At 63.1% G+C, this 57,671-nt stretch carries 45 protein-coding genes, 1 other RNA gene and 7 pseudogenes (1 of these 53 running past the window's edge); 26 read left to right on the forward strand and 27 right to left on the reverse strand.

Annotated features, from left to right (window positions below):
* Window positions 1-83: 83 nt before the first annotated feature.
* Window positions 84-550 (reverse strand): annotated as a pseudogene (locus tag IVA79_RS34965) (ATP-binding protein); the annotation flags it as partial.
* A gap of 26 nt (window positions 551-576) precedes the next feature.
* On the opposite strand from IVA79_RS34965, the pseudogene IVA79_RS34970 reads away from it, so the two are divergent.
* Together IVA79_RS34970 and IVA79_RS34975 are read left to right on the forward strand one after the other, a co-directional pair.
* A pseudogene (locus IVA79_RS34970) lies at window positions 577-1,758 on the forward strand (ABC transporter substrate-binding protein); the annotation flags it as partial.
* Between the two features lie 104 nt (window positions 1,759-1,862).
* Window positions 1,863-2,291: pseudogene (locus IVA79_RS34975) on the forward strand (ABC transporter permease); the annotation flags it as partial.
* A 247-nt stretch (window positions 2,292-2,538) separates the two neighbouring features.
* On the opposite strand, the gene IVA79_RS34980 reads toward IVA79_RS34975, so the two are convergent.
* The 6 genes and pseudogenes from IVA79_RS34980 to IVA79_RS35000 all read right to left on the reverse strand — a co-directional run bounded on the left by IVA79_RS34980 (window position 2,539) and on the right by IVA79_RS35000 (window position 7,022).
* The gene (locus IVA79_RS34980) at window positions 2,539-2,919 is read right to left on the reverse strand and encodes a hypothetical protein (RefSeq protein WP_247561700.1); all 381 of its coding nucleotides are present in this window, start codon (window positions 2,917-2,919) and stop codon (window positions 2,539-2,541) included.
* A gap of 30 nt (window positions 2,920-2,949) precedes the next feature.
* Window positions 2,950-5,255: pseudogene (locus IVA79_RS34985) on the reverse strand (efflux RND transporter permease subunit); the annotation flags it as partial.
* Window positions 5,171-5,368, reverse strand: coding sequence for a DUF993 family protein (locus IVA79_RS37090; protein WP_346658225.1), 198 nt, complete (start codon window positions 5,366-5,368; stop codon window positions 5,171-5,173). The pseudogene IVA79_RS34985 and the gene IVA79_RS37090, both read right to left, overlap by 85 nt.
* A gap of 163 nt (window positions 5,369-5,531) precedes the next feature.
* Window positions 5,532-6,215: pseudogene (locus IVA79_RS37095) on the reverse strand (DUF993 family protein); the annotation flags it as partial.
* A gap of 220 nt (window positions 6,216-6,435) precedes the next feature.
* Window positions 6,436-6,564, reverse strand: a pseudogene (locus IVA79_RS37100) (gfo/Idh/MocA family oxidoreductase); the annotation flags it as partial.
* 185 nt (window positions 6,565-6,749) lie between these two features.
* On the reverse strand, window positions 6,750-7,022 hold the full coding sequence (locus tag IVA79_RS35000; RefSeq protein ID WP_247561702.1) for a hypothetical protein: 273 nt from the start codon (window positions 7,020-7,022) through the stop codon (window positions 6,750-6,752).
* A 1,121-nt stretch (window positions 7,023-8,143) separates the two neighbouring features.
* On the opposite strand from IVA79_RS35000, the gene IVA79_RS35005 reads away from it, so the two are divergent.
* Window positions 8,144-9,847 carry a recombinase family protein gene (locus IVA79_RS35005; protein WP_247561703.1) on the forward strand — a complete coding sequence of 568 codons (1,704 nt, stop codon included), beginning with the start codon at window positions 8,144-8,146 and terminating at the stop codon, window positions 9,845-9,847.
* Here IVA79_RS35005 and IVA79_RS35010 read toward each other — a convergent pair.
* The 6 genes and pseudogenes from IVA79_RS35010 to IVA79_RS35035 form a co-directional block, all read right to left on the reverse strand.
* Window positions 9,829-9,909 (reverse strand): annotated as a pseudogene (locus IVA79_RS35010) (acyl-CoA thioester hydrolase); the annotation flags it as partial. The gene IVA79_RS35005 and the pseudogene IVA79_RS35010 sit on opposite strands and share 19 nt — an antisense overlap.
* A gap of 69 nt (window positions 9,910-9,978) precedes the next feature.
* A complete protein-coding gene (locus IVA79_RS35015; RefSeq protein ID WP_247561704.1) occupies window positions 9,979-10,899 on the reverse strand; it encodes a metallophosphoesterase in 921 nt (306 codons plus the stop codon).
* Window positions 10,900-11,028: 129 nt separating this feature from the next.
* Window positions 11,029-12,087, reverse strand: a complete 1,059-nt coding sequence (ruvB, locus tag IVA79_RS35020; protein ID WP_247561705.1) for a Holliday junction branch migration DNA helicase RuvB — start codon at window positions 12,085-12,087, stop codon at window positions 11,029-11,031.
* Between the two features lie 124 nt (window positions 12,088-12,211).
* Window positions 12,212-12,829, reverse strand: a complete 618-nt coding sequence (ruvA, locus tag IVA79_RS35025; protein WP_247561706.1) for a Holliday junction branch migration protein RuvA — start codon at window positions 12,827-12,829, stop codon at window positions 12,212-12,214.
* Window positions 12,826-13,353, reverse strand: a complete 528-nt coding sequence (gene ruvC / locus IVA79_RS35030) for a crossover junction endodeoxyribonuclease RuvC (protein ID WP_247561707.1) — start codon at window positions 13,351-13,353, stop codon at window positions 12,826-12,828. The genes ruvA and ruvC overlap by 4 nt, the downstream gene beginning before the upstream one ends.
* A 71-nt stretch (window positions 13,354-13,424) precedes the next feature.
* Window positions 13,425-14,171 (reverse strand): YebC/PmpR family DNA-binding transcriptional regulator, encoded by a 747-nt coding sequence (locus IVA79_RS35035; protein ID WP_247561708.1) that lies wholly within the window; start codon window positions 14,169-14,171, stop codon window positions 13,425-13,427.
* 224 nt (window positions 14,172-14,395) lie between these two features.
* On the opposite strand from IVA79_RS35035, the gene IVA79_RS35040 reads away from it, so the two are divergent.
* The 7 genes from IVA79_RS35040 (at window position 14,396) to IVA79_RS35070 (ending at window position 24,358) form a co-directional block, all read left to right on the forward strand.
* A complete protein-coding gene (locus IVA79_RS35040) occupies window positions 14,396-16,141 on the forward strand; it encodes a methyl-accepting chemotaxis protein (protein WP_247561709.1) in 1,746 nt (581 codons plus the stop codon).
* A 109-nt stretch (window positions 16,142-16,250) separates the two neighbouring features.
* Window positions 16,251-17,675, forward strand: a complete 1,425-nt coding sequence (locus tag IVA79_RS35045) for a methyl-accepting chemotaxis protein (protein ID WP_247561710.1) — start codon at window positions 16,251-16,253, stop codon at window positions 17,673-17,675.
* 476 nt (window positions 17,676-18,151) lie between these two features.
* On the forward strand, window positions 18,152-19,336 hold the full coding sequence (locus IVA79_RS35050) for a RelA/SpoT domain-containing protein (protein ID WP_247561711.1): 1,185 nt from the start codon (window positions 18,152-18,154) through the stop codon (window positions 19,334-19,336).
* A 770-nt stretch (window positions 19,337-20,106) separates the two neighbouring features.
* Window positions 20,107-20,526 (forward strand): hypothetical protein, encoded by a 420-nt coding sequence (locus tag IVA79_RS35055; RefSeq protein ID WP_247561712.1) that lies wholly within the window; start codon window positions 20,107-20,109, stop codon window positions 20,524-20,526.
* A gap of 13 nt (window positions 20,527-20,539) precedes the next feature.
* A complete protein-coding gene (locus IVA79_RS35060; protein WP_247561713.1) occupies window positions 20,540-23,491 on the forward strand; it encodes a hypothetical protein in 2,952 nt (983 codons plus the stop codon).
* Between the two features lie 65 nt (window positions 23,492-23,556).
* Window positions 23,557-23,907, forward strand: a complete 351-nt coding sequence (locus IVA79_RS35065) for a septum formation initiator family protein (RefSeq protein ID WP_247561714.1) — start codon at window positions 23,557-23,559, stop codon at window positions 23,905-23,907.
* Window positions 23,908-24,163: 256 nt separating this feature from the next.
* Window positions 24,164-24,358: a hypothetical protein gene (locus tag IVA79_RS35070; RefSeq protein WP_247561715.1), complete on the forward strand. Its 195-nt coding sequence runs from the start codon at window positions 24,164-24,166 to the stop codon at window positions 24,356-24,358.
* Between the two features lie 159 nt (window positions 24,359-24,517).
* Here the strand turns inward: IVA79_RS35070 and IVA79_RS35075 are convergent, their stop codons facing one another.
* The 5 genes from IVA79_RS35075 to IVA79_RS35095 all read right to left on the reverse strand — a co-directional run bounded on the left by IVA79_RS35075 (window position 24,518) and on the right by IVA79_RS35095 (window position 27,232).
* Window positions 24,518-25,342 (reverse strand): TIGR00282 family metallophosphoesterase, encoded by an 825-nt coding sequence (locus IVA79_RS35075; RefSeq protein WP_247561716.1) that lies wholly within the window; start codon window positions 25,340-25,342, stop codon window positions 24,518-24,520.
* Window positions 25,320-25,916, reverse strand: a complete 597-nt coding sequence (locus IVA79_RS35080) for a 5-formyltetrahydrofolate cyclo-ligase (protein WP_247561717.1) — start codon at window positions 25,914-25,916, stop codon at window positions 25,320-25,322. The genes IVA79_RS35075 and IVA79_RS35080 overlap by 23 nt, the downstream gene beginning before the upstream one ends.
* 207 nt (window positions 25,917-26,123) lie before the next feature.
* Window positions 26,124-26,284, reverse strand: a non-coding RNA gene (ssrS, locus tag IVA79_RS35085) — 6S RNA.
* Between the two features lie 247 nt (window positions 26,285-26,531).
* On the reverse strand, window positions 26,532-26,915 hold the full coding sequence (locus IVA79_RS35090; protein WP_028150902.1) for a cell division protein ZapA: 384 nt from the start codon (window positions 26,913-26,915) through the stop codon (window positions 26,532-26,534).
* Complete coding sequence (locus IVA79_RS35095) at window positions 26,912-27,232, reverse strand: DUF4164 domain-containing protein (protein ID WP_020608063.1); 321 nt, start codon at window positions 27,230-27,232, stop codon at window positions 26,912-26,914. The genes IVA79_RS35090 and IVA79_RS35095 overlap by 4 nt, the downstream gene beginning before the upstream one ends.
* A gap of 377 nt (window positions 27,233-27,609) precedes the next feature.
* Here IVA79_RS35095 and tkt point away from each other — a divergent pair, with 377 nt between their 5' ends.
* The 8 genes from tkt (at window position 27,610) to IVA79_RS35135 (ending at window position 37,251) form a co-directional block, all read left to right on the forward strand.
* A complete protein-coding gene (gene tkt / locus IVA79_RS35100) occupies window positions 27,610-29,625 on the forward strand; it encodes a transketolase (protein WP_247561718.1) in 2,016 nt (671 codons plus the stop codon).
* A gap of 150 nt (window positions 29,626-29,775) precedes the next feature.
* Window positions 29,776-30,783, forward strand: a complete 1,008-nt coding sequence (gap, locus tag IVA79_RS35105) for a type I glyceraldehyde-3-phosphate dehydrogenase (protein WP_247561719.1) — start codon at window positions 29,776-29,778, stop codon at window positions 30,781-30,783.
* Between the two features lie 142 nt (window positions 30,784-30,925).
* On the forward strand, window positions 30,926-32,122 hold the full coding sequence (locus IVA79_RS35110; RefSeq protein WP_247561720.1) for a phosphoglycerate kinase: 1,197 nt from the start codon (window positions 30,926-30,928) through the stop codon (window positions 32,120-32,122).
* Between the two features lie 58 nt (window positions 32,123-32,180).
* The gene (gene fba / locus IVA79_RS35115; protein ID WP_247561721.1) at window positions 32,181-33,248 is read left to right on the forward strand and encodes a class II fructose-bisphosphate aldolase; all 1,068 of its coding nucleotides are present in this window, start codon (window positions 32,181-32,183) and stop codon (window positions 33,246-33,248) included.
* Between the two features lie 303 nt (window positions 33,249-33,551).
* Entirely contained in the window at window positions 33,552-34,577 is a 1,026-nt protein-coding gene (locus IVA79_RS35120; RefSeq protein WP_247561722.1) for a class I fructose-bisphosphate aldolase, read from the forward strand.
* Window positions 34,578-34,580: 3 nt separating this feature from the next.
* A complete protein-coding gene (locus IVA79_RS35125) occupies window positions 34,581-35,270 on the forward strand; it encodes a thiamine phosphate synthase (RefSeq protein ID WP_247561723.1) in 690 nt (229 codons plus the stop codon).
* A gap of 8 nt (window positions 35,271-35,278) precedes the next feature.
* A complete protein-coding gene (locus tag IVA79_RS35130; protein ID WP_247561724.1) occupies window positions 35,279-36,361 on the forward strand; it encodes a tetratricopeptide repeat protein in 1,083 nt (360 codons plus the stop codon).
* Between the two features lie 98 nt (window positions 36,362-36,459).
* On the forward strand, window positions 36,460-37,251 hold the full coding sequence (locus IVA79_RS35135; RefSeq protein WP_247561725.1) for an inositol monophosphatase family protein: 792 nt from the start codon (window positions 36,460-36,462) through the stop codon (window positions 37,249-37,251).
* A 25-nt stretch (window positions 37,252-37,276) separates the two neighbouring features.
* Here the strand turns inward: IVA79_RS35135 and IVA79_RS35140 are convergent, their stop codons facing one another.
* The 4 genes from IVA79_RS35140 to IVA79_RS35155 all read right to left on the reverse strand — a co-directional run bounded on the left by IVA79_RS35140 (window position 37,277) and on the right by IVA79_RS35155 (window position 44,189).
* A complete protein-coding gene (locus tag IVA79_RS35140; RefSeq protein ID WP_247561726.1) occupies window positions 37,277-38,407 on the reverse strand; it encodes an AAA family ATPase in 1,131 nt (376 codons plus the stop codon).
* 167 nt (window positions 38,408-38,574) lie between these two features.
* Entirely contained in the window at window positions 38,575-41,736 is a 3,162-nt protein-coding gene (locus IVA79_RS35145) for a multidrug efflux RND transporter permease subunit (RefSeq protein ID WP_247561727.1), read from the reverse strand.
* A gap of 6 nt (window positions 41,737-41,742) precedes the next feature.
* Entirely contained in the window at window positions 41,743-42,936 is a 1,194-nt protein-coding gene (locus tag IVA79_RS35150) for an efflux RND transporter periplasmic adaptor subunit (RefSeq protein ID WP_247561728.1), read from the reverse strand.
* A 233-nt stretch (window positions 42,937-43,169) separates the two neighbouring features.
* Window positions 43,170-44,189, reverse strand: coding sequence for a cyclopropane-fatty-acyl-phospholipid synthase family protein (locus IVA79_RS35155; protein ID WP_247561729.1), 1,020 nt, complete (start codon window positions 44,187-44,189; stop codon window positions 43,170-43,172).
* A 167-nt stretch (window positions 44,190-44,356) separates the two neighbouring features.
* On the opposite strand from IVA79_RS35155, the gene IVA79_RS35160 reads away from it, so the two are divergent.
* The 4 genes from IVA79_RS35160 (at window position 44,357) to IVA79_RS35175 (ending at window position 47,281) form a co-directional block, all read left to right on the forward strand.
* Complete coding sequence (locus IVA79_RS35160) at window positions 44,357-45,373, forward strand: flagellar motor protein MotA (protein ID WP_247561730.1); 1,017 nt, start codon at window positions 44,357-44,359, stop codon at window positions 45,371-45,373.
* Between the two features lie 147 nt (window positions 45,374-45,520).
* A complete protein-coding gene (locus IVA79_RS35165) occupies window positions 45,521-46,549 on the forward strand; it encodes a peptidoglycan -binding protein (RefSeq protein WP_247561731.1) in 1,029 nt (342 codons plus the stop codon).
* Window positions 46,549-46,995: a GNAT family N-acetyltransferase gene (locus IVA79_RS35170; RefSeq protein ID WP_247561732.1), complete on the forward strand. Its 447-nt coding sequence runs from the start codon at window positions 46,549-46,551 to the stop codon at window positions 46,993-46,995. Before IVA79_RS35165 ends, IVA79_RS35170 begins: the two co-directional genes overlap by 1 nt.
* Before the next feature lie 79 nt (window positions 46,996-47,074).
* Complete coding sequence (locus IVA79_RS35175; RefSeq protein ID WP_247561733.1) at window positions 47,075-47,281, forward strand: hypothetical protein; 207 nt, start codon at window positions 47,075-47,077, stop codon at window positions 47,279-47,281.
* A 49-nt stretch (window positions 47,282-47,330) separates the two neighbouring features.
* On the opposite strand, the gene IVA79_RS35180 is transcribed toward IVA79_RS35175, so the two are convergent.
* Complete coding sequence (locus IVA79_RS35180; protein ID WP_247561734.1) at window positions 47,331-49,181, reverse strand: ABC transporter ATP-binding protein/permease; 1,851 nt, start codon at window positions 49,179-49,181, stop codon at window positions 47,331-47,333.
* 198 nt (window positions 49,182-49,379) lie between these two features.
* Here IVA79_RS35180 and rpmE point away from each other — a divergent pair, with 198 nt between their 5' ends.
* Complete coding sequence (gene rpmE / locus IVA79_RS35185; protein ID WP_097659924.1) at window positions 49,380-49,607, forward strand: 50S ribosomal protein L31; 228 nt, start codon at window positions 49,380-49,382, stop codon at window positions 49,605-49,607.
* Window positions 49,608-49,848: 241 nt separating this feature from the next.
* Here the strand turns inward: rpmE and IVA79_RS35190 are convergent, their stop codons facing one another.
* Window positions 49,849-50,358: a DUF1465 family protein gene (locus IVA79_RS35190; RefSeq protein ID WP_247561735.1), complete on the reverse strand. Its 510-nt coding sequence runs from the start codon at window positions 50,356-50,358 to the stop codon at window positions 49,849-49,851.
* Between the two features lie 527 nt (window positions 50,359-50,885).
* A complete protein-coding gene (locus IVA79_RS35195) occupies window positions 50,886-51,077 on the reverse strand; it encodes a DUF1192 domain-containing protein (protein WP_247561736.1) in 192 nt (63 codons plus the stop codon).
* A 112-nt stretch (window positions 51,078-51,189) separates the two neighbouring features.
* Here IVA79_RS35195 and IVA79_RS35200 point away from each other — a divergent pair, with 112 nt between their 5' ends.
* Both IVA79_RS35200 and IVA79_RS35205 read left to right on the forward strand, forming a co-directional pair.
* Entirely contained in the window at window positions 51,190-52,188 is a 999-nt protein-coding gene (locus IVA79_RS35200; protein WP_247561737.1) for an NAD(P)H-quinone oxidoreductase, read from the forward strand.
* A 165-nt stretch (window positions 52,189-52,353) separates the two neighbouring features.
* Complete coding sequence (locus IVA79_RS35205; RefSeq protein ID WP_247561738.1) at window positions 52,354-55,230, forward strand: EAL domain-containing protein; 2,877 nt, start codon at window positions 52,354-52,356, stop codon at window positions 55,228-55,230.
* Between the two features lie 190 nt (window positions 55,231-55,420).
* On the opposite strand, the gene IVA79_RS35210 is transcribed toward IVA79_RS35205, so the two are convergent.
* Window positions 55,421-55,684 (reverse strand): hypothetical protein, encoded by a 264-nt coding sequence (locus IVA79_RS35210; protein WP_247561739.1) that lies wholly within the window; start codon window positions 55,682-55,684, stop codon window positions 55,421-55,423.
* A 155-nt stretch (window positions 55,685-55,839) separates the two neighbouring features.
* Here IVA79_RS35210 and IVA79_RS35215 point away from each other — a divergent pair, with 155 nt between their 5' ends.
* Complete coding sequence (locus IVA79_RS35215; protein ID WP_247561779.1) at window positions 55,840-57,336, forward strand: diguanylate cyclase; 1,497 nt, start codon at window positions 55,840-55,842, stop codon at window positions 57,334-57,336.
* 113 nt (window positions 57,337-57,449) lie between these two features.
* Here IVA79_RS35215 and galU read toward each other — a convergent pair whose 3' ends face one another.
* On the reverse strand, window positions 57,450-57,671 hold the final stretch of the coding sequence (gene galU / locus IVA79_RS35220) for a UTP--glucose-1-phosphate uridylyltransferase GalU (RefSeq protein ID WP_247561740.1). 654 nt of this gene lie beyond the right edge of the window; 222 of the gene's 876 nt are visible here — the last part of the coding sequence; its start codon lies beyond the right edge, outside the window — the gene reads right to left on this strand; the stop codon is at window positions 57,450-57,452.

Genomic DNA, 57,671 nt, shown 5'->3' on the forward strand with positions numbered 1-57,671 from the left:
GGCAGATCGAGCTCTCAGACGAACAAATTAGTCAGCTGCGTAATCGGGTACGACACACCAAGCATTCGAAGAAGGAGGCATCATGAAGTCATCGGCTCGACGAACAGGGTGCGCCATTCGGCAACGCTGCGGTTCGACGTGATCAGCATGGCGCCGGTTTCGTAGCGGCGGCTAACCTAACTAGCTGGAAGAACAGATGCGCCGCGTCGGGCTCCAGCGGCAGGTAGCCGAGTTCGAGGACGATCAGCAGCTTTGGCTTCGACAACGCGAGCAGTTTCTCGTCCAGGCGTCGCTCGCCGTGCGCCTTGGCGAGGCCAGCGACCAGCGTCGTCACCGTGGTGAACTGCACCGTATACCCGACCAGGATTGCCTCTCGCCCGAGTGCAATGGACAGGTGCGTCTTACCGACGCCGCGCGGCCCGAGCAGCAGTACGTTCTCGCCGTTGGCGATCTATCGTGACGCGGCCAGGTCACGGATCTGCTTTGGATCGATCGACGGCTGCGCCTCGAAGTCGAAGCTCGCAAGCTCCTTCACGGCCGGGAAGTGTGCGGTGTCCGCGCCATCTCGATGCGGCGTACACTGTCGATTTCATCCTGCCCTCGCCCAATCCCATCCTGAATTCGGCATGGGATGTCTGGTACATTCTGGATAGAAATGGGCGGAGGATAACAAGGCCGTCGAGCCGACGCCGGTGTCCGCGACCTCGCCGAGCTACGCCTCGCTACACGAGAATGGTACCGGTCCGTTCATCATCGAACATCAGCCCGGCGTGAAGACGGTGTTCAAGGCCAACCCCAATTACTGGGGCAAGATGGAAGGTAACCTGAAGGAGATCATCTTCACCCCCGATCGCCTCCGACGCGACCCGTGTCGCCGCGTTGCTCTCGGGCGAGGTCGACGTCATCGACCCGGTGCCGATCCAGGACATCTCCCGCTTCGATTCCAGCTCAAATGCCCAGGTGCTGAAGGCCCCGGAGCTGCGCACCATCTTCATCGGCTTCGATCAGACCCGCGACGAGCTGCTCTACTCCAAAATCAAGGGCAGGAATCCCTTTAAGGACGTTAAGGTCCGCGAAGCCTTCTACAAGGCGCTCGACATCGAGCTGATCAACGCGCGTGATGCGAGGGTTGTCGACGCCGTCCGCGTTGATGATCGCGCCGGAGCTGTTCGCACGGTCCAAGGACTTTACGCCGCCGAAATTCGATCTGGACGGCGCCAAGAAGCTCCTGACCGAGGCCGGCTACCCCGACGGCTTCGAGGTCACCATGGATTGTCCGAACGATCGCTATGTCAACGATGCCGCGATCTGCCAGGCCGTGGTCGGCATGCTTGCCCGCATCGGCGTCAAAATCAATCTGCTGGCACAGCCCAAGGCGCAGTACTTCGCCAAGGTGCTGAAGCAAGGTGGCTACCAGACCTCGTTCTTCATGCTGGGCTGGACGCCGAGCACGATGGATTCCCACAATGTGCTGAATGACACATGGGGTGCCGTGACGATGCGAAATCCTCGCGTGGCGAGGCCAATCTTGGTGGCTATTGCAATGAGTTTGACGCCATTACCGACAAGGTGCTGGTCGAAACCGACACCGCCAAACGCAATCAACTGATCAAGCAGGCGTATGAGATCAGCATCAAGGACTGGGCCTACATCCCCCTGCACCAGCAGGCGCTGGCCTGGGGCGTATCGAAAAAGGTCAACCTGCCGCAGCGCGCCGACAACCTCGTCATGTTCCACTGGGCGACCAAGCAGGAATAGCGCCAGTTGAACCCAGGGTCCCGGCTGCGTCAGGCTTCCGGGACCTTTCCTTTTCCGGCTGACAAAGACGTCAGCCAGACACACACCCAAGGAAGGTGGAAGGAATGCTCGCTTTCACTCTTCGCCACGCCGTTCAGGCCATCGGCGTCATGTTCGCCGTCAGCATCATCGCGTTCTCGATGTTCCGCTTCGCCGGCGACCCCGTCAACCAGATCGTCTCGATCGATACGTCGGCGGCCGAACGCGAAGCCGTGCGCAAATCGCTCGGTCTCGATGACCCCGTTCCGGTGCAGTTCATGCGCTATTTCGGCAATGCCGCGCAGTTCAAATTCGGCGTCTCCTATCAATTCCGCCAGCCGGTCTCGACGCTATTTATGGAGCGTATGCCTGCAACACTGGAACTTGCGATCTGCGCGACCGTATTTGCAATGGTTTTCGGCATCCTGATGGGCGTCTATTCGGCGCTCAAGCGCGGCACCGTGCTGGCCAAATTATTCCAGGCGATTTCGCTGATCGGTATCTCACTGCCGACTTCCTGATCGGCAGGACGAACACCCCAATCGGTAAGCCCCTCTCGGAGCAGAGGCACCCCAAGCATCGTACGTAGGTTAGAGCCGCGCGGACGAGGGCGCAAATTCGGGGTCGGCCTGCACATCCGGGACGTGGACCGTCTTGCCATCGAGCAATGTACGCCCAACCACGCTTCCCTGTTCAAGGACGGAAGCGACCGCTGGCCGTCACGGTGGGAATGCCCGCCGCTTTGGCAGCCATTGCGGTCGGCTAGCCGATGATCACGATGACATCAGCGTGGTGCGTCTTCAGTTCGGCAACCAGCCCGGGAAGCTTTGCGACATCGCCCCTCTCCCCGCGCGGCTCGAAGGTCAGGTTTTGACCGAGGACGAAACCGCGCTGGCCCAACACCTTGATCAGGATCTGGCCCGCCGGGCTGATTTCGGTGGCCGCGGCGTTCGGCGTCACTGTCGCGAGCCGATAGACCTTGCCCGCCTGCGCTGCTGCCGCGCAAACGGCCGCAGCAGCGTGACAGAACCGAGCCCGCCCAGGAATTCGCGGCGCCTCATCATGATGGCCGTGCCGGGGCACAACGACACCCGGCGGGAGACTAGCACGGCGTAACAAAAAAGCGGCAACAGCGATTGCCATTGCCGCTTTTCGGCTTCGATTGAACCCGCCTCAGGTCGACCGCAGCGCCTTGGAGCCAAGATCGAGATCGAGATCGTTGACCTGCTTGTTCCGCTCGGAATCAGCCGCGGCGCGGTGGTCGGTCGCCAGCACCACGTACACCGCCGGCAGCACGAACAGAGTAAACAGCGTGCCGATCGACATGCCGGCGACGACGACCAGACCGATCGAGAAGCGGCTGGCTGCTCCCGCGCCGGTCGCAGTCAGGAGCGGGATCAGGCCGGTCACCATCGCAGCCGTCGTCATCAGGATTGGCCGCAGCCGGATGCGAGCCGACATTTCGATGGCCGAGCGGCGGTCGAGCCGCTCGTTGACCTGGAGTTCGTTGGCGAACTCCACCATCAGGATACCGTGCTTGGTGATCAGGCCGACCAAGGTGAGCAGACCGACCTGGGTGTAGATGTTCATGGTCGCTGCGCCGAAGAACAGCGGGATCAGCGCGCCGACGATCGCCATCGGCACCGAGATCATGATCACCAGCGGATCGCGCAAGCTCTCGAACTGCGCTGCCAGCACCAGGAAGATGATGATCAGCGCGAAACCGAAGGTGATCGCGAGCTGGTTGCCTTCCTGCACGTACTGCCGGGAGTCCGCGAGATAGTCGTGGCTGAACCCTTGCGGCAGCTTCTTGGCCTCGCTTTCGAGGAAGTCGACCGCCGCGCCGACGGTGACGCCGGGCATCGGCACGGCCGAGAACGTCGCCGAATTGAGCTGATTATAGTGCGTCAGCGAGTTCGGATCGGTCCTGGTCTGGATCGACACCACCGTCGACAGCGGGAGCTGCTGGCCGGTGTTGGTCGTCACATAGAAGCCGCCGAGCGATTCCGGCGAGAGCCGCTTGGTGCGCGGCACCTGAGGGATCACCTGGTAGGAGCGGCCTTCCAGATTGAAGCGATTGACGTAGTTGCCGCCGAGCAGCACCGCGAGCGTGGCGCCGAGGTTTTGCATGTTGACGCCAAGGTCCTGAGCCTTGCTGCGGTCGATCGTCACCTTCACGTTGGGCTGGTTGTAGTTGAGATCGCTGTCGGAGACGATGAACATGCCGCTCTTGCGCGCAGCGTCCTTCAGCTTCTCCATCTGCTCATAGACCGTCCGGAAGCCGGCGGTGGAGTTGATCACCATCTGCACCGGCAGGCCGCCCGGCCCGCCCGGGAGCGGCGGCAGGTTGAAGGCGAAGGCCTGCACGCCCTCGATCTTGGAAAGCTCGGCCTGCACCAGCGGCTTCAGCTGGATCGACGAGCGCTTGCGCTCGTCCCAGGGCTTGAGCAGCATGCCGGCGATGCCGCCCTGCGGGCCGTTGATGCCGTTCAGCACGAAGCGCAGATCGGTCTCGGGGAACTGCTGGAATTTCTCGTCGAGTTTCTCGCCGTAGAAATCGACATAATCGATGTTGGCGTATTTCGGCGCCTTGGTCACCGCGAACACGATGCCCTGGTCTTCCTCTGGTGCCAGCTCCTTCGACGTGTGCATGTAGAGGAAGCCGACGAGCCCGAGGATGGTGATCGCGAACAGGCCCGTGATGGCCTTGTAGTCGAGCGAGCGATCGAGCCTGCGGCCATACCAGCGCGTCAGCGCGCCGAACACCTTGTTGACGACCTTTGCGAAACGACCCTCTTCGGTGTTCTTCAGCAGCACCGAGCACATCATCGGCGACAGCGTCAGCGCGATCACGCCCGACACGATCACCGAGCCCGCCAGCGTGAAGGCGAATTCGCGGAACAGCGAACCGGTGAGGCCGCCAAGGAAGCCGATCGGCGCGTACACCGCGGCGAGCGTGATGGTCATCGAGATGACCGGACCGACGATTTCACGCGCGCCTTGCAGCGACGCCTGGACCGGCGATTTGCCCTCCTCCAGATGGCGATGGATGTTCTCCACCACGACGATGGCATCGTCGACCACGAGGCCGATCGCCAGCACCATCGCAAGCAGCGTCAATAGGTTGAAGCTGAATCCCAGCGCCAGCATCAGGGTGCAGACGCCGATCATCGACAGCGGGATCGTGACGACCGGGATGATGACCGACCGCAGCGAGGCCAGGAACAGGAAGATGACCACGATCACGATGATCACGCTTCGCCCAGCGTCTTCTCCACCTCGTCGATCGAGGACTGGATGAACTTGGTCGAGTCGTAGGCGACCTTCATCTTCATCGACGGCGGCAGATTGCGCTCGAGTTCGGGGAACAGTGCGCGCACGCCCTTGACCAGCGTCAGCGGGTTGCCCTGTGGCGTCGCCTGCACGCCGATGAAGATCGCGTGCTCACCGTTGAAGGCGACGCTCGCATCCGTGCTTTGGTGAAATGGTCCTGGTGGCCCTTGAGATAGGCCATGAACACGACGCCGGTCTTGTAGAAGCGCGTCGGCGCCTTGAAGATGTGGCGCGACAGCGGCACCGTCGGCCCGAGCACGTCGTGCCGACCTCGTCGCCGGCGGCCAATCGCGACAGCGCGTAGGACGCCGCCGGCGCAATCGCGTCGAAGATGCCGAGCAGCGCGTGCGAGAAACCCCGCTCATCCCGGCGATCAGCTCCGCATAATTGAAGTCGTCGCCGGTGTACATCTTGATGCGCTTGTCGAGGCGCCGTCGCATGTCGATCTCGCGCTGCTTGTCAAGCAGCGAGACCTTGACACCATCGACCTTGGCGGCGTTGCCGTTGATGATGGCAACGGCGGTGTCCATCGCCTCGTCGAGATCTTGTGTGCCCCAGTATCCCGTCAATGCCGGATCGAACATGCCGCCGAACCAGTGGATGATCACGCGCTCTCGAACCTGCGGCAGCACGCGGTCATATACCTTGGCGTAGTCGTCGGCGTCCGGCCGAGTTTTTGCGAGCGCGCGATGCCATCAGAATGATGCGGCCGCCGACCTTCTCGACCGCGGAGATCTGCTCCTCATGGGCGCGGATCACGTCGTCGATGGTCTTGGCATCCTCCACGCAAGACGATCAGTGCCGGCGCCCGGAAACACCAGCGCATTGCGCCGCTTCGCGGCAGACACCGAGCGCGTGATCAGCTCCAGCGAGGTCGGCCAGTCCAGGCCCATGCCGCGCTGCGCGCTGTCCATGGCCTCGGCGACACCAAGCCCCAGATCCCAGACGTGCTCGCGGAACGCGATGGTCTTGTCCCAATCGACCGCGACCGAGAGCCAGGGATCGTTGTCGCAAAGGCATCGGCGACAATGTGCACGGCCGAGAACGCGATGCAGTTGAGCGGACCTTCGAGCTTTGCGGGGAATTCTCGATCGAACGATCGGCATTCGGCAGCTTGAGCGACAATGAGGACATCGGCTGGACGGGCCTGTTCATGATTTCGGACCTCTCCCCGTCATTGCGAGGAGCCACCCGGTTCGGCCTTCGGCCGGCCGGACCTAAACTCCGCGACCAAGCAATCCAGACTGTCTCCGCGGAGGCATTCTGGATTGCTTCGCTTCGCTCGCAATGACGGCTCAACAGACATCGACACTTGTGCAATAGACCTCAGGCCTTGGTCGGGGCGACGTCGATCCAGCGCCGCTCCTTACCAGCTCTTGAGTGCGGATTCGGCGAGCTGCACACGTTTGACGCTTCGAGCAGCGTGAACTTGTAGGGCTCATCCTCGTAGACGTGATGATCCTTGCGCGCGATGTCACGCTCGCGCAGCAGGATCAGCGTCTCACGCGCCGACAGGTTCGCGCGCGCCGCCTCCTCGAGCAGGTTGTCGAGCTGGTCGCGGATGCCGGAGAGCTGCAATCGCACCAGCATGGCCTCGAGCCGATCGATTGGCGCTTCGGTAGCTTTTTTTGTACGCGCCATCAGAAGCTCCCTCCGATCGCTGCTTCGTATTCGCCAAGAGGACGCAACAGCGAGGGCAGTGGAGAAGGCGCCGGCACTGTCGGTGTCGCGATTGCCGGTCGGCAGAAGGCGCCAGTGCGACCGGCAACCCCGTCGAGGTGGGCGGAATCGATGATCCGCAGCCGGCGACCTTCCGATTGCTTATGGACCGCAACCTCGCGCATGCCGTGGCGGATGCGCACGTCGCCGGCCGCAACCGTCACCGCCACGCGCTCGCCGATCGATCTTTTCAAGCGAGGTCTGATGCTTTGGCATCGCGGTCTCCGTTCCCGCAAAACATGGACGCTAAGCCCGACAACATTCATTAAAATAGGAAGAAACATAATTTACACCACTCCGACGCACCGGGGCGGCTATGCTAACGCCTGGACGGAGCGAGGTTCCCGTTGTGGGCTGGCTGATTCCTCGTGGAAAACGGCGAACCGTATCTGCCCAACCCGATCTTAGCCGAGGCGGCAGACTCGGCGTGCACCTCCCACCACAGGCCAGCGGTTCGCGTATCTCGCCAGCGCTGGTGAGGCGCCACGGGGCATCATCCGAAGCCGACATGGAGGAAATCCATGAGGATCCAGACGCCGGACGGACCTGGGCAGCGAGTTCAATTTTGAACTCCTTATCGGAGCGGGAGCACTCTATGAGAACTATGCGTTTCTCTGACAGTGCTTTCGACGCGCGATTACGGAGCTCACGCAGACGCGAATGCTTGCTCTGGGAGGCTCGACGCAAGGGGGTGATCGAACCAGCGGAATAAGAAAGACCCAATCAGCGACGGCTCCTTGGGGGCGGACCACCGCGTCTGGGCTGTGCGCTACAATTCGCCGCCACCGGCCAAATTTTATTGATGGACGAGCCGGCGCTCCGCGGCAGCCACTACACATCTGCACGAGAAGCCGCGTGAACCGAGAACGGGTCCGCTATGCACCGGCCCCAGCAACAGACTTACGCCGCCGTCACCCGTAAGTATTTTTACTCCGCTTTGCTCAGCACATCTGCTCTCGACTACGCGCCTCATCGCCAGGAATGCCCTCACGCGCGCCGCGGCACTTCAAGAAATTCATTTTCATTCGACGCTGCCGAGGTCAGCATGAGCGAAGCGTTGCGAGTAATCGCTGCGGCTTGGCTGTAGCGCGGCGCAGAAATTTACGCTAGCTTCTGCTTGCGAGTTTGCAAATGCGTGCCCGCATCCGATCTCTCCGAAGACAACGAGCGACCATTCGACCGCTTGCCCCCTCCCATCGTCAGAGCTGGGATAATCCGGACAATGACGAAATCTGGTTTGAGTTGGCGCGTGCTATCGGACGTCAGCTCGCACGGGATGAACATCACGGTTCGGGGCAGCCGATAGAGGACCGGCATGACGACAGCGTCATCGAAGAAAACGGCCGTACTATACGCCCGTTATTCCAGCGACATGCAAAAGGCGACCTCGATTGACGGTCAGCTATTGCTCTGCCGGAAGGTCGCATTGCGCAACAACCTCGATGTCATCGGCGAGTTTGTGGATGCCGCAAAATCTGGTCTTACCGAAGGTGCGAGGGACGGCTATCAACGTTTGCTCAACGGGGTGCGAAACCAGGACTTTGACGTGGTCGTGGTTGAACATTTCGACCGCTTGTCGCGTGATCCCGCAACCATCCAGCGTCTCAAGCAGGTTTTCGAGTTCAATGGCGTCGAGCTGATGGATCAGAAAGGGGTCTATGCGACCGCCACTGACATCAGCATTGCAAGTCTCTACAACACGATTTACAAGCCGCAGCTCGCCGAAAAGGTTCGGCGCGGCCATGACAACGCTGTTGCCAACGGAAGAATTCCTGGCTCATACGCCTATGGTTATCGACCGAGGCCGGGCGCGCCGGGCGAACGCGTGATCGATGAGAACGAAGCAAAGATTGTGCTCCGCATCTTCACCGAATATGCAGCGGGCCGCTCGACCCGAACTATCGCCGCTGATCTCACCCGCGAAGGCGTGCCCTCACCCGGTGCAACTCGTCACAAGAACAAGGCTGGTCGTACCACCTGGAATCATCAGTGCATCACAGGCGGTCGGCATGGTCGCGGCATTATCGGCAACGATCTATATATCGGCGAGATACATTGGAACGTTCGCTCGACAATTCTCAACCCGGAGACCCAGAAGAAACAGAAGCGCCGCAATCCAGAAGAGCGCCACATCATAGTCAAAAAGCCGGAGCTACGGATCGTTCCGCAAGTGCTCTGGAATCGAGCGCAGGAGGTTCGTAGCGCGCGCGCCGTATCTATGTTCGGACCGACTGGCAAGCCGCGGCGTCGCGCCGTGATCCCGCGCAACAATGAGCACCCGCTTGCCGGTGTGCTCCGGTGCGGCGTCTGCAATGGCCACATGCGAATCGCTCAATCCTCGCGTAACGGTGCACCGCGCGCGGCATGCGCGAACGCGCATCAGCGGGGCACCTGCGAGCACACCCGCAGCTTCGACATGGACGTTCTGCTCGAGGATGCCTCCGACAAAATCCAACTGAAATTGCTTTCGCCGAAAGCCATTGAAGAGGCGATGTGTGCCTGGAAGGAGGAGCGCAAAAACGATCGGAACAAGGGCAGCGAACACGCTAAGCTAGAGCGTCGACGCCGTGTGTTGACTACCGAGATCGAACGCCTGTCATATGCCATCGCAAATAGCCGTCGGAAGCCGGACGAGTTGCTCAAGCGGATCGATGAGTGCGACGTGGAGCGGGAAAGAGTTGAAGAGCGCTTGCGGCTGCTGGGCGGTGGCGACGAAAATGTCATCGGCTTCGATCACTCGAAATTCAGTGACGGATACCGTTCGGAGGTTAGAAGGCTGGTCACCGCGCTCAAGACGAATCCCAAGGCGATCGAAACTCGCGTCGCTTTCCGCAACTTGATTGAATGCATAGTAGTGCATCCGGTTCCCAAGCGGATGCCCTACGAATATACCCCCTACCTGAACAGCTCCGCGCTTTACGGCAAGAAGCTTTTCTCTGAAAACCGTAGCAAGGAGCGAGAAATCAGCACGTTTGCCTACTACGACAATGGCAAGTCAGGGAAATCCGTGTCCTCGTAATAGACGCGGACCTGCATGTGGTGCCGGCCGTCGCGGATCTCGCCGTCGAGATGGGCAGTCACGTCGCGTGCCTCTTCGCTTGTCGGTCACCAGCCCGTTTTGCGCAAAAACGGGCGGTCGCGCAAGCGCAGCTAGGACACAATTGCTCCCGTCCTGCCCAGCGTCACCTCGACGATCTCCGGCGGCACGCCGACGCGGAGCGGCATGATGCTGCAACCGAGGCCGCCGGAGATGATGACGTCGCATTTCAGCCTGACATGACCATAAGCGAGCCGGATGCCCTGCTGCGGCGGCACGGCCGGCGACCAGCCCAGCAGGCGGACCTGACCGCCATGGGTGTGGCCGGACAGCTGCAGCGCGACGCGTGCGGGCACGCGCGGCGCGATGTTGGGCTCATGGGCGAGCAGGATGATCGGCGCATCATCCGTGACCTTGGCAAGCGTCGCGCTGAGATCGTCGGCGCCGAAGCGCGTCATGCTGCGAAACCGGCGCGCCGGCAGGAAGGCGAGCTGATCACCCAGGCCGGCGAGCCAGAACGGGCGGCCGTCCTTGGTGAGCCGTACGACCTCGTTCTCGTAGACGGGAATGCCGGCGGCTTCCAGCGCACGATGCGCGATCGTCGGCCCGAGCCCGGTCCGCTGCACCGTCCTGTCGTCCCAATAATCGTGGTTGCCCATGACGGCATGGACGCCCAGCGGCGCCTTGAGGCCGGCCAACACGCGGGCCCATTCGCTCGACGGAATGATGCGCGTGACCTGATGCAGGCCGGCGACGTAGTCGCCGAGCAGCACGATGATGTCGGCATTCAGCGCGTTGGTGCGGTCGACGATGGCCTCGATCCGGTCCAGCGGCATCCAGGGATCGCAGGCATGGATGTCGGCAATGACGGCGATCTTCAGCGGCAGATCCGCCGGCCACTGCCGCGGCGTCGGATGATAGCGGGTGACGCGGAGCCGCAGCACCGGCTCGACGGCAACGCCATAGGCGGCGGTCGAGACGCCAAGGGCGGAGAGGCCACCGATGGAACGGATGAGATGACGGCGGGTGATCATGGAAGCCCGTTTCTGATGCAGCTTCTCGATGCGGTCCGATTGAAGCGGAATTGGGGTGCGCTCGTGCAGATCGTCTGCACAAGATTACCGGAAATTCATGAGAGAAGGAGCGCGCTACATTAGCGCAGATCAGTCGTCGCTCTCGTCCGTGCCGAACAGGCCGAACTGTGCCGCCGCATCGCGCGAGGGCTCGGCGATGCCGAGATGGCGGAAGGCGTGCGAAGTCAGCAGGCGGCCGCGCGGGGTGCGCTGCAGATAGCCGCACTGGATCAGATAAGGCTCGATGATGTCCTCGATCGCATCGCGGGGCTCGGACAGTGCTGCGGCCATCGTCTCGACGCCGACCGGGCCGCCACCATAGTTCATCGCGATGGTCGAGAGATAGCGGCGATCCATGGCGTCCAGGCCCGCGGCGTCGACCTCGAGCGCGCTCAGCGCGTGGTCGGCGATCTTGCGGTCGATCTTGTCGGCATCGGCCGCCGAGGCGAAATCGCGCACGCGGCGCAGGAGACGACCGGCGATGCGCGGCGTGCCGCGGGCACGGCGGGCGATCTCGTTGGCGCCGTCCGCGCTCATGCCGACATTGAGCACGCGCGCGCCGCGGCTGACGATGCTTTCGAGCTCTTCGATCGTGTAGAAATTCAGCCGCACCGGAATGCCGAAGCGATCGCGCAAGGGATTGGTGAGCAGGCCCGCGCGCGTGGTGGCGCCGACGAGGGTGAATTTCGACAGCTCGATCTTCACCGAGCGCGCCGCCGGGCCTTCGCCGATGATGAGGTCGAGCTGAAAGTCCTCCATCGCGGGATAGAGCACCTCTTCCACCGCCGGGCTCAGGCGATGGATCTCGTCGATGAAGAGCACGTCGCGCTCCTCGAGATTGGTGAGGAGGGCCGCAAGATCGCCGGCCTTGGCGATGACAGGACCCGACGTGGCACGAAAGCCGACGCCGAGCTCCTTCGCCACGATTTGCGCCAGCGTGGTCTTGCCGAGGCCGGGCGGACCCACGAACAGCACGTGATCCAGCGCCTCGCCACGCTTGCGCGCTGCCTCGATGAAGATGGAGAGGTTCTTGCGCGCCTGCTGCTGGCCGACGAAGTCGGACAGCGATTGCGGACGCAGCGCAGTGTCGCCGACATCATCGCTGCGGCGCTCGGGAGAAACCATGCGGTTGGCCTTGGGATCGCTCACTCAGCGAACTCCTCGTAGGTGGGCAAAGGCGCTCTTCGCGCCGTGTCCACCATGTCTTCGATCACTCGAAAGATGGTGGGCACGCTTCGCTTTGCCCACCCTACGAGATTGACCATTGACGCACTCACTTCGCGAGTTCCTTCAATCCCAGCCGAATGAGCTGCGCCGTCTCGGCACCTTCACCCGCGCTGCGCGAGGCCGATGCAATCGCCGCGGCAGCCTGCGGCTGGCCGTAGCCGAGATTGACCAGCGCGGAGATCGCATCCGCGACGGGGCGCGGGGCGCGCCGATCATCGACGGCGCCGGCGAGGTGCACCACGGCCGGATCGACATTGGCGAAGGCCGGCGCCTTGTCCTTCAATTCGGTGACGATGCGCTCAGCAACCTTGGGCCCGACGCCGGGGGTGCGCGCCACAGCCGCCTTGTCGCGCAGCGCGATGGCATTGGCGAGATCGGAAGGCTGTAGCGTGCCGAGCACGGCCAGCGCCACCTTGGCGCCGACGCCCTGCACGGTCTGGAGCAGGCGAAACCATTCACGCTCCTGGTCGGTGCGGAAGCCGAACAGTTTGATCTGATCCTCACGGACATAGGTCTCGATCGACAGCACGGCGGCTTCGCCCGGCGAGGGCAGATGCTGCAAGGTGCGCGAGGAGCAATGCACCTGATAGCCGACACCGCCGACGTCGAGGATGACGAAATCCTCGCCGTAGGAATCGATCAGGCCCTTGAGCTTGCCGATCATATCCCCACCACCTTCAGCCTGAGCGCCGTGCTCTGGCGGTGATGGGCGTGGGTGATGGCGATGGCGAGCGCGTCGGCGGCATCCGCGGACGGCGGCTCGGCCTTGGGCAGCAGGATCTTCAGCATCATCGCGATCTGTTGCTTGTCGGCGTGACCGGCGCCGACCACCGTCTTCTTGACCTGGTTGGGCGCGTATTCGGCGACAGAGATGCCGAACATTGCGGGCGCCAGCATGGCGACGCCGCGGGCCTGGCCGAGCTTCAGCGTCGCAACGCCGTCCTTGTTCACAAAGGTCTGCTCGACCGCGGCCTCCATCGGCTGGTGGCTGGACAGGACCGAAGCCAGCCCTTCATGGATCGCGAGCAGCCGACTCGCCAGCGGCAAATCGTCCGACGGTTCCACCGAGCCGCAGGCGACGTAGATCAGGCGATTGCCTTCGGCCTCGATCACGCCCCAGCCGGTGCGGCGGAGGCCAGGGTCGATGCCGATGATACGGACGGGGTGGCGAATCGGGAGCGCGGTCATAGGCCAGTGATAGCGGTTGGCCCATGATAGCGAAACAGAAACAGAACAGAAGTAACAGGGGAAAGGCGCCCCTACCCGCCCATCTTCGCCATCAGCGCGTCCGAGACCTCGAAATTGGCGTAGACGTGCTGGACGTCGTCATGCTCGTTGAGCAAATCCATCAGCTTCAGCAGCTTCTCGCCGGTCTCGTCGTCGACCGTAACAGTGTTCTGCGGCTTCCAGATCAGTGCGGCCTTGCGCGGCTCGCCGAACTTGGCTTCCAGCGCCTTGGCGACGTCGCGATAGCCTTCAGTCGACGCGTAGATCTCGTGGCCGCCTTCGCCGGAGACAACGTCGTCGGCGCCGGCCTCGATCGCCGCATCCAGCACGGCGTCGTCGGAGGCCACGCTGCGGTCGTATTCGATGATGCCGGTGCGGTCGAACATGAAGGAGACCGAGCCGGTTTCGCCGAGATTGCCGCCGGATCTGGTGAAGAAGGAGCGGATGTCGGAGGCGGCGCGGTTGCGGTTGTCGGTCAGCGCCTCAACGATGACGGCGACGCCACCGGGGCCATAGCCCTCGTAGCGGATCTCGTCATAGTTCTCGCCGTCGCTGCCGAGCGCTTTCTTGATGGCGCGCTCGATATTGTCCTTCGGCATGTTCTCCTGGCGCGCCGCAATCACGGCCGCGCGCAGGCGGGGGTTCATGGCAGGGTCCGGCGTGCCCAGCTTGGCGGCGACCGTGATTTCCCGCGCCAGCTTGCCGAACAGCTTCGACTTCTGCGCATCCTGCCGCCCCTTGCGGTGCATGATGTTCTTGAATTGGGAATGTCCGGCCATGCGTGGTCTCTTGAATGGTCTTTGGAATCGGTCGCCGATGGGGTGGGAGGCGCGGCCTTATAGGCCGCCGACCCGTCGGAATCAAAGGGCTCTGGTGGCCTTAAGGTAGCACTGTAAAGGTAGCCGCCGGAATGGTCCGTGCCTAGAAGTCGGGCATCGTTAACCCTGATTTCATTCCGACTTGCGAAAATAGTGTCCGCCCGTTCCATGACAAGAGAGACGTGATGGTGTTCGCACTATTTCGGAAGCGTCTGCCGGAGGCGGCAGCCGCGCCTGCGCCAGCCCCGCAGGCTGCGCAGCCGGTGGCCGAGCCCGCCCCGGCCACGGAGGGCGATTCCGCCAAGGAAATCCTGGAGCTGCTGGAACTCGAGCTCGGCGCCATGATCCGCCAGCTCGAACGCGCCGCCAATTCGGTGGCTGGCGGTGCCGAGGCAACCGCCACGACGCTGGCCGCTATTCGCGACCGCACCGACGCCCTGACCGGCCGCACCAACGCCGCGCAATCAAACGCCTCGACCTTCGCCCATGCCGCCGACAAGTTCACCCAGTCGGCGCTCGGCATCGGGGCGCAGGTCCGCGAGGCCAGCAAGCTCGCCGACGAGGCAAGCGCCGCGGCGCAGGAAGCCCGCGCCAATGTCGATCGCTTGCGCGAATCCTCTGCCGCCATCGGCAACGTCGTCAATCTGATCGCGCAGATCGCACGGCAGACGACGCTGCTCGCGCTGAACTCGACGATCGAGGCCGCGCGTGCCGGCGCTGCCGGCAAGGGCTTTGCGGTCGTCGCCACCGAGGTCAAGGCCCTCGCGGTGCAGACGCAAGGCGCGACCGAGGAGATCACGAAGAAGATCGACGCACTGCAGCGCGACGCCGCCGGCTCTGCGGATGCCGTGCACCGCATTTCGCAGGCGATCGAGGCGATCCGCCCGGTGTTCGAAACCGTCAACGGCGCGGTGGCCGAGCAGAACGCCACCACCAGCGAAGTTTCCGGCAATGCCGCCAGCGCCTCCGAGTTCATCGTCTCGGTCGGCGAGAGCGCGGCCGAGATCGATGCCGCGACCAAGGCGGCCGAGAGTCATGGCGAGAACGTCGCCAGTGCCGGCAAGGCCGTCACCACTTTTGCTCAAAAGCTGAAATCGCGTTGCGCCGTGCTGCTCCGCCAGAGCGAGCACGACGACCGCCGCAAGACCGAACGACTGCCCTGCCATCTCAAGTTCGAGAGCGCGCGCGGCGTGATGCCGGTCTATGAAATCTCGATGGATGGCGTGTTGATCGGCGGCGCGGACGCAAGCCGGCTCGCACCGCAAGCGATGATCGATGGCAGCCTCGAAAACGTCGGCGCCTGTCGTCTGCGCGTGATCGAGCAATCCAAGGCCGGCGCCCGCGCGCAATTCGTCGGTCCCAATGCCGAGCTCCGCGAAAAGATCGAGGACAGGCTCTGGTCGATCCACGAGGAGAACACGGAGTTCGTCACCCGCGCCATGGAGGCTGGCAACGCGCTGACGAAAATATTCGAACAGGCGGTTGCGCGCGGCGAAATCGGGATCGACGACCTCTTCGACACTGACTATGTCGAAATCGCCGGAACCAATCCCCAGCAGTACCGCACGAAATATCTCGACTGGGCCGACCGCGCCTTACCGGCGTTCCAAGAGGCCTTTCTGGCGAAGGAGCAGCGCATGGCGTTCTGCGCCATGGTCGACCGCAATGGCTTCCTGCCGGTGCACAACAAGATCTATTCCCATCCGCAGCGACCGGGCGACGTCGCCTGGAACACGGCCAACAGCCGCAACCGGCGGATATTCAACGATCCGGCGGGGTTGGCGGCCGCACGCAACCTGCGCTCGTATCTGGTCCAGAGCTATGCGCGCGACATGGGCAACGGGAACACCGTGATGATGCGGGAGATCGACGTCCCAATCCGCGTGCAGGGCCGTCACTGGGGCGGATTCCGGACCGCCTACAAGCTGTAGTGCACGCTCAGGCAAGACGCCGGGCGCGAATCATCCCTTAAGATCGAAATTGGAATGGAGAATGCCGCCGCGAGCCGGCCTACGGCTCTGACTGGAGGACTCGTCGAACATGTCCGCCGCACAACTTGCCGTCATGGACGCCGGCTCCAACCGCACGCTGGCCGAACGGCTGATTGATCAGCTCGCCGACCGCATCGGCGGCCTCGGCGTGGAACTCGCCGACATCGCCGGCAACGTTCAGGAGGTCGCAAACCGCGTCGCAAACCAGTCGGAACGGTTCCATCATTTGCAGAAGACGGCCGAGACGATGGTCGCGGCCAACCACGACATCGCCAACGCATCGCAGGCGGTGCAGACGACCACGTCCGCGGCGGTCGGCGAGATCGCGCAGTCGCGTAGCGCCGTCGACACCGCGGTCAGCCACATCTCCGAGCTCGTCGCAGCGGTGGAGCGCATCGAAGCGCGCCTCAGCGCCGTCGGCTCGGCGCTGACGCAGGTCGCGAAGGTCTCCGGTTCGATCGAGGCGATCGCGAAGCAGACCAATCTGCTCGCGCTGAACGCAACGATCGAGGCCGCCCGCGCCGGCAACGCCGGCCGCGGCTTCGCGGTGGTCGCAAGCGAGGTGAAGAACCTTGCGGAAGCCACCCGCCAGGCCACGCATCAGATCTCCGACACCGTGCGCGATCTCGACGGCCAGATCGAAGGCCTGATCGGCGAAAGCAGCGACGCCTCGCAGCGCGCCAAGACCGCCGGCGAAGGCGCCCAGCAGATCTCCGGCATCATCTCACGGGTCCAGCAGGGCTTCGCCTCCGTGGAGGCCGAGATCGGCAGCGTCACGCGCGCGGCGACCTCCAATCTCGGACATTGCGACACCGTCATCAGCGAGCTCAACGAACTCGCCAAGGGCGTCGACCTCTCCTCGCGCGATCTCAGGAGCGCCGATCAGCGCGTGACAAAGCTGCTCGATACATCAGAGGGCCTGATCGCGCTGATCGCCGACAGCGGCGTGGAGACATCTGACGCACCGCTGATCCGAATCGTCGTCGAGACCGCGAAGCGCATCTCGGCCGAGTTCGAGGCCGCGATCGACCGCGGCGATATCACGCTCGACCGGCTCATGGACGAGACCTACCGCGAGATTCCCGGCACCGATCCAAAGCAATACCTTACCAACTACGTCGACTTCACCGATCGCGTGCTGCCCGCGATCCAGGACCCGATCCAGAAATCCGATCCCCGCATCGTGTTCTGCGTCGCCTGGGCCAAGGGCGGCTATCTGCCGACCCACAATCCGAACTACCGCCTGCCACAGGGCAAGGACCCGGTCTGGAATAACGCGAACTGCCGTAACCGCCGCCTGTTCACCGATCGCGCAGTGCAGAAGGTCGCTGCGAACACCAAGCCGTTCCTGCTCCAGACCTACCGCCGCGACATGGGCGGCGGGCAGTTCGTGCTGATGAAGGACCTGTCCTCGCCGATCGTGATCCGCGGCAAGCACTGGGGCGCATTCCGAATGGGTTTTCGGCAGAGCTGAGGATCGGCACTCCACGTCCTCAAACTAAAAAGTTCGAAAACAACCCCATGCACAGTAGCCGGGGTGTGCGGAATCAATGGCTTAGGCCGGCAAGCCATGGCGCGTTTTGACTCGTCGGGCAAAACAGGGGTAGAATACTATTATTCCGAAATCCTGCACAGGCGGAGACAGCCCCTCACCCGCGTAAGCCTGCATCTGCCGAGCCGCTGCCGGTACCTACGGGCTTCTGGTGCGGTGTCGTCCACCAACCTCGCGCAGATCGTGCTGTCAGGCACCAAGCGGGCATGCGCCGGATGACCGCTGCCGATTCCCGGTAGCGCCTACACGGATAACGAGATCGCGGCCGTGGCGAACTATGTCACGGCGCGGTTCGGACCAAGGGCTCTAAGCTGACGGCGAAGGACGTGGCCGAACTGCGGAAGCAGACGGCGGAATAGTGCTCTGCTCTTACCCTCCCTTGGAGGAGAGTTATCACTGTGACTGCACATGATCATAGGTTTATAAGACGCTTTCCACACGGGGAAGGCGTCCCCCTAGATGCCCTCCGGCAGTGGACCGAAAGTGGGTCCATCGAAGCGGCGCTGGCAGCTATGGCTAACAAGACGGATTTGCCCCATTGGGGATCAAAGGGCGCGATCAATCGCGCAGGCGCCGCGCTACGTGCGAGGAAGCTAGGTCCGGGCCAGTCGGATATCTTGGAATCGTGGAGGATGGCCCATCGTGATGTGATCAACTCGTTTCAGTCACTCTTGCGAGCCAGAGCCAAGAACTTGGATGTGCAGGTGGCGCAGCGATTGAAGCGCCGCTCAACGATTATAGACAAACTGTCCCGCCATGACGGAATGCAGCTTGCTCGCATGGACGACGTTGCTGGTTGCCGACTGATATTTCCAAGTATCAAAGCGCTCCACGAATTTCGTTCCAAGCTCCATCACGCAAAATTCAAACACATTCGCAAAAACGAAAAAAGTAAGTACGATTATATAGAAAGGCCTTCGGATCGCGGCTACCGTGGCATTCATGACATCTACGAACATAGGTCCAAGTCTAAGAAGGGGAATCCGAAGTGCGACGGACTTCTTATTGAGATTCAGTACCGTACCAATGTTCAGCATGCATGGGCAACCGCAGTCGAGGTTGTGACCGAGGTAACTGAAAACCAGCCGAAATTTGATCGCGGTGACAGGCGTTACATCGAACTGTTTCGCCTTTCGAGTGAAATGTTGGCGAGAGCGATTGAAGGTATCCCGCCGCGCTTATTTCCTGATAAGAGCAATAAGCATTTGTATGCGGAATTTGAGGCATTAAATCGCGAAATCGGCGTTATGCATATGCTGGTAAACCTAGTCATTAACGATTGGGTCGGTGATCACATAGAAGCGGACCACATCATCTTACGCATCTCTAAAAAAGATGGATTCAAACTCTACCAGTTTGATCTGGAATTGGAGGCATCGTCCCGGCTCCTCGAACTTGAGAAAGAATTTCCCGATGACAATATTGTTTTGGTGGGCGCCAGAAACGTCGAAGAAATGAAATCTGCATTCCGGAATTACTTCAACGACGTGAGAGATTTTCTGAGCATGATGGTGCGAGCATACGAGATACTTGATCCAGAGACACATGCCGCAAGGATGGCTGAATATGGTTTGCAAAAATAAACGATTACAAGGCGAATGGCCTTGGCAATTGGCATGACAAAGCCCCGGTCGCCGATCTGTCGCTCGGCCATGCGCAGGGTTACGGCTCGGGCTCGGGTCCGATGGACGAAGAGGTCGGCTACAGCTTAAGCCAGCTCCGCGTCCGAAGATATCAGCAGCATCGTTGCCTACTTGCGCAGCGTGCCGCCGCAGCCCTCGCCCGACCTGCCGGTCACCACCGCGCCGGCCACAGCCGCCTCGCACAAGGACGGCTTCACGGCGCGCGCGGCAGAAAAATTTTGGCCAGCTCTGCGCCAGCTGCCACGTCTTGAGCGGTGAGAGGCCGGTCTCGCCGAATGTCTTGCGGGCTACTCTGAATGGATTGAAAATCCGCACCTCTGCTTCAATTCCCAAGAGTTAGAGAGCTTTACAGCGACAGAAGATCCTCGCAAAAACATTCAGGACACCCCAGCACTTGATAGAAAGTGAGAGACCTGACCGCGAAGAATACTGGAAAGCGATGACCGACGGCTCTTTGAGGGGCTCGACGCATTATGCGCGCGTTTAGACAAGTCTAATCCCAACTGAATTTGCAGACCAACCAACCGCAGGGATCGCAAAGAATTGGTTTTCCTGATCGGAGTTTTCGAGCTCAAGCAGCAGGGCACGAAGGCAGCGCAACACATCTTTCTGATGACAACACGCATTTTAACAGTCTAGAGTAGTGGCGGGATAGGCTTCGTCACGGCAGATACATTATCCCGACTCACCAGTCAGAAGAGGGAGCAACGGTGAATCATTGCCTCAGCTCAAACGAGAGAATGAGGACCTCGGCGGCTCAAGCATTGATCGCTTCGCTTGCGATCTGCGTCTCCCCCGCAGAAGCATTCGCGCAGACTTACCTCGCCAATCCAAGTGATGCAGTCGGTCAAGGTGAGGGACCTCCAAATTGTCCTCCAGGTACAACTTTTGCGTTACAAACAGCTCCGACGACCCAAGTAGGAGGAAAGACGATCTGTATCCAGACGGTCGTCCTTGGGAACGATAGAGTTCATCAAGCCATTCAGCAGCAAGTAGAGGCCATGGCTTCTCACGAACAACGGATCAAAGATTTAATCGCGCAGAACGCGATGCTTCAGAACGACATAAGAATTCTGAGCTCGTCCCTTGACGAGCTAAAAGAGCGCTTCGGCAAACTAGGCCAAAAGTGATGATTGGTGACACATGCGACAAATTATTGCGACTACAGTTGCATCCTCCTCAGTGATTCGCCGACTACTCTGCACAACCGCAATCGCCTCCTATCTCGTTTCACCAGCGAGCGCTGCTGACGAATTGTCGATCGCGCTAGCGGGTATCGAATATGGAGCTTCGGTAGGCAGCCTTCTTTACACGACCTCTGAAGACAAGCGTAAGATCGAAACAGCGCCCGACGCCTTCAGTAAGCTTGCGCTACGAGTGCAAGCCAAGATCAACGAAGGTAGAGCATCTTCAAACGTCGTCGCCAGCTACTTCGCAATGCAGACAACGGCGCTGACCTACGCTGCCGCGTTGGATCCCGAACCGTTCTCGAAGGGGACTGCTGCCGTTGCTGCATGGGGCTCAAAACTTGCGGGTGACGCCATAACGAAGTCCATGCTGGACCAGGCACAAGAGCAGGCTCGCAGCATTTTGGCCCAGGGTCTAAAGCAAAGCAAACTCAGCAACGATCAGTTACGCGCGATGACGCCCGAGCAACTCCGCGCAAAGGTAGGCGATTTTCAAATCGGTGGCCGCAAGATGCGGGAGATCCTAGCGGATAATCCACAAGCGCTGTCAATGCTCGAAGCCGAAAGCGTAGACCTTGCAACCAATATCGGCGTCGAGGCCTTGGCTCGAAGTACAGCCATCGGTGCCGACGTTAACGCAGTAAAGAGTAAGGTTTCTGCGCTGCAAAAAAACCTTAAAGAATATCAAGACGCCATGACGAGTCGTCTGACTACCATAGAGAAGGGTCTTGGTGCTGTAGCTGAGAGTGCTCGCGTTGCTCATGTGAAGATCGACGAGCTCAAACAGCAAGTTGGGGCTAATACTGCCGCTATTCAAAGTCTCGCTGCTGTTTCGTATAGCGGTTGGAGCACGGATCAAAAGCTACAAGCTGTGCAAAGCGGCCTATTTCCGGAAATTACCGGTGAGACGCGAACAAAGCTCACCGAGTCCCTTAAAGCACAACAGTCATTCGAGTCAGCGGTGGCCAATGTTCAATTGGCAGCGAGTAGCTTTGGTAGTCTAGCTACTATCGCTGGCAACCTCGGGGTTTCATCAGATGTAGTCCAAAAACTTCAAGGTGCGCAGATAGTCGCCGGGAGCGTCGCAAAGTTCGCGACCGGAGATGTTCTTGGCGGTGTTGCGGGGTTAACATCTCTCGTAGGGCTAGGCGCTCCTGATGCTGCTGCTCAACGGCATGCGGAGACTATGCAGTATTTGCGGCAGGCATTCGCCCAAGTAAACAAAAAACTCGACGAGATCATCGATCTCCAAACTAGGACTCTTACGGCAATCGTCACTCTGGCGAAAGCTCAGGAGGAATTTAGGCAACAAGTAACCCGCCAACTCGACCGGATAGAACTCACCGTACTCCAGAATCAGCAAATGCTGCAAAGTATCGTCTTGCAACGGTGGAGTGGCTGTTACGCTCTGTTTTACGGCTCCACTTTGAACGGACAGTTCTTGATTCCCACTCGGGCCGATCTGGTGAGCTTGCTGAAGACAAACAACTTATCAACGTGGACAGCAGATTGCTATCGCACCTTCACGACCTTCCTCGACGCGAATGTCAAGCCGGCGAACTGGGCGGGCGATATCATAGCGGCAAACGACTTCCCGACTGAGCAGATTATCGGCGACGCCGAGCTACAGAAGGCCATGAAGGCCTATCAATCAGAAAAAGACAGGGCTTATTCGACGGCTCGGGCTTTCTTGCTCCGAGCGCTGCAGGCGCCCGGTTCTCCGCCGCAGGCTTTAGTACTCGCTCGGCTTATGCAACCCACCGTCGACGTGAATGGGGCGCTAAAACTGAACAACGTTTTGTTCAAAGGGGAAACTGTTGATCGATTCAACGCATTCAAATGCAACGATGCGGACCTTTTAGCTGCACCTCTTGTCGATCTCCTTTGTGTGGGCGTCCTGTCCCATTCGGCCAAAGCACCCGTTAAAGGCCGACTGCAGAATATATTAGGAGCACCGCTTATCGGGCCAAATGCGTTTTGGCTTCTAGATATGGGTGTCAGCCTTTCGACGGTGGTGGAATTCGCCAATCGCAGTAATGACGGGACTTTCCGGTTTGTCGATCCTGAGCGCTTGACTACATTCGTTTCGACAGGGCCGTCGCCCGAGATGAAAACAGCTCTCGGTCAAGGCAAAGGCGTTGAATTACTTGGAAAGCTGCGCTGGTTGTCGGATGCTGCTCTTCTGCAACAGTCGCTCATCTACGGAGACTATCTCGCGCTGCTGATCGAGCAATGTCTGTACGATCCTGAGAAGAAGGCTCTCGTGACAGATCCGCAGGACCCAGAACGTAAGACGCTCGTACAACTTGGCCTTGCCGCAATGAAGGCAAATCCAGTTCTAGCGCGCAACGTGTTGATGCTAGCCATGAGACATGCTGTTGAGGACCAACAGGGCGGTGCCGCGAAAGCGCAAGCCGTGTCATACCAGCAAACGTTTTTTGGGCTCGGCTTAAGTGACTACATCAGCGCAGATACTTGTGGAGGGCTTCCGTTCACGAAGCAAAAATTGACGGACATGTTCCCGAACTTTGTTTTTGAGTATCGTGCGACGACCGATGACCACAAATCTGGTCGAAAGAAGGACTGCCCGCTCGAGGTAGGCGAGATCATCTCAGACGACAAGGCTAGTCCGGGACTAGGCGCGGGCGTTAGCGTAGGTCTCGCCGATTTCTACATCAAAGTTCCATCGCCGATGACGTTGGCTCGCGGCGCGTTCGAGCAAACGGACGGCCTCCGTCTCGCTCTTGCTTATCGAGACAGAGTTTCACAAGCTTTCCTTGATCGTACAATCGCTGGCACTTTCAAGGCTAGCGTGGCCGATGCATCGGAACTTCAAAGGGCAGCGCTGGCCTCGCAATTCCTGGGTAAGGCGTGGACCTGGAACGGGCGCGAGAAATCAAAGCAATGAATCGCTGGACGAAAACTTCTGCCAAGTGTGTGTCCGAGGTTCGAGTGAGTTGATGGAGGCGAGCAGTGCGTAATCATATAATCGTCGTCACTACGTTGGCGGGACTTTCTGGTATACATGGCGAAGCGATCGCCGACGAACTTACTTATCTGGGTGCGCAGCAGTATACTAATCGTGACGCATGCAAGCCTGGGGACTTCACCGTATCCAGCGGATGCGGACCGGTCACGGTCGATAATCGACCACTTTGTATTGCAACGTGCTTGCCCAGCGTCAAAATTGGGGACGATCCGGCCATAAAGCAATTCAAGGCCCAAACAGACGCCGAAATTGCACAACTCAAGCAGAATCTCAAAACTCTTTCAGAAACAATTGACGCTCTAACCAATCGAGTCGACGATCTAGCCAATAGATGAAGAATTATTGCTTCAGGACGCCTTTATCCATGATGGACCTCCAATGAGTAAGAAAGTCGTTTGCTGTATAGTCGCATTGCTCCACAAGCCCGGTTTGAGATACGCCGCAGCTGCCGGGTTTTGGATTAGCTGCAGTCTACTCGCTGCGACGCCTCCGGCCTCAGCCCAAAACTCTGTCGCGCTGGTGTCAAGTGGAGCTGGGAAATGCGGAGGAAACCAACCATGGATCCAGTTTCAAGGTGGCGGTTCGACGTGCATGGAGCTGCGCCCGCTGACCCAAGACATAAATCCAATAGTCAGTCAGCTGGAGGACGCTCAGAAGAAGATTCAAGAGCTAACTGTCGAAAAAACATCGTTAGCCAGTCGGACCTCCCTGTTGGAAAATGATGTGAAAAAGCTTTCAGAAGCTCTCGACGCGCTGTCAGCACGCTTGGACAAAGCTCCTCAATAGGTCGTGGCGCAGCGCTGGGATCAAGGTCGTGGTCTTCCAATGACCGAAAGGCAGATTTTTGCGGCCGCTGCCCGCGGGGCCCAGCCTAGCGGCGACATCTTGGTCCACGTCTCACGATAGAGGTTGATGTCGCGCGAGTATAGAGTATAGCTTCGCGCTTCAGCTCAACCAGAACTTCGGCGTTGCCGGCTCCAGCCTTCCGCCAACACGAACCGGTGCAATCTTCAGCGCAAGTCCCGTCGCGTCATCGGTCTCCACCGCGACGCCGCTGAGCGTCGCAGCACCTGCGGCCGGCTCAAATCTCCCCGACGGAATGCCCGACGTAAACCGCCGCAGCGGTTCTTCCTTCTGCATGCCGATGATGGAATCGTAGTCTCCGGTCATGCCGGCATCGGTCATGTAGGCAGTGCCGCCGTTGAGGATCTGGTGGTCGGCGGTCGGCACGTGGGTGTGGGTGCCGACGACGAGGCTGGCGCGGCCGTCGCAGAAGAAGCCGATGCCCTGCTTCTCGCTGCTCGCCTCGCAATGGAAATCGACGACGATGGCGTCGGCGGCCACGCCGAGCGGGCAGGCCCCTAACTCGCGCTCCAGCGCCGCGAAGGGATCGTCGAACGGGGTCATGAAGACGCGGCCGAGCGCGTTGACGACGAGCGCATGCTTGCCGTTCTTGGTCTCGACCAAAGCGGCGCCGCGGCCGGGCGTGCCGCGCGGATAGTTTGCCGGACGCACCAGGCGCTCGGCGCGCTCGATGAACACCAATGCTTCACGCTGGTCCCAGGAATGGTTGCCGAGCGTCACCGCGTCGGCGCCGGCATCGAGAAACTCCTGATAGATCGCTTCCGTGATGCCGAAGCCGCCGGCGGAATTCTCGCCGTTGACGACGACGAAATCGAGCGACCAGTCCTTGACCATGCCGGGCAGATATTCGGCGATGGCATTGCGGCCGCTGCGGCCGACGACATCACCCACGAAGAGAATGCGCAACTTCAGAACTCCGGAAATCGAACACGTCGGATTCCGTTAGCACATAATCCAGCGCGACGTCGTGCGCCAATGCCGGAACCGCCTTGATCTCCTGCGCTGCAAAAGCAAGCCCGATGCCGACGATATTCTTGGTCTTGCGCAAATGCGCGAAGGTGAAATCGTAATGCCCCGCACCGTAGCCGATGCGGTGGCCGAGACGATCGAACGCGGCGAGCGGCGTCAGCATGACGTCGGGGATGACTTCGGCCGCTGCCGGCGATGGCTCGGGAATGCCGAGCGGACCGAGCATCAGGCGATCGTTCGGATGGAAGAGACGGAAGATCAGCGATTGGCCGCGTGCGGTGACGCAAGGCAACGCGAGCTTGGCCCCCTGCTCCGCGAGCCTCGTGAGCAGCGGCATCGGATCGATCTCGCTGCGGATCGGCGAATAGCCGGAGACGATGCTGCCCGGCAGCAGGTCGAACGGCAGCCCGCGCTTGGCGAGCTTGGCAGCGGCGGCGCTGCGCTTCTTCTCGCTCAGCGCGTCACGTGCCGCGAGGGCTTTGGCACGGAGTTCGGCTTTCGTATTGGACATGCGCGTTGGTCCCCCACGTCATCACTCGCCTTGTGCGCCCTTGCGCACTGATGCGGGTGATCCAGTATTCCAGAGGCGGTCGTGATTCACACAAAGGCCGCGGCGTACTGGATGCCCGCCCTCGAGCGCCAATGCGCAACCAGGGGAGCACGACACCTGTCGAACTGGCCGCAGTCGTTCAACAAGCACAAACCAAGCAAACAAAAGTGCGAAGCCGCGGACGCCGTTGAAGCACTCGATCCCGGAGTTCCCTACGAAAGTAGGTGGGCACCATATGTCCGGGCCCACGGACCCGGCCAGGGACAGTTCCCTAAAGGATCGATAAGGCCCCGGGGATATATGGCTCCTGACGCGCGTCGCAGCCTCGCTCGGGCAATGTAACAACGATACTGACGAATCGCCAGCCCAACCGGCGGCTTCGTTGTCGTCTCCCAGCGGGGAGAGGTCGGATTGGTTTGGCGCGCAATTGCGCGCCTGAGCAATCCGGGTGAGGGGCCGCGGGATTCAGTGGGACCGTAAGCCCTCACCCGGATCGCATCTTTCGATGCGATCCGACCTCTCCCTTTGGGAGAGGTGAAGACCGTCGCCGGCTCGCACCGCTCGTTCCAACCACCGTCAGCCGATCGCAATCCCGTTGCCCACGGTCCGGTTCAGGACCTGGGTCGACTTCTCGATGCGTTCGGCCGCCGCGTTCAGGGCGTTCACCACGGCGGTCTGCGTCATCCTGGCGCGCTCGACGGCGGCGTTGCGGAAATCGCGAAGCTCGGTCAGCTCCTGCTCCATGGTGCGGACACGGTTGCCGACGTCGACCAGTTCGTCGCAGACGGTCAGCGCCGCCATCACGGTGAGGCGCGCATCGCCGATCTCGCCGAATTTTCCGCGCAGCGACTGAATGCGAGTTTCCAGGCTTTCGGCGAGCTTGAGCAGCCGCACCTCCTGGCCCTCCTCGCAGGCCATGCGGTATTGCCGGCCATTGATGGTGACGTTGATGTGGCTCATCCATCCTCTCCGGTATCGAGCACCGAGCGTATCGTGACGATCGCGGAATCCAGCCGGTCGGAGATCTCGCGATTGGTGCGCTCGAGCTTGCGCGCCTTCACCAGCGCGCCATCGAGCTCGTCGGCAAGCCGCGAACGATCGGCGCCGAGCGCCTGAATCCGCGCCGCGAGCTCGTTCTCGTCGCGATCGGCATCGCGCCGCCGCTCCACCGCGCTTTCGAGCGCGTCGAGCGCCGCCATCAGCCTGCGGGTCGCGATCTCAATCTCGACCGCGGAGGACTCCGTCATGGCGGAACTGTTGGACACGCGATCGTTCATGCAGTCAGCGGTGGAACCTGGCGGCCTTTGCCCAGTGGCCTTTTCCTGGGGCTTGCCGCCCGGCAAAAGACTCGGTTCGGCAAGCGGTTAGAAGCAGAAATTTACGTGGCAAGCTAGCCAAGCGCAACGCCGCCGCGAAACTATGCACCGATAGATCGGAAGGAGGTGGCCCCGATTCGCCCGTTCCTCCCCGACGCACGAGCCCGGCGGAAAACCGATCTCCACACAGGCAACTTTTACGGCCAAACCGGCGTTTGATTGCCTTGGACTCCCGGAACCGAGGTGCTATCCCAGCCCCCAACCTCCCGTGACCGCCAGGCTCGATCCAGCGCGGCGCACACGGCCATCAAGCACCTCATTCCAGACGGATTTTCATCATGATGCAGCTCGATGCCACCCGTATGGCCCATACGCAGGTCGATGCCACCCGCATGGCCAATGCGATCCGCGGCCTCGCGATGGACGCGGTCGAGAAGGCCAAGTCCGGCCATCCGGGCCTGCCGATGGGTGCCGCCGACATCGCCACCGTGCTGTTCACGCAGTTCCTGAAATTCGACGCCGCCGCGCCCGCCTGGCCGGACCGCGACCGCTTCGTGCTCTCGGCCGGCCACGGCTCGATGCTGCTCTATTCGCTGCTCTATTTGACCGGCAATTCCGAGATGACGCTGGACCAGATCAAGCAGTTCCGGCAGGTCAACTCGCTCACCCCGGGCCATCCGGAGAATTTCCGCACCAATGGCATCGAGACCACGACCGGTCCGCTCGGCCAGGGCATCTCGACCGCCGTCGGCATGGCGCTCGCCGAGAAAATGCTCGCGGCCGAGTTCGGCAAGAAGATCGTCGACCATCACACCTATGTGCTCGCCTCCGACGGCGACCTGATGGAAGGCGTCTCGCAGGAAGCGATCGCGATGGCCGGGCACTGGAAGCTCAACAAGCTGATCGTGCTCTACGACGACAACGGCATCTCGATCGACGGTCCGACCTCGATCTCCGATTCCGTCGACCAGGTGAAGCGCTTCAAGTCGGCGGGCTGGGCGGCCGAGAAGATCGACGGCCAAGACCAGGCGGCGATTGCCGATGCCATCACGCGCGCGAAGAAATCCAACAAGCCGACGCTGATCGCTTGCCGCACCACCATCGGTTTCGGCGCGCCGCACAAGGCCGGCACCGCGAAGGTGCATGGCGAGGCGTTAGGGGCCGACGAACTCAAGGCGGCCAAGGAGAATCTCGGCATCTCGCTCGAGCCGTTCGCGGTCGCTGACGACGTGCTGAAGGCGTGGCGTGCAGCCGGCAGCCGCGGCGCCGCGGCGCGCCAGGAATGGGAAACACGGCTTGGCGAACTCGGCAGCCGCAAGCGCGCCGAGTTCGAGCGCCGCCTGCGTCATGAACGTCCGGCCTCGCTGGCAAAGGCCGTGCGCGCGTACAAGAAAGAATTGCTGGAAAAGCCGATGACTGCGGCCACCCGCAAATCCTCGGAAGCCGTGATCGAAGTCATCGCCGGCGCGATGCCGATGGAATTCCTCGCGGGCTCGGCCGACCTCACCGGCTCCAACAACAATAAGGCGAAATCGGCAACCGCCTTCTCCGCCAAGACGCCGAAGGGCCGCTTCATCCATTACGGCATTCGCGAGCACGGCATGGCCGCCGCGATGAACGGCATTTTCCTGCACGGCGGCTTCGCACCGAACGGCGCGACCTTCCTGGTGTTCACCGACTACGCACGGCCCGCGATGCGGCTTGCCGCGCTGATGGGCTCCGGCGTCGTCTATGTGATGACGCATGATTCCATCGGCCTCGGCGAAGACGGCCCGACCCATCAACCGGTCGAGCATCTCGCCGCGCTTCGTGCCATTCCGAACATGCGCGTGTTCCGCCCGTGCGATGCCATCGAGGTCGCCGAGTGCTGGGAGCTCGCGCTCAACCGCGTGGACGGTCCGACCGTGCTGGCGCTGACGCGCCAGAACCTGCCGCAGCTGCGGACCACCGCACCGAACGACAATCCGTGCGCGGCGGGCGCCTATGAACTGGTCGCAGCCCAGGGCGAAGCCAAGGTGACGCTGTTCGCGTCCGGCTCCGAGGTCGAGATCGCGGTCGCCGCCCAGAAGCAGCTCGCGGAACGCGGCGTCGCCTCGCGCGTTGTCTCCGTTCCCTCGCTCGAGCTGTTGTTAGCGCAACCAGAGGCAAAACGCGCCGCAATCATCGGCAACGCGCCAGTGAAGGTGGCGATCGAGGCGGCCGTGCGCTGGGGGTGGGATGCCGTGATCGGCCAGGACGGTGAATTCATCGGCATGCATTCCTTCGGCGAAAGCGGCCCTGCCAAGGAGCTTTACAAGCATTTCGGTATTACCGCCGAGGCCGCGGTTAACGCTGTGCTGAAGCGCGTTTCCTGAGAGTTGAGCTTGCCCCAAAAAAGGACTACGTAATCTCCCATATGATCAAGCACCGCCCGGCCGAACCGGGCGCCCGCCCCTAAAAAACCCTCGCAGGCGCGTTAGTAGCGTGTTGTGCGGGATGACAACGGTCATTGAAGGAGACGAAACATGGCAGTCCGCGTTGGTATTAACGGTTTTGGCCGCATCGGCCGCAACATCCTGCGGGCTATCGCCGAGTCTGGCCGCAAGGACATCGAGGTCGTCGGCATCAACGATCTCGGTCCGGTCGAGACCAACGCCCATCTGCTCCGCTTCGACAGCGTCCATGGCCGCTTCCCCGGTACCGTCACCGTCGATGGCGACTCGATCAGCCTCGGCAATGGCAAGATCAAGGTGACCGCCGAGCGCGATCCCTCGAAGCTGCCCTGGAAGGATCTCGGCGTCGACATCGCGATGGAATGCACCGGCATGTTCACCTCGAAGGACAAGGCGTCCGCGCATCTGACCGCCGGCGCCAAGCGCGTGCTGGTCTCCGCGCCCGCGGACGGCGCCGATGCCACCATCGTCTACGGCGTCAACCACGACACGCTGACCAAAGATCACCTGGTCATCTCGAACGGCTCCTGCACCACCAATTGCCTCGCGCCGGTGGCCAAGGTGCTGAACGATCTCGTCGGCATCGAAACCGGTTTCATGACCACGATCCACGCCTATACCGGCGACCAGCCGACGCTCGATACGATGCACAAGGATCTCTACCGCGGCCGTGCGGCGGCGATGTCGATGATCCCGACCTCGACCGGCGCGGCCAAGGCGATCGGCCTCGTACTGCCCGAGCTGAAGGGCAAGCTCGACGGCGTCGCGATCCGCGTGCCGACCCCGAACGTCTCGGTCGTCGACCTCAAGATCGTCGCCAAGCGCGCCACCGACGCCAAGGAAATCAACGCGGCGATGAAGCGCGCAAGCGAGCAGCAGCTCAAGGGCATCCTCGGCTACACCAACGCGCCGAACGTCTCGATCGACTTCAACCACGATCCGCACTCCTCGACCTTCCACGAGGACCAGACCAAGGTGCAGAACGGCACGCTGGTGCGCGTGATGTCCTGGTACGACAACGAGTGGGGCTTCTCGAACCGCATGGCGGACACCGCCGCCGCGATCGCGAAGGTGATCTAACTAGTAGGTCTCGTGTCCCGGACGCGGTGCAGCGTGCTTACGCTGCTCCGCAGAGCCGGGACCCATGTCTCCCCGCGTAGGTCCCGGTTCAGCATAGCGGCACTTCGCGCCGCAATGCGCCCGGGACAAGAGAGAGTGTCCGATGACCAACAAATTCCGCACCCTCGACGACGTCGACGTGAAGGGTAAGCGCGTGCTGCTGCGCGTCGATCTCAACGTGCCCATGGACAATGGCCGCGTCAGCGACACGACCCGGCTCGATCGCGTCGCGCCGACCATCACCGAAATCTCGGACAAGGGTGGCAAGGTCATCCTGCTCGCGCATTTCGGCCGGCCGAAGGGACGCGATGCCAAGGACTCGCTCAAGCCCGTCGCCGAGGCGCTGTCGAAAGTCGTGAAGAAGCCTGTCGCCTTCGCCGACGATTGCATCGGCGAGCCCGCGGCCAAGGCGGTCGCCAGCCTGAACGACGGCGACATTCTCTGTCTCGAAAACACCCGCTTCCACAAGGAAGAGGAAAAGAACGATCCCGCCTTCGTCGCGGAATTGGCAAAGCTCGGCGACATCTGGGTCAGTGACGCATTCTCGGCCGCGCACCGCGCCCATGCCTCGACCGAAGGCCTCGGCCACAAGCTGCCGGCCTATGCCGGCCGCACCATGCAGGCCGAACTGGATGCGCTGGAGAAGGCGCTGGGCTCGCCGACCAAGCCTGTGATTGCGATCATCGGCGGCGCCAAGGTCTCGACCAAGATCGACCTGCTCGAAAATCTCGTCAGCAAGGTCGATGCGCTGGTGATCGGCGGCGGCATGGCCAACACCTTCCTGCACGCCCAGGGCGTCGGCGTCGGCAAGTCGCTGGCCGAGAAGGATCTCGCCGCCACCGCGCTGCGCATCATGGAGAAGGCGGACGCCGCCAACTGCGCCATCATCCTTCCCGTGGACGCCACCGTTGCCTATCACTTCGCCGCCAACGCGCCGTCGCACGCCTATGGGCTCGACGCGATCCCGGCCGACGGCATGATCCTCGACGTCGGTCCGCAGTCGATCGCCCGCGTCCACGCCGCGATCGACGATGCGGCGACGCTGGTCTGGAACGGCCCCTTGGGCGCGTTCGAGATGCAACCGTTCGACCGCGGCACGGTCGCGGCCGCCAAGCACGCTGCCGAGCGCACCAAGGCCAAGAAGCTGATCTCGATCGCGGGCGGCGGCGACACCGTCGCGGCGCTCAACCAGGCCGGCGTCGCCGGCAGTTTCACCTATGTCTCGACCGCCGGTGGCGCGTTCCTTGAATGGATGGAAGGCAAGCCCCTGCCCGGCGTCGAGGTGCTGCGCGTCAAGTAGGCTTCAATCGGCAAACATTGAGCGGCCTTATGCAGGCCCAAACGGGAGAAAAAGACAGATGGCTCGGATCACGTTACGTCAACTGCTCGACCACGCGGCGGAGAACGATTACGGCGTACCGGCCTTCAACATCAACAATATGGAGCAGGCGCTGGCGATCATGGACGCGGCCAACCAGGTCGACGCGCCCGTCATCATCCAGGCCTCGCGCGGCGCGCGCTCCTACGCCAACGACATCATGCTCAAGCACATGATGGACGCGGTCACCGAAATCTATCCGCACATCCCGGTCTGCGTGCATCTCGACCACGGCAACGAAGCGGCGACCTGCATGACCGCGATCCAGGCCGGCTTCACCTCGGTCATGATGGACGGCTCGCTCAAGGCCGACGGCAAAACCCCCGGCGACTGGACCTACAATGTCGGCGTCACCAAGACCGTGACCGACATGGCCCATCTCGGCGGCATCTCGGTTGAGGGTGAGCTCGGGGTGCTCGGATCGCTCGAGACCGGCATGGGCGACAAGGAAGACGGCCACGGCGCCGAAGGCAAGCTCAGCCACGACCAGCTCCTGACCAATCCCGACGAGGCCGTGAAGTTCGTCCAGGAGACCAAGGTCGACGCGCTCGCGATCGCGATGGGCACCTCGCACGGCGCCTACAAGTTCACCCGCAAGCCCGATGGCGACATTCTCGCCATGAACGTGATCGAGGAGATCCACCGCAAGCTGCCGAACATGCACCTCGTCATGCATGGTTCGTCCTCGGTGCCGCAGGACCTGCAGGAGATCATCAACGCCAATGGCGGCAAGATGAAGCCGACCTGGGGCGTGCCGGTGGCGGAGATCCAGCGCGGCATCAAGAACGGCGTGCGCAAGATCAACATCGACACCGACAACCGCATGGCGATGACCGGCCAGATCCGCAAAGTGCTCAAGGACAGCCCGGAAGAGTTCGATCCGCGCAAGTACCTGAAGCCGGCGATGGAAGCCATGACCAAGCTGTGCAAGCAGCGGCTCCAGGAGTTCAATACCGCGGGCCAGGCCTCCAAGATCAAGCGGGTCCTGACCACCGCCGAGATGGCCAAGCGCTACGCCAAGGGCGAGCTGGACCCCCGCGTCGCGTAAGCGATCGCGCGGTGGCGTAAGCGACGCGCGGGGACGTAAAGGTATCTACTTCTGCCTCCACGAACTCGGAGCACCTCTCCCCGTCGGGGAGAGGTCGATTTGCGCAAGCAAATCGGGTGAGGTTCAGGTCCTCGATAGGGCTAAGCCCCTCACCCGGCGCTTCGCGCCGACCTCTCCCTACGGGAGAGGTGTTGGACCCAGCCGCCTCCCCCCTTTACCCTGCGACGAACGTTAACTCGGCAATTGCCCGAGAACGGTCTATTTTCACGGGCAAGGGCAGAATCGTTTTGGGAGGACCTCTCGATGAATCTGACTGAGCTCAATGGGATCGCGACCGCCATGGTCGCGCCAGGCAAGGGTATCCTCGCCGCCGACGAATCCTCCGGCACCATCAAGAAACGCTTTGACGCGATCGGCGTGGAATCGACCGAAGAGAACCGCCGCGACTATCGCGAGATGCTGTTCCGCTCCAGGGACGCCATGAGCCAGTATATTTCCGGCGTGATCCTCTACGACGAGACGATCTGGCAGGACGCGAAGGACGGCACACCGCTGGTCAAGCTGATCGAACAGAGCGGCGCCATTCCCGGCATCAAGGTGGACGAAGGCACGCAAGCCCTGCCGATGTGCCCGGGGGAAACAGTCACCGTTGGGCTCGACAAGCTCGCCGAGCGGCTGAAGAAATACTATGAGCGCGGCGCGCGCTTCGCCAAATGGCGCGCGGTGATCGACATCGGCAGCGATATACCCTCTATGACCGCGATCAGCGTCAACGCGCATGCGCTGGCGCGCTATGCCGCGCTGTGCCAGGCCGCCCAGATCGTGCCGATCGTCGAGCCCGAGGTGCTGATGGACGGCGACCACGACATCGATCGCTGCTATGAGGTCACCCAACGCGTGCTCAACAAGACGTTCCAGGAATTGCGCGTGCAGCGCGTCGCGCTCGAAGGCATGGTGCTCAAGCCCAACATGGCGATCTCAGGCAAGAAATGCGCGAAACAGGCCTCTGTCGAAGAGGTTGCGGAGAAGACGATCCGGCTGCTGAAGGCCTGCGTGCCCGCGGCGGTGCCCGGCATCGCCTTCCTCTCCGGCGGCCAGTCGGACGAAGAGGCGACCGCCCATCTCAACGCCATGCACAGGCTCGGTCCGCTGCCCTGGGGCCTGACCTTCTCCTACGGCCGCGCGCTCCAGGCCGCGCCGCAGAAGGCCTGGTCCGGCAAGGCCGAGAACGTCGCGGCCGGGCAGCGCGCCTTCAGCCATCGCGCCCGGATGAACGGCCTCGCCTCCAAGGGCGAATGGCAAAGCAGCCTGGAAAAGAAGGCAGCCTAGATCTTGTCGAACAAACCGCCTCCACCGCGCCCGGCGCCGCGTCTTTATCTTGCGACGCCTGTCGTCGATGATCCCGCTGCGCTTCAAGCCGAGCTGCCAGGCCTGCTCGCAGCTGCCGATGTCGCGGCCGTGCTGCTGCGGCTGAAGGAGACCGACCAGCGCGGCATGATCTCGCGCATCAAGGCCTTGGCACCGCTGGTACAGAAGGCGGGCGCCGCGCTGCTGGTCGATGGCCATGCCGAGCTGGTGGCGCGCGGCGGCGCCGACGGCGCGCACCTACCCGGCATCGCCGCGCTGAAAGAGGCGCTGCCGTCGCTCAAGCCCGATCGCATCGCCGGTGTGGGCGGGCTGACGACGCGGCACCATTCCATGGATGCGGGCGAGATCGGAGCGGACTACGTGTTGTTCGGCGAGCCCGATGCGAAGGGACAGCGGCCCTCGGCGCAAGCGATTGCCGAGCGGCTCGACTGGTGGGCCGAGCTGTTCGAGCCGCCCTGCGTCGGCTTTGCGACGTCCTTGGAAGAGGCCCACGACTTCGCCGCCAGCGGCGCCGATTTCGTGCTGGTCGGCGACTTCATCTGGTCCGATCCGCGCGGACCCAAGGCCGCGCTGATCGAGGCGGACGCTGCGACCAAGAAGGCCCATGCGACGGCGACGGCTAGCCAGAATCCTGCGGGCAGCGAGCACGGCTAGCGCCCAACATGAAGCTCCCCTGCATCACCATGCTGGCTACGCTGCTGCTGACAGTGCCCGCGGCCGCGCAGCTCCAGATCACCCCGCCGGCGACAACGCCGAGCGCGCCGCCTGAGAAGCAAAAGGCCAGGCCGCCCGCGCCCGCCAAGAAAAAGGAGGCTGCGCCGGCGCCAAAACCTTCGGCTTCGCCCAAGCCGTCCCCCTCCTCCAAGCCGACGCCGACCCCGACCGTGATTCCGGCGCCGCCGAGCGATAATTCCGGCGCCGATCTGGTGTACGGCGCCTATCAGCGCGGCCAGTACAAGACGGCGTTCGACCTCGCCACCGCCCGCGCGCAAACAGGCGATGCCAAGGCGATGACCATGCTCGGCGAGCTCTATTCCAACGCCATGGGCATCCGGCGCGACTACGCCAAGGCGGCCGAATGGTACAAGCGCGCTGCGGACGCCGGCGACCGCGAAGCGATGTTCGCGCTCGCCATGCTGCGCATTTCGGGCCGCGGCGGCTCGCTCGACAAGGGCGAGGCGGTCAAGCTGATGGCGTCCGCCGCCAAGCTCGGCGAGCCCAAGGCGGCCTATAACCTCGCTTTGCTCTACCTCGACGGCCAGACCTTGCCGCAGGACGTCAGGCGCTCGGCCGAGCTGCTGCGCCAGGCCGCCGATGCCGGCCTGCCCGAGGCGCAATACGCGCTCGCGACCTTCTACAAGGAAGGCACCGGCGTTCCGAAGGACCCGGAGCGCGCGGTGCGGCTGCTGCAGGCCGCCTCCCTCGCCGACAATGTCGACGCCGAGGTCGAATATGCCATCGCCATGTTCAACGGCACCGGCACGCCGAAGAACCAGCCGGCTGCCGTCGCGTTGCTTCGCAAGGCATCCCGCCAGGGCAGTGCGATCGCGCAGAACCGGCTGGCATGGGTGCTGATCAACGGCGTGGGCACGCCCGTGGACAAGATCGAGGGCTTCAAATGGCACCTGGTGGCCAAGACCGCCGGCAAGGGCGACCTGGAGCTCGACAAGCAATTATCCGACCTGCCCGCCGAGGACCGGGCCAAGGTAGAGGCCGCCGCCAAAAAATGGCTCGGGAGCAAATGACCTGACGCAATGACTTGACCTCGGGGCCCTTGCAGGGCACCCAATCCCTCAAACAGGCGCGATTTTGCGTCCTTCCCCCCGATCAAGACCGAAACCTCATGCTGTATTCCGCAACTATCAATGTCATGGTCAAGGCCGCGCGCCGTGCCGGCCGCAGTCTCAAGCGCGATCTCGGCGAGATCGAGCATCTCCAGGTCTCGCTGAAGGGGCCGGCGAACTTCGTCTCGCTCGCCGACAAGCGCGCCGAGGAAATCGTCTATCAGGACCTCGCCAAGGCCCGCCCCGGCTACGGCTTCATCGGTGAGGAAGGGGGACAGCGCGAGGGCACCGACAAGAGCCACACCTGGATCGTCGACCCGCTCGACGGCACCACCAACTTCCTGCACGGCATCCCGCAGTTTGCGATCTCGATCGGCCTTGCGCGCGAAGGCACGATCATTGCGGGCGTGATCTACAACCCCGCCAATGACGAGCTCTACATCGCCGAGCGCGGCAAGGGCGCCTTCCTCAACGACCAGCGCTTGCGTGTCGCCGGCCGCCGCCAGCTCAACGAATGCGTGGTGGCCTGCGGCCTGCCCCATATCGGCCGCGGCGACCACGAGGAATTCCGCCGCGAGATGACCGCGATCCAGGACCGCGTCGCAGGCCTGCGCCGCTTCGGCGCCGCCTCCCTCGACCTCGCCTTCGTCGCCGCCGGCCGCCTCGACGGCTATTGGGAACGCAACCTGCAATCCTGGGACATCGCGGCGGGGATGCTGATGGTGCGCGAAGCGGGTGGGACGGTGAGCGATATCGCGACGCCCGGCGACCCGCTGGTCACGGGGCACGTGGTGTGCGGCAATGAGTACGTGCACGGGGAGCTGGTGAAGATTTTGCGGAAGCCGGCGTAGTCATACGACGCCTCATGTGCAGCGATCAGGATTCGTCGTCGTCCGATTCGTCGTCGTCGCGATATTCGCCGCCGAGGGTCAGGCCCTCGATCGCTGTGGCGCCTTTCGACTTGATGACGCGGCGAAGCGGGACAGAGCTCTCGCTTCGCAAAGCCTCCATCAGCTGTTCCGAATGGGTGACAATCCAGATGTCGGCGCGGCGTGATGCCTTGGCGATCAGCCGGGCCAATGGCGCCAGCAGCGAGGGATGCAGGCTGGTCTCGGGTTCGTTCAGCGCGATGAACGGCGGAAGCCGATAGCCCATGAACACCGCGAGCAGACAAATGTATTTCAGCGTCCCATCGGATAGTTCATGAGCCCTAAACGGCCGCGGCATATCCTCCAACTGCAGATCAAATTCGCACAAACCGCCTTCTTCCCATGCGCGGAGTTCAGCGCCCGGGAATGCATCCTGGATTGCGTCCTGCAGGTCGGTGGCGTCTTCCCGAATGGTATAAAGCGTCGCCAGGGCCGCAGCCAAATCGCTGCCATCGGCACTGAGCGAAGGCGTCGTGATCGCCAGACACGGCTTTCTTGTCGGTGACGCCGGATCGGTGCGAAAGTCGTGATAGAACCGCCAGCCCAGCATTGCGTTTCTGATCAGATCGATTTCGGGGCATTCCCTGCCGTCGGAAAAGCCCGCAAGCGCAGTCTCGGACGGCAGCACCGCATCCTTGTGGCTGCTCCATGCGCCGCTCTCGCCGCGGATGCTGACGAGCGAATTCTTGCGCTCCATCAGCAGAACCGTTCGCCTGCCTTCCGTTGCCTCGATACTTTCGGACTTGATCATCGGCTCGCCGGAGAACGCCGCCGCAAGCGGGGCGGGAAATCCGATCTCGATGGAATATTTGAGACGGTCGAACTTGGCCGACAACCGCAATCGCCCATCTTCGCCGCGCTTGCGCGTGCCGGACCAGCAGACTGAATTCAGTCCGCCTTCGTCGGCGATCGTGCGCGTGATCCGCCCGGTCGCCGCGTCGCGCAACAGCGACAAGGACTTGTAGAGATTGGATTTGCCGACACCATTCTCGCCCACAAACACGGACAAGGGGTGGATTGGTATGGAGAGCCGACGGATGGAGCGATAGTTCGAGATCGAAATGTCGGTCGGACGCATCACATGCTTTCAATCGGCAGGCCATGTGCATTCGCGGTGCAGTGCGGAATACACATTCGCTCAATCCAGGGATGCAGTCTGGATCGGCACTCGCGCGAAAGCAAGCCGAACGCCCGTTTGACGCGCCACTGGCATCAGCTCTCAAGCGATCAGGACCGATCCGGCGTTCAGTGGCCGGGCCTTGCCCGCGCCGGCGGCCCATACGCCTCGCCTTCGCTCGCCGCCTTCGGCTCCCGGTCTCCCGCCAGCACGCGCTGCACCGAGACGAAGAACACCGGCACCATCAAGAGCGCCAGGATCACCACCGCGATCATGCCGCCCATCACGACGCTGCCGAGCGCCTGCTGGCTGGCGCCGCCGGCGCCGTGGGCGATCGCCATCGGCAGCACGCCGCAGATGAAGGCAAGGCCAGTCATCAAAATGGGGCGGAAGCGCAGGCGGCAGGCCTCGATGGTGGCTTCCACCAGCGGCTTGCCCTCTTTTCGCAGATCCTTGGCAAACTCGATGATCAGGATCGCGTCCTTGGCCGCAAGGCCGATGATCGTGATCAGGCCGACGGTGAAATAGACGTCGTTGGGCAGGCTCCGCAGCGTCGCTGCAGCGACCGCGCCGACGATGCCGAGCGGCACGGTGAGCAGCACCGCGAGCGGAATGGTCCAGCTCTCGTAGAGTGCGGCGAGACATAGGAACACCACGAACACCGACAGCGCCAGCAGGAACGGCGCCTGCGAGCCAGACAGCTTCTCCTGCAGCGATTGCCCGGTCCATTCATAGCCGAAGCCGCGCGGCAGCCTGCCGGCGAGCCGCTCCATCTCGGCGATGGCGTTGCCTGAGGTGAAGCCGGGCTTGGCTTCACCGGAGATGCGCACCGCCGGATAATAGTTGAAGCCGGCGATCTGCGTCGGCCCGCGCGCCCATTCCACCGTGGCGAAGGACGAGAACGGCACCAGCTGGCCGCGGCTGTTCTTGACGTTGTAGTTGAGGATGTCCTCGGTCCTCATGCGGTCGCGGGCGTCGGCCTGCACCACGACGCGCTGCATGCGGCCGCGGTTCGGGAAGTCGTTGATGTAGTTCGAGCCGAGATTGGTCGAGATCGTATTGTTGATGTCCTCGAAGGTGACGCCGAAGGCGCCGGCCTTCTCGCGGTCGATCATGAGATTGACCACGCCCGCCTCGGGCAGACCTTCGATATAGACCTTCTGCAGCACCGGGCTCGCATTGGCCTCCGCGATCAACTGGTCGGCCGCGCGCATCAATTGCTGATAGCCCTTCTGGCCGCGGTCCTGGAGGCGGAACGAGAAGCCCGAGGAGTTGCCGAGATTGTCGATCGGCGGCGGCTGCAGCGCCGAGATTTTTGCGTCGCGGATCGACGAGCCCAGATCGCGGTTCACGTCGTTGACGATCGCTGAAGCGGAATCCTTCGGCCCGCGCTCCGACCAGTCCTTCAAGGTGATGAAGGCCTGCGCGGTGTTCATGCCCTGGCCGGAGAAGCTGAAGCCGGTCAGGAAGGTGACGTTGTCGACGCCCGGCCGTGCGGCAAGGTATTTTTCCACCTTCTCGATCACGGCCTCGGTGCGGGCATAGGACGAATCCGACGGCGTCTGCACGTCGGTGGTGATGAAGCCCTGGTCGTCGACGGGCAGGAAGCCGCCGGGCAGGTTGACGAAGGCCCAGGACAGGCCGACCAGCAGCGCGGCATAGACCAGCATCAGGCGGCCGGTGCGGTTCAGCGAGAAGCCGACGGTGCGCGAATAGCGTTCCTTGACGCCTTCGAGCAGGCGGTTGAACCAGCCGAACACGCCCTTCTTCGCGTGACCGTGACCAGCCGCGACAGGCTTGAGCAGGGTTGCGCACAGCGCCGGCGTCAACGACAGCGCAAGGAAGGCGGAGAAGCCGATCGCGGCGACCATGGTCACCGAGAACTGGCGATAGATGATGCCGACCGAGCCCGGGAAGAATGCCATCGGCACGAACACGGCCATCAGCACCAGCGTGATGCCGATGATGGCGCCCGATATCTGCGACATCGCCTTGCGCGTCGCTTCTTTCGGCGGCAGGCCTTCCTCGGACATGATGCGCTCGACGTTCTCGACCACGACGATGGCGTCGTCGACGAGGATGCCGACCGCGAGCACCATGCCGAACATCGAGAGCATGTTGATGGAGTAGCCGGCGAGCAGAAGCGTGGTGCAGGCGCCCAGAAGCGCCACGGGCACCACGATGGTCGGGATGATGGTATAGCGGATGTTCTGGAGAAATAAGAACATCACCACGAACACCAGCACCACGGCTTCGACCAGCGTCGTCAGCACCTTCTTGATCGAGGCCTCGACCACGGGCGTGATGTTGTAGGGGATCTCGTAGGAGATGTTGGCCGGGAAGAAGCGCGACAGCTCCTTCATCTTCTCTTCGACCGCGCTCGCGGTCGCCAGCGCGTTGCCGGTCGGCGACATCAGGACCGAGAGACCCGCGGTCGGCTTGCCGTCGAGCCGCGTGTTGAACTGGTAGCTGAGACCACCGACCTCGACGCGCGCGACGTCGCGCAAGCGCACGGTCGAACCGTCGGCATTGGCGCGCAGGATGATGGCACCGAATTCATCCGGCGAAGAGAGCTGGCCTTTGACCAGCACCAGCGAGGAGGTGCGCTGGCTCGACGTCGACGGCTCGGCGCCGATGCTGCCCGAGGCGACCTGCGCGTTCTGCGCGGCAATGGCCTTGTTGACGTCGTCCGCGGTCAGCCCATAGCCGACGAGCTTGGCCGGATCGACCCAGACGCGAAGTGAGCGCTCGGTCGAGTACAGCGTGGCGCGGCCGACGCCGGGAATGCGGCGGACCTCGCCTAGCACGTTGCGGATCATGAAGTCGCCGAGGCCGACCTCATCCAGGCTGCCGTCGGTCGAGTTCAGCGTGATGATCTGCAGCACCGCGCTGGAGGCTTCCTCGATCAGGATGCCCTGCTGCATCACCGCGCGCGGCAGGCGGGCCTCGACGCGCTTGATGCGGTTCTGCACCTCGACCGAGGCGGCGCTGGTATCGGTGCCCGGCTGGAAGTTGGCGATGATCTCGACCTGGCCGAGCGAGTCGCTGGTCGATTCGAAGTTGAGGATGTTGGCGGCGCCGTTGAGTTCCTCCTCGATCAACCGCGTGACGCTGTTGTAGAGGTTTTCGGGCGAGGCGCCGGGATAGCTGGTCGAGATCGAGATCGAGGGCGGCGCGATGATCGGATATTGCGCGATCGGCAGCAGCGGCACGGCGATCGCGCCGATCAAGCAGATGAACAGCGCGACCACCCAGGCGAAGATTGGCCTGTCGATGAAGAAGCTCGCCATAGCGCGTTACCGCGTGAGCTTCTGCGCGTGCCGGTTGTCGGCGGTCGCGTCCGCTTCCGACCAGGATTGCGGCTTGACCTTGTCGCCGGCCGCGAACTTCTGGAACCCTTCGACCACGACCTTGTCGCCGGCCTTCAGGCCCTCAGTGATGAACCAGACTCCGTCCTGCACAGACCCGGTTCGCACCGCCTGCACCGCGATGTGGTTGTCATCCTTGACGACGAACACCTCGCTGCCGCCACCGCCATTGCGCTGGATCGCCTGCTGCGGCACCGCGATCGCATCGGAATCGAGACCCTGGTCGATGCGGACGCGGACATACATGCCCGGCAGCAATTCGCGCTTGGGATTGGGGAACTCGCCGCGCAGCGTCACCTGCCCGGTGTGGGCGTCGACCTTGGCATCGGAGAACAGCAGCTTGCCGTCGAGCGAATAGATGGTGTTGTCGTCGAGCACCAGGCGCACCTTGGCGGCATCGGGGGCGATGCGCTCGAGGTCGCCAGTCTCGAAGGCGCGGCGGAGCTGGTTGAGTTCGGTCACCGACTGGGTGAAGTCGGCATAGATCGGATCGAGCTGCTGGATGGTGGCGAGATTGGTCTCGTTCTGCACCGCGAGGGCGCCCTCGCTGACAAGGGCCGCACCGACCACGCCGTCGATCGGCGCGCGCACGGTGGCATAGTCGAGATTGAGTCTTGCCCGCGAGAGGTCGGCCTTGCGACCCTCGACCTCGGCATGGGCCTGGCGCTCGGCCGCAATCGCCTTCTCGTTCTCGGCTTCCGGCGCGGCGCGATCCTTGGTGAGGGTGGCGATGCGGTGCGCCTGCTGCTTCGCCTGCATCAACGCGGCCTCCGCCTTGGCGAGCGCAGCTTCGTTTGCCATCACCTCGACCTCGAACGGACGCGGATCGATGCGGTAGAGCGGATCGCCCGCCTTCACCTCGCTGCCCTGGCGGAACAGACGCTCGACCACGATGCCGGAGATGCGCGGCCGCACCTCCGAGACCCGCGTCGGCGCGATACGGCCCGGCAACTCGCGCACCACGGCCCGTGACTGCGGTTTGACGATCACGATGCTGACGTCAGGGTGAGCCGGCGGAGCGGCGGACACGGCGGAGCTGGATTCGTCACAGCCCGCGAGCAGCGGCGCCAAGGCCGCGAGCATCATTGCAACGCATGCCGATCGCGCACGAAGTCCTGACATGAAGTGGGGTGCCCCGATATTGTTGAAACTGATCACGCTCCGCGCGTGGCCCGTTCTGGGCCGTTTCGCACGCGGCTGATGCCGCCAAAATAGAGCGCACCTGCTGCGATGCAACGCATGGCACAGGCGGCTCATTGTCACATAACGTATCGTACTGAGTTTAGACGGCTTTTGCCGTGTCACTTGATCGTGAGTTTGGCTCCATCGCCGCGTGCTGCGACGGAACAGCGCAATTACTCGGCGGCCTTCATTCGATAGTGGCTAACGCCCCATTCGGTTCCGTCTGCGTAGCCGAACAGGCCCGAGGTCGCGAGCAAGAACCAGCGCCAGCGCCGCAGCCAAAGTGCGGTCTCCTCGCCATAGACCTTGCGCAACGATCCCTCAATGGTGTCGCGATGCATATCGAAATTGGCGAGCCAGTCGTTCGCGGTGCGCTGATAATGCGTGCCGCTCCAGCACCATTCCTTCTCGACCGTGAAGATGTCGTCGAATTGCCTGACGAGGTGATGGCTCGGCATCAGCCCGCTCGTGAAGACGTGCTGCGCGATCCAGTCGTCGCGATCGAGCCGGTCGAACAGCTGCGAGCCGGAGCGATGGGTGACGATTTGCATGAAGAAGCGCCCCTCGGGCGCGAGCCATGACCGCACGCGCGTCATCAGCTTGCGCCAGTTCATCATCCGCTCGAACATCTCGACCGAGACGATGCGGTCGAATTGACCGTCGGGCGCGAACACGTTCATGTCCGCCGTGACCACGCGAAGGTTCAGCAAGCCGCGCCGCTGCGCCTGCTCCTCGACATGGGCGCGCTGCGCCTGCGAGGTCGACACCGCCGTCACCTTGGCGCGCGGAAACTGCCGCGCCATCCACAGCGACAGCGAGCCCCAGCCGCAGCCGAGCTCGAGGATGGTCTGGCCGTCGGCGAGACCGGCATGCTCAACCGTCTGGCGCAGCGCCTCCTCCTCCGCCTCCTGCAAGGTGGTCGCATCGGTCTTGTAGAAGCAGCAGGAACATTTGCGGCTGGGGCCGAGCATTTCAGCGAAGAACGAAGCGGGCACTTCGCCACCCCCGGCCTCGGCATCCTCGGCGATCGGCCGCAGCATCATCCGACCGGCGAAAGCGGCATCCGTGGCCGCGTCATGTGCGGCGAGGCGGGTTGAGGTGCGAGAGCACAGGCGCTGGATTGCGGCGCGGATCACGACGTCCGGCAGCGGCACGCGTTCGGCAGTCCCGATGATCGCGGAAACGACGCTCATGCGCCCCCCGAAGGCGAGCTTCTGCAGATACCTGGCTATCAAAGCGCCGCTTCCGGTCCGGGTTCCCCGAGCTGTCCCCGAAATCGGCGCATCCGGCGCTTTTTTTGAGCTGGCGCTGTGCCATAGTGCGCGCCGCAAGCAAGCTTTCGTAATGGATGATACCGGCCATGCCGCCTGGCACTTCCCGCTCCACCATGGATATCGAGTACACCAAACTATCCTCGCCCAGCGTCTTCCTGGTGCGGATGCTGGTCTTCCTGGTGCTGTGCACGCTGGTCAGCGTGGTGCTCTACAAGCAGATCATCCAGGCCTTCTTCGCCAATCCCGGGCTCAATGCCCTGATCGGGGCGGTGCTTTTCATCGGCATCATCCTGGCCTTCCGCCAGGTCATCCGGCTCTATCCTGAGGTGTCCTGGGTCAACAATTTCCGCATCGCCGATCCCGGCCTGGCGCCGGCCCGGCACCCGAAACTGCTGGCGCCGATGGCGGCGATCCTCGGCGGCGAGCGCTCCGGGCGGATGTCGATCACCCAGACCACCATGCGGCACCTGCTCGATTCGATCGCGACCCGTCTGGATGAAGCCCGCGATATCTCGCGCTACATGACCGGCCTCTTGGTCTTCCTCGGCCTGCTCGGCACCTTCTGGGGCCTGATCGAGACGGTCGGCTCGGTCGGCAAAGTGATCGACGGGCTCAAGGTCGGCGGCGATTCCGGCGCATTGTTCGACACGCTGAAGGAGGGCCTTGCCGCCCCGCTCGGCGGCATGGGCATCTCGTTCTCGAGCTCCCTGTTCGGCCTCGCCGGCTCGCTGATCCTCGGCTTTCTCGATTTGCAATCGAGCCAGGCGCAAAACCGCTTCTACACCGACCTCGAAGACTGGCTCGCCACCACGGTGCGGGAGTATGGCAGCGGCGACGTCGCGGTCTCTTCCGGCGGCGGCGCCGTCGCCAGCGGCGAGCTGCAGGCCGCGGTCGAACGCCTGCGCTCCGTGCTCGAGGAAGGCGGCACCAGCCGCGGCACCACGGCGGCGATGGCGAGCCTTGCCGAAGCAATCCAGGCGCTGGTTTCGCACATGCGCACCGAGCAGCAGATGATCCGCGAATGGGCCGACGGCCAGGGCGAGCAGAACCGCGAGATCCGGCGCCTCTTGGAGCGCATCGCCCGCCAGCCGGAAAAGAGTTGAGACGGTGTCGTGCCCCGGACGCGACGCAGCATGAAATGATGCGTCGCTGAGCCGGGGCCCAGCATCAGGGACAATATGGGTCCCGGCTCAGCGGAGCAGCGTGGCACGCTGCACCGCGTCCGGGACACGAGTGTGGAGATCGACGACATGGCTCTAGCGCGCGGCCGCCGCAGCGACGGCGCCTTCAACTACTGGCCCGGCTTCGTCGACGCGCTGTCGACGCTGGTGCTGTCGATCGTGTTCCTGCTGTCGGTGTTCCTGGTGGTGCAGTTCTTCCTGTCGCAGGAGGTCACCGGCAAGGACAAGGCGCTGGAGCAGCTCAACGCCAAGATCGCGCAGCTCAACGAGCTGTTGTCGCTGGAAAAGCTCGGCAAGCTCACGCTCGACGACCAGGTCTCGCAACTGAAGGCCGGCCTCGCCTCGGCCGAGACCGAGCGCGACCGCATCAAGGGCCTCTATGACGGCTTGGCTGCCGCCGGCAACGACGCGCAAGGCAAGTCCTCCGAGCTCGGCAAGGCGCTGGATTCGGAGAAGGCGGTCTCGGCGCGGGCGCTGGCGCAGATCGAGGTGCTGAACCAGCAGATCAGCGCTTTGCGCCGGCAACTGGCCGCGCTGGAGGAGGCGCTCGACGCCAGCGAGAAGCGCGACAAGGAATCGCAGAACCGGATCGCCGATCTCGGCTCCCGCCTCAACGTCGCACTGGCGCAGCGCGTGCAGGAATTGTCGCGCTACCGCTCGGAGTTCTTCGGCCGGCTGCGCACCATCCTCGGCAACCGGCCCGACATCCGCATCGTCGGCGACCGCTTCGTGTTCCAGTCCGAAGTGTTCTTCGATACCGGCCAGGCGACGCTCCTGCCGGAGGGCCGCGCCGAGCTCGACACCTTAGCGACCGCGCTGATCGAGCTCGACAAGAAGATCCCGAGCGAGATTCCCTGGGTGCTGCGGGTCGACGGCCATACCGATCTGCGCCCGGTGAGCGGTGCGAACTTTAGGTCGAACTGGGACCTGTCCGCGGCGCGCTCGATCTCGGTGGTGCAATATCTGATCTCGCTCGGCGTGCCTGCCCAGCGCCTCGTCGCCGCCGGCTTCGGCGAATTCCAGCCGCTCGATCCCGGCAACACGGAAGAAGCCTACAAGCGCAACCGCCGCATCGAGCTGAAGCTGACGGAGCGGTAGTGAGCGCCCTCCAACTCCGCCCCTACGCGACCTCCGACGAAGCGGCCTCGATCGACCTCTGGCATCGCACCTGGCAGCAGGCCTATCCGCAGATCGATTTTGCGGCCCGCCTGGACTGGTGGCGCGAGCGCTGGCGCAAGGATCTGGTGCCGAAGGCCCGGATCGTGGTGGCGGAACTGAATGGCGCACCGATCGGCTTCGTCACGATCGATGGCGAAGGCTATCTCGACCAGCTCGTGGTCGACCCCGATCACTGGGGCTCGGATGCCGCGCGGTTGCTCGTCGATGAGGCCAAGCGTTTGTCACCATCAGGCATCACGCTGCTCGTCAACAAGGACAACAGCCGCGCCATCCGCTTCTACGAGCGCAACGGCTTTGCCCATGCCGGCGACGATGTGAACCCGACCTCGGGGCGGCCGGTGCTGAGGATGGAATGGCGGGCGTGAGGGCCATCACGCCGGGACCCCACAGCGTCCGCTAATCGTTGATGCCGGAGCAGCGACGATAAGCGGATGGAGACGATCGATGAAGCTGCGCGATCTGGCCAAGGGTTCCTCGGTCTTTTTGGGCGTCGTCGTCGCCGGATATCTGTCGACGATCTATGTCGACCAGCGCTTTGCGACGCAACCCGATACGAGCAGCCCTGCGTCATCGGCCTGCATCGGCGCGGACGGCAGCTGGAAAAACTGGTCGTGGCCGAACGTGCCGGCGCTCTCGCCGAAGTGCAAATAGTGTCCGTGGACTAAGTTGCGCGCTGCGGCACTGCGGATGAGGCGATGCCTCACGCCCCCTCGAACTGCAGCCGCGCCAGCCGCGCGTAAAGTCCGTTCGCGGCCACGAGCTCGGCATGCGTGCCCTGCTCGACGATCTTGCCTTGGTCCATCACCAGGATGCGGTCGCAGGACAGGACGGTGGCGAGGCGATGAGCGATCACCAGCGTGGTGCGGTGGCGCATCAGCTCTTCGAGCGCGGTCTGCACCAGCGTCTCGCTTTCGGCATCGAGCGCGGAGGTGGCTTCATCGAGCAGCAAGAGCGGCGCATCGCGCAGGATGGCGCGGGCGATCGCGATGCGCTGGCGCTGGCCGCCGGAGAGCGTCACGCCGCGCTCGCCGAGCGGGGTGTCGAAACCTTCGGGCAGGCGGCGAATGAAGTCGGCGGCATGGGCGAGCTCGGCGGCGCGTTCGACCTCGGCGTCGGTCGCATCGGGCCGGCCGAAGCGGATGTTCTCGCGGGCACTCGCCGCGAACACGTTGGATTCCTGCGGCACCAGCGCGATACGGGCGCGGAAATCCCTGGGATCGGCGGATTTGACCGGCACACCGTCGAGCGAGATCGCGCCGCTGCGCGGGTCGTAGAAGCGCAGCAGCAGGTGAAAGATGGTGCTCTTGCCGGCGCCGGACGGACCGACGATCGCAACTTTCTCGCCGGGGCGCACCGTGAATGACACGGCATCGAGCACATTGACGTCGCGCCGCACCGGATAGGCAAAGCTGACCTGATCGAAACCGACCTCGCCGCGCGCCGGCACCGGCAGCGCGCGAGGGGACGCGGGCGCCTTGATGCCGGGCTCGACGTGCAAAATCTCGAACAGGCGCTCGGCCGCGCCTGATGCCGCCGAAACCTCGCCCCAGACCTCGCTGAGCTGGCCGAGGCCGGCTGCGGCGAACACCGCATACAGCACGAACTGACCGAGCCGGCCCGGCGAGATCGCGCCGGTGAGGACGTCATGCGAGCCGATCCAGAGGATCGCGACCACGCTTGCGAACACGATGAAGATGATGATGGCCGTGAGCACGGCGCGGGCCTGGGTCGAGGTGCGCGCCGCCTCATAGGCCTGCTCGACCTCGCCGCCGAAACGCTTCTCGGCGAACCCTTCGCTGGTATAGGCCTGCACGGTGCGGATCGCGCCGACCAGCTCGCCCGCATAGGCCGAGGCGTCGGCGAGCGTGTCCTGCGCATTGCGTGACAGCCGCCGCACCCAGCGGCCGAAGGCGACCAGCGGCAGCACGATCAAAGGGATGGCCAGCAGCACGAAGCCCGACAGCTTCGGGCTCGTGATCACCATCATCGCCGCAGCGCCGAGGAACATCATCAAATTGCGCAGCGCGATCGACACGGAGGCGCCGACGGCCGATTTGAGCTGGGTGGTGTCGGCGGTGAGCCGCGAGATCAATTCGCCGCTGCGCGCGGAGTCGAAGAAGGCTGGGGACAGCGAGAGCAGATGGGCGAAGACATCGCGCCTGAGGTCGGCCACTATCCGCTCGCCGATCGTCATCACGAGGTAGTAGCGCGCGGCGCTGGCCACCGCGAGCACGGCGACCACCGCGAGCATCACCGAGAAGTAGCTGTTGATCAGCTCGATGCCCTCGGGCGTCAGGCCGAAATCGATCATCCGGCGCACCGCGACCGGCACCAGCAGCGTGGTCAGGGCCGCGATCGTGAGCGCGACGAAGGCGAGCGCCGCGCGGCCGCGATAGCGGATCACATAGGGCGCCAGCGCAAGCAGCGGCCGCAGCTTGGCGCGACCCTTGGCGGGCTGCTCGATCAGATCGGCCTCGATCGAGGTTGTGTCCGCGGCCTTCATTCCGGGCTGATCGACATACTGGTCATCAAGCCGTTCCACTGCGCTCATGAGATCTGGCCCATTGCATTCGTTTGCTCCCAATAGGCCGGTGCAAGAGTAGTGGCAAATCCGGGATGTCCCTTAGGGGCAAACCCGGTCAGCCGCGCAAGCCCCGGCTTGTTTTACCTGATATCGTGAGGTATAGAGCCGCCCAAATCCGTCATTCGCTAGCCACCAAAGAGGCGCCGGGGCGCCGAGGAATTTGCCATGAAAGCCGAAATTCATCCGGATTATCATACCATTAAGGTCGTGATGACCGACGGAACCGAGTACCTGACCCGCTCCACCTGGGGCAAGGAAGGCGACACGCTGAACCTCGACATCGACCCGAAGTCGCACCCGGCCTGGACCGGTGGCTCCCAGCAGCTGATGGACCGCGGCGGCCGCGTCTCGCGCTTCCAGAAGAAGTTTTCGGGCTTTCTCAAAAAGGATTGATCCGCCCGCAGGGTGGACACGAAAAACGCCCCCGGAGAACCGGGGGCGTTTTTGTTTGTGCGGGGGCCTAATCAAGGCCGAGATTTCGTAGGGTGGGCAAAGCGACTTGTCCGCCATAGCTCGAAGAGCGAAGGCGGAAGCGTGCCCACGCATATTTCGCTATCGAGAGAGATGATGGTGGGCACGGCGCTTCGCGCCTTTGCCCACCCTAGTGCAGCGTGCCCCTACGGCACCTGGGAGCTTACCGCTCGAACGCGGCCTTCAGCGCGTTGAGGTGCGGCACCAGCGGATTGCCGATCGCGACATGCTCGGCCGGCGGGGTGTGGATGGTGGTGTCGAGACGGCGCACGCGGGTCTGCAGGCTCATCGAGCGATGGATCAGGTCCTGCAGCTGCGAGGGCAGCTTCTCGATGGTGTCGACCGGGCCGGGATCGGCGGCACTGAGCTTGACCTTGGTCTTCTCGCGATTGGCCTGGCTCAACGTCATCTCGCCTTCCTTCACCGCGCGGTGCAACAACAGCCACGAGGCGAGCTGCATCAGGCGGGTGGTGAGACGCATGCTCTCGGTCGCGTAGGTGAGGCTGACGGCACGGTCGAGCGCCTTGGCCTCGGTGCGGCCGGCGCCGTCGAGATAGGCGGCGGTCTCTTCGACGAGGTCCATGCCCTCGCGGAACAGGACGCCGAACGCCGCAGAATTGGTGAACCGCTCGCTGAGTTGAACGAGAGCGCCGTCGGCCTGCAAACGTTCCATGGTTAACGCCTCTTACGCAACTGTTTGACGATCCGACTTTGGCGCCGGCTTATGATGAACAAATCATTGCGCGCTGGGAGCGCCGAGTCCAGTGACAAGCGCGGATATGGTTTCCGCGGGTCATTCCCGGGAATTCAACCGCAACGTGATGCAAAAACGCAAAAAAAGAGCCGCCGGAGACCGGCGGCTTTGAAAGTTGATAACAGGGAGGCGTCAAACAGAGTGGACAGGAGCCACTCGGTGTCCAAACGAGGACAGTTCCAGTCATAAACCCGAAAGCTTAATCTGAAGTAAACGAGCTAATTTTTTGAGAGTTCGTTAGCCATGTCGGCCAGTGGCCGAGCCACCGGCGTGCCCCGGACACAGTGCGGCGCCGTAAGCGGGATCACGCGCGTCTTCGACGCGCTATGGTGCTGCACTGCTGAGCCGGGGCCCAGCTCTTTGGCTGAGGCGTTTGGAGAGGCATTAGGTCCCGGCTCAGCGGAGCAGCGCTATGCGCTGCACCGCGTCCGGGACACGAACAACACTTACTTCTTGAAAAAATTATCCGCCGCATCGCGCGAGGCGCGCTTCTTGGTGGCGGCTTCTTCCAGTCTTGCGATCTCGGTCTTGAGCAGGAGGGCGCGCTCGGTCAATTCCTCCACCGACAACAGTGAGAGATCCTGTCCAATCTCATGGCTGATCTTCTTGCGCGGGCGGTCATCGTCTTCCGTCGCCATCCTCGTTCCTCCCAAAGTTTCGCGGGCACAATGCCGAGGCGGTTGCCAGCATGGGCCGCGCTGGCCTAAGCAATGGCCTCGCTCCTCCCGCACCTTTGCTCAAGGACACATCATGGACAAGCTGCCCGCGCAAATGACCGTGGTCGCCATTTCCAAGCCTGGCGGACCGGAGGTGCTGGTGCCGGAACAACGCAGCCTGCCGCAGCCCGGCCCGGACGAGATCCTGGTCAAGGTTGAGGCCGCGGGCGTCAACCGGCCGGATGTCGCGCAGCGCTCCGGCGCCTATCCGCCGCCGCCCGGCGCCAGCGACCTGCCGGGCCTCGAGATCGCGGGTGAAGTGGTTGCGGTCGGCAGCAACGCCAAGCGGCACAAGATCGGCGACAAGGTGATGTCGCTGGTCGCGGGCGGCGGTTATGCGCAGTACTGCATCGCCCAGGACGCCCAGGCGATGAGCGTGCCGCCGGCGCTGTCGATCAAGGAAGCCGGCGCGCTGCCGGAAACCCTGATGACGGTCTGGCACAATGTGTTCGAGCGCGGCGGCCTCAAGGCCGGCGAGACGCTGCTGATCCATGGCGGCTCCTCGGGCATCGGCACCATGGCGATCCAGCTGGCGAAGGCGTTCGGCGCCAAGGTGTTCGTCACGGTGGGATCGCAGGACAAGATCGATGCCTGCCTCGAGCTCGGGGCCGACCGCGCCATCAACTACAAGAACGAAGACTTCGTCGCGGTGGTCAAGGAAGAGACGGGCAAGGAAGGCGTCAATCTGATCCTCGACATGGTCGCCGGCGACTATGTCGATCGCAACTACGATGCCGCCGCGGTCGATGGCCGCATCGTCCAGATCGCGACGCTGAATGGCCCCAAGGTCAGCGTCAACATCGCCAAGGTCATGGTCAAGCGCCTCACCCATACCGGCTCGACCCTGCGCCCCCGTAGTAATGCGGACAAGGCGGCGATGGTGGCGGCGATCGAAGCGAAAGTGATGCCGCTTTTGCGTGAAGGCCGCGTCAAGCCGCTGATGGACAGCACTTTCCCGCTGGAAAAGGCAGCCGACGCCCACCGGCGCATGGAAACCAGCGCACATATTGGCAAAATTGTGTTGGAGGTGTAGGCCGCCGGCCCACAGGGCCGGGCGGAAACCCTTTGATTTTCCTCGCTTTCGTGGCATCTATCGCGACGCACCGAACCGCTTCCGTTCGGTCTGAAATCGCCTTTTGGAATCGTCTTGTAGAGTCCCCTTGCACTCGAAGTTTGCGTCGAACGCGGAGAACTGACCTTGCGTCTGATCAGGTGCCTCGCGCCCATCGCGCTGGGCCTCATGATGCTCGTTGCCGGGTCCCCGGCACGCGCGCTCGACGCCGTCAGCGTCCGCAGTGACGCGCCCGCGATCGATCTCACCGGCGTGATCGAGCATCAGCGCAGCGATGCCGATCGCATCCAGGTCTCCACCGCGCCCGGCACCGACGGCATTGTCCGCCGCATCGAGGTGCGCGCCCGCGAAGGCGGCCAGAACTGGGTGGTGTTCGCGCTCGCCAACAACACCGACGACCAGCTCGACCGCCTGATCGTCGCTCCGCATTACCGCATCGTCTCCTCGGGGCTACTGTGGCCCGACCTCGGCCTGTCGCGCATCGCGACCATCACGCCCTCGACCGGCGACCGGCCGGAGCGGCAGGAAAGTCCGACCGCCGACGTCTTCCGTGTCACGCTCGACCCCGGCGCCGTCCTCACCTTCGTCGCCGAGCTGCGCACCGACAAGCTGCCGCAGCTCTATCTGTGGGAGCCGGAAGCCTACAAGGACAAGGTCAACTCGTTCACGCTGTACCAGGGCATCGTGATCGGCATCTCCGGCTTGCTCGCGCTGGTGCTGACGATCCTGTTCGTGGTGAAGGGCAGCATCATGTTCCCGGCCGCAGCGGCGCTGGCCTGGGCGGTGCTGGTCTATATCGGGGTCGATTTCGGCTTCTGGGGCAAGGTGCTCGACATGTCGAACAACGCCGAGCGCATCTGGCGCGCGGCGGGTGAAGCGATATTGGCGGCGACGCTGCTGGTGTTCCTGTTCGCCTACCTCAATCTCAGCCGGTGGCATGTGCGCTATTCGCACATCACCGTGGGCTGGCTGGCCTTCCTGGGGTCCTTGGTCGCACTCGCACTGTTCGATCCGGCGGTGGCCTCCGGCATCGCGCGCATCTCGCTGGTGCTGATCGCCTTCGCCGGCTTTGCGCTGATCGTCTATCTCTCCACCCACGGCTTCGACCGTGCCGTGCTGTTGATCCCGACCTGGTTCCTCCTGGTGGTCTGGGTGGTCGCGGCCGGCATGACGGTTGCCGGCTCCGTCACCAACGACATCGTCGGCCCTGCCCTGCTCGGCGGCCTCGTGCTGATCGTGATGCTGATCGGCTTCACGGTGATGCAGCACGCCTTCGCCGGCGGCGGCGCCAGCACCGGGGTCGTCTCCGACATCGAGCGGCGAGCGCTGGCGCTGGCCGGCTCCGGCGATCTGATCTGGGACTGGGATGTCTCCGCCGACAAGGTTTTTACCAGCCCCGAGACCGAGGCCCTGCTTGGCCTCAAGCGCGGCACGCTCGAAGGGCCCGCGGCCTCGTGGCTCGAGGTGCTGCATCCGCTCGACCAGGACCGCTTCCGCGCCGCGCTCGACAGCGTGCTCGACCAGCGCCGCGGCCGCCTGGTGCAGGATTTCCGCCTGCGCACGCCCGACGGCCATTTCATGTGGTTCGCGCTGAAGGCGCGCCCGGTGGTCGGCTCCGACGGCGAGGTCTCGCGCGTCGTCGGCACGCTCACCGACGTCACTGAGCTGCGCAATGCCGAGGAGCGCCTGCTGCACGATTCCGTGCATGACAACCTCACCGGCCTGCCCAACCGCAAGCTGTTCATGGACCGGCTCGGCGCCGTCGCGCATTTCGCCAAGACCATGCCGACGCTGCGGCCGACGCTGATGGTGATCGATCTCGACCGCTTCAAGCAGGTCAACGATTCCGTCGGCATCGCGGTCGGTGATTCCATCCTGCTGACGCTGGCCCGCCGTCTCACCCGCATCCTGAAGCCGCAGGACACGCTGGCCCGCATGGCCGGCGATCAGTTCGGCCTGATCCTGCTCTCGGAGCAGGACCCCGCCCGCATCACCGCCTTCGCCGAAACCATCCGCAAGACCATCCGCGCGCCGATCGCCTTCAACGACCGCGAGATCTTCCTCACAGCGTCGATCGGCCTTGCGCTGTCCGATCCGCAAGTTCAGCTCACGGACGAGATCATCAAGGACGCCGAGCTGGCGATGTATCATTCCAAGCGCATCGGCGGCGACCGCATCGACGTCTACAAGCCCGCGATGCGGGCGCGGAAGACCGACCGCCTGACGCTGGAGAGCGAGCTGCGCCGCGCCATCGAGCGGCAGGAACTCACCATCCTGTACCAGCCGATCGTACGGCTGGAGGATCGTTCGGTCGCCGGCTTCGAGGCGCTGGTGCGCTGGGATCACCCCAAGCTCGGACGCATGGCGCCATCGGAGTTCATCACCATCGCGGAAGAGACCGGCCTGATCGTCGACCTCGGCATGTTCGTGCTCGACCAGACCGCCAAGCAGCTCTCGATCTGGCAGCGCGCGATGCGCTCGCGCGAGCCGATCTTCGCCTCGGTCAACGTCTCCTCGCGGCAATTGCTGCGCCACGATTTGATCCACGACATCCGCACCGTGCTGTCGCGCTCCTCGGTGGCGCGCGGCACGCTCAAGCTCGAATTGACGGAATCGCTGGTGATGGAGAATCCGGAGCACGCGGCGCAGATGCTGACGCGGATCCGCGAGCTCGGCACCGGGCTCTCGCTCGACGATTTCGGCACCGGCCATTCCTCGCTGGCCTATCTGCAGCGTTTCCCGTTCGACACCATCAAGATCGACCAGTCCTTCGTGCGCACCACCAACCGCGGCACGCGGCCGGTGATCCTGAAGTCGATCATCGCGCTCGCGCACGACCTCGGCATGGATGTGGTGGCGGAGGGCGCCGAGACGGATTCGGATGCCGTCGAGCTCTACCAGATGGGCTGCGAATACGCGCAAGGCTTCGCCTTCGGCGAGCCGATGGACGCCGATGCCGCGATGCGCTTGCTGACGGAAGTGCGGCTGGAAGCAGCGAGCTGATCGCTCGTCCCTTTGAATTCGGTATCGTAGGGTGGGCAAAGGCGCACTTGCGCCGTGCCCACCATTCAGAGGTGGTGGGCACGCTTCGCTTTGCCCACCCTACGATACCTGAATGTACGGAGAGATATCCCTCATCCGGCGCTTTGCGCCACCCTGTCCCACAAATGGGAGAAGGGAAGAACGCACGCCGTCACCGCCGCCGGTCGCTCTTCTTCTTGGTGAACCGCACGCTCTGGCCATCCGGCATCCGTGTCGCGACGAAGCCGGCGGCGAGGCAGGCTTCGCGTTGCGGCATCTGGATGTCCGGGCTGCGCAGACTGTCCCACCACGAGGCACGATTGGCCGCGCGCGGCAGGGCCGCCCCGATGATCTCCTCGATCTGTTCGAAGCTCAGGACGAATTCGGCCTGCTTCTGCCGCATCAGATAGTCGCGCAACGCGTCGTAGTCGTTCACGTCAGTCCTCTCGCCCGAACCCCGGCCCGTCCCATCGACGGTCTGCCCAAAACCGTGGGCCGTGTAAACCGATCCTTAACTCATTGCGACAGCGGCGTCCCGCCTTAAACACTGCTCAAGATTTCGGGCGCATCCACTAATGTCGGGAGCAAATGATGTTGTCTGGATGGCGCGAAGTCACGGCCCGCCGGCCGTGGCGGATTTCGGCGAAGCTGCTGATCATCTCGTCCGTGGTGACGGTGATCGGCTTCTCCGCCATTTGCGTCAACGTCATGCTGGACATGCGCCGGGGCGAGGAGGCGCTCGCCCGCCAGACGCTGGAGAATTTGGCGACGAGCATCGAGTCCGACGTCAGCCGCAACATCGAGATCTACGACCTGTCGCTGAAGGCCGTCGCCAGCAACATGCTGCTGCCCGAGCTCGCCACGGTCTCGAAGCCGATTCGTCACCTGATTCTGTTCGACCACGCGACGACGGCCAGGCATTTCGGCGCCATCCAGGTGTTCGATTCCGAGGGCAGGCTGGCCATCGACGCATCCACGCTCGATCCGCTGCCGGAGAACCGGAGCGAGGAGGACTACTTTAAGGTCCATCGCGATAATGCCGAGGCCGGGCTCTTCATCAGCCGCCCCAGGCTGTTTCGCGGCGCCTATTCCATCGTGCTGAGCCGGCGCATCAGCGACACCGACGGCGGGTTCCTGGGCGTCGTCGCCGGCTCGATCCGCTTCAGCTATTTCCACGAATTGTTCGAGCGGCTGAGCCTCGATCCCGAGGACACCATCACGGTGCTCAAGCGTGACCGCACCATCATGATGCGGCGGCCGTTCGATCTCGACGTCATCGGCACGAATCTGAACGACCGTCGGGCCTGGAAGCCCGACAATCTCCCGATCGGCGCCTCCTATTCGGGACAGGGCCCGGTCGATCCGACGGCGCGGCTCTATGTCCGCAGCGGCGGCAGCGGACCACTGTTCGTGGTGGCGGGCAAGCCTCTGGCCGCGGTGTTCGCACTCTGGCAGAAGGAAGCGCTTCGCATCGGCGCCGTGGTGCTGGTGCTCGCGCTGTTCGTGCTGGGATCGACGCTGGTGCTCGCGCGCGAGATCGGCCGGCGCGCCGAGGCCGAGCGCAAGCTCGAGGAGATGGCGACGACGGACGCGCTCACCGGCCTGAAGAACCGCCGCAAGTTCGATTCCGTCATCGACGTCGAATGGCGGCGCGCCATGCGCCAGAAGGCGCCGGTCGCGCTATTGATGATCGATGCCGATCACTTCAAGGCCTACAACGACACGTTCGGCCATCAGGCGGGCGACCAGGTCCTGGTCGGCATCGCCATCTGCATTTCCGATTCGGTGAGCCGGGCCGGCGACTGCGCCGCTCGCTATGGCGGCGAGGAATTCGCCGTGCTGCTGCCGACCACTTCGGCCATCGATGCCTTCAAGATCGCTGAGACGATCCGCGCCAAGGTGCAGGGCTGGTCCGACGACCCTGTGACTTTGACGGTGTCCTGCGGCGTCGCCAGCCTCATTCCCACCGCCGGCATGGACTGGTCGGTCCTGGTCGCCGCCGCCGACAAGGCGCTCTACGCCGCGAAAGCGGGCGGACGGAATCAGTCGGTGGTTGCGAGCGTGCCGCAGCTATCGCTGGCGGCGTGACGAGCTCTTTCCCCGTCATTGCGAGGAGCTCTTGCGACGAAGCAATCCAGGCCTTCTCCACGGAAAGATTCTGGATTGCTTCGTCGCTTCGCTCCTCGCAATGACGAGGGGCGCTACTGCCCCAGATACTTCTTCATCTCCGCGATCAGGCCGTCACGCAGCTCGGGGCGCTTCAGGCCGTAGGCGATGTTGGCGCGGAGGAAGCCGGGCTTGGAGCCGCAATCGTGGCGCTCGCCCTCGAACTCGACGCCGTAGAATTTCTGCGACTTGGCGAGCCCGATCATGGCGTCGGTGAGCTGGATCTCGCCACCGGCGCCGCGCTCCTGCGTCTGAAG

The organism is Bradyrhizobium sp. 138 (assembly GCF_023074075.1).
Taxonomy (GTDB): Bacteria; Pseudomonadota; Alphaproteobacteria; order Rhizobiales; family Xanthobacteraceae; genus Bradyrhizobium.

What these genes read in the sequence shown, in the direction of transcription:
- IVA79_RS35005 (WP_247561703.1), top strand. Translation starts at nt 8,144, where the DNA reads ATGACGACAGCGTCATCGAAGAAAACGGCCGTACTATACGCCCGTTAT.
- IVA79_RS35060 (WP_247561713.1), top strand. Translation starts at nt 20,540, where the DNA reads ATGCGACAAATTATTGCGACTACAGTTGCATCCTCCTCAGTGATTCGC.
- IVA79_RS35140 (WP_247561726.1), bottom strand. Translation starts at nt 38,407, where the DNA reads ATGCGTCCGACCGACATTTCGATCTCGAACTATCGCTCCATCCGTCGG.
- IVA79_RS35150 (WP_247561728.1), bottom strand. Translation starts at nt 42,936, where the DNA reads ATGTCAGGACTTCGTGCGCGATCGGCATGCGTTGCAATGATGCTCGCG.
- ruvA (WP_247561706.1), bottom strand. Translation starts at nt 12,829, where the DNA reads ATGATCGGCAAGCTCAAGGGCCTGATCGATTCCTACGGCGAGGATTTC.
- IVA79_RS35175 (WP_247561733.1), top strand. Translation starts at nt 47,075, where the DNA reads ATGAAGCTGCGCGATCTGGCCAAGGGTTCCTCGGTCTTTTTGGGCGTC.
- IVA79_RS35015 (WP_247561704.1), bottom strand. Translation starts at nt 10,899, where the DNA reads ATGATCACCCGCCGTCATCTCATCCGTTCCATCGGTGGCCTCTCCGCC.
- IVA79_RS35165 (WP_247561731.1), top strand. Translation starts at nt 45,521, where the DNA reads ATGGCTCTAGCGCGCGGCCGCCGCAGCGACGGCGCCTTCAACTACTGG.
- IVA79_RS35090 (WP_028150902.1), bottom strand. Translation starts at nt 26,915, where the DNA reads ATGAGCCACATCAACGTCACCATCAATGGCCGGCAATACCGCATGGCC.
- IVA79_RS35110 (WP_247561720.1), top strand. Translation starts at nt 30,926, where the DNA reads ATGACCAACAAATTCCGCACCCTCGACGACGTCGACGTGAAGGGTAAG.
- IVA79_RS35200 (WP_247561737.1), top strand. Translation starts at nt 51,190, where the DNA reads ATGGACAAGCTGCCCGCGCAAATGACCGTGGTCGCCATTTCCAAGCCT.
- gap (WP_247561719.1), top strand. Translation starts at nt 29,776, where the DNA reads ATGGCAGTCCGCGTTGGTATTAACGGTTTTGGCCGCATCGGCCGCAAC.
- IVA79_RS35195 (WP_247561736.1), bottom strand. Translation starts at nt 51,077, where the DNA reads ATGGCGACGGAAGACGATGACCGCCCGCGCAAGAAGATCAGCCATGAG.
- IVA79_RS35180 (WP_247561734.1), bottom strand. Translation starts at nt 49,181, where the DNA reads ATGAGCGCAGTGGAACGGCTTGATGACCAGTATGTCGATCAGCCCGGA.
- IVA79_RS35040 (WP_247561709.1), top strand. Translation starts at nt 14,396, where the DNA reads ATGGTGTTCGCACTATTTCGGAAGCGTCTGCCGGAGGCGGCAGCCGCG.
- IVA79_RS35120 (WP_247561722.1), top strand. Translation starts at nt 33,552, where the DNA reads ATGAATCTGACTGAGCTCAATGGGATCGCGACCGCCATGGTCGCGCCA.
- IVA79_RS35130 (WP_247561724.1), top strand. Translation starts at nt 35,279, where the DNA reads ATGAAGCTCCCCTGCATCACCATGCTGGCTACGCTGCTGCTGACAGTG.
- IVA79_RS34980 (WP_247561700.1), bottom strand. Translation starts at nt 2,919, where the DNA reads ATGGCAATCGCTGTTGCCGCTTTTTTGTTACGCCGTGCTAGTCTCCCG.
- IVA79_RS35045 (WP_247561710.1), top strand. Translation starts at nt 16,251, where the DNA reads ATGTCCGCCGCACAACTTGCCGTCATGGACGCCGGCTCCAACCGCACG.
- IVA79_RS35135 (WP_247561725.1), top strand. Translation starts at nt 36,460, where the DNA reads ATGCTGTATTCCGCAACTATCAATGTCATGGTCAAGGCCGCGCGCCGT.
- IVA79_RS35215 (WP_247561779.1), top strand. Translation starts at nt 55,840, where the DNA reads ATGTTGTCTGGATGGCGCGAAGTCACGGCCCGCCGGCCGTGGCGGATT.
- tkt (WP_247561718.1), top strand. Translation starts at nt 27,610, where the DNA reads ATGATGCAGCTCGATGCCACCCGTATGGCCCATACGCAGGTCGATGCC.
- rpmE (WP_097659924.1), top strand. Translation starts at nt 49,380, where the DNA reads ATGAAAGCCGAAATTCATCCGGATTATCATACCATTAAGGTCGTGATG.
- IVA79_RS35035 (WP_247561708.1), bottom strand. Translation starts at nt 14,171, where the DNA reads ATGGCCGGACATTCCCAATTCAAGAACATCATGCACCGCAAGGGGCGG.
- IVA79_RS35095 (WP_020608063.1), bottom strand. Translation starts at nt 27,232, where the DNA reads ATGAACGATCGCGTGTCCAACAGTTCCGCCATGACGGAGTCCTCCGCG.
- IVA79_RS35190 (WP_247561735.1), bottom strand. Translation starts at nt 50,358, where the DNA reads ATGGAACGTTTGCAGGCCGACGGCGCTCTCGTTCAACTCAGCGAGCGG.
- ruvC (WP_247561707.1), bottom strand. Translation starts at nt 13,353, where the DNA reads ATGACCGCGCTCCCGATTCGCCACCCCGTCCGTATCATCGGCATCGAC.
- IVA79_RS35155 (WP_247561729.1), bottom strand. Translation starts at nt 44,189, where the DNA reads ATGAGCGTCGTTTCCGCGATCATCGGGACTGCCGAACGCGTGCCGCTG.
- IVA79_RS35070 (WP_247561715.1), top strand. Translation starts at nt 24,164, where the DNA reads ATGGAGCTGCGCCCGCTGACCCAAGACATAAATCCAATAGTCAGTCAG.
- IVA79_RS35145 (WP_247561727.1), bottom strand. Translation starts at nt 41,736, where the DNA reads ATGGCGAGCTTCTTCATCGACAGGCCAATCTTCGCCTGGGTGGTCGCG.
- IVA79_RS35080 (WP_247561717.1), bottom strand. Translation starts at nt 25,916, where the DNA reads ATGTCCAATACGAAAGCCGAACTCCGTGCCAAAGCCCTCGCGGCACGT.
- fba (WP_247561721.1), top strand. Translation starts at nt 32,181, where the DNA reads ATGGCTCGGATCACGTTACGTCAACTGCTCGACCACGCGGCGGAGAAC.
- IVA79_RS35160 (WP_247561730.1), top strand. Translation starts at nt 44,357, where the DNA reads ATGCCGCCTGGCACTTCCCGCTCCACCATGGATATCGAGTACACCAAA.